The organism is Chryseosolibacter indicum, from assembly GCF_018598585.1.
Taxonomy (GTDB): domain Bacteria; phylum Bacteroidota; class Bacteroidia; order Cytophagales; family Cyclobacteriaceae; genus Chryseosolibacter; species Chryseosolibacter indicus.
Genome location: NZ_JAHESD010000017.1, coordinates 1 through 57,671 on the forward strand (window position 1 = coordinate 1; position 57,671 = coordinate 57,671).

50 protein-coding genes (1 of these 50 running past the window's edge) are annotated in these 57,671 nt (G+C 39.5%); 25 read left to right on the forward strand and 25 right to left on the reverse strand.

All coding sequences use genetic code 11. The features are described 5' to 3' along the window. The 10 genes from KK060_RS09720 to KK060_RS09765 form a co-directional block, all read right to left on the reverse strand. Positions 1 to 591 (reverse strand): TolC family protein (locus KK060_RS09720; RefSeq protein ID WP_254153526.1); only part of this gene is annotated, 591 nt, incomplete at its 3' end. Beyond that, positions 581 to 3,685 carry an efflux RND transporter permease subunit gene (locus KK060_RS09725; protein WP_254153527.1) on the reverse strand — a complete coding sequence of 1,035 codons (3,105 nt, stop codon included), beginning with the start codon at positions 3,683 to 3,685 and terminating at the stop codon, positions 581 to 583. The genes KK060_RS09720 and KK060_RS09725, both read right to left, overlap by 11 nt. A 20-nt stretch (positions 3,686 to 3,705) precedes the next feature. After that, complete coding sequence (locus tag KK060_RS09730; RefSeq protein ID WP_254153528.1) at positions 3,706 to 4,770, reverse strand: efflux RND transporter periplasmic adaptor subunit; 1,065 nt, start codon at positions 4,768 to 4,770, stop codon at positions 3,706 to 3,708. A 63-nt stretch (positions 4,771 to 4,833) separates the two neighbouring features. Continuing rightward, on the reverse strand, positions 4,834 to 5,433 hold the full coding sequence (coaE, locus tag KK060_RS09735) for a dephospho-CoA kinase (RefSeq protein WP_254153529.1): 600 nt from the start codon (positions 5,431 to 5,433) through the stop codon (positions 4,834 to 4,836). Between the two features lie 2 nt (positions 5,434 to 5,435). Next, the gene (locus KK060_RS09740) at positions 5,436 to 6,380 is read right to left on the reverse strand and encodes a YbbR-like domain-containing protein (protein WP_254153530.1); all 945 of its coding nucleotides are present in this window, start codon (positions 6,378 to 6,380) and stop codon (positions 5,436 to 5,438) included. 95 nt (positions 6,381 to 6,475) lie between these two features. Further along, entirely contained in the window at positions 6,476 to 6,784 is a 309-nt protein-coding gene (gene yajC, locus KK060_RS09745) for a preprotein translocase subunit YajC (protein WP_254153531.1), read from the reverse strand. Between the two features lie 755 nt (positions 6,785 to 7,539). Beyond that, positions 7,540 to 8,082 carry a DUF1573 domain-containing protein gene (locus tag KK060_RS09750; protein WP_254153532.1) on the reverse strand — a complete coding sequence of 181 codons (543 nt, stop codon included), beginning with the start codon at positions 8,080 to 8,082 and terminating at the stop codon, positions 7,540 to 7,542. A 67-nt stretch (positions 8,083 to 8,149) separates the two neighbouring features. Further along, positions 8,150 to 8,461, reverse strand: a complete 312-nt coding sequence (locus tag KK060_RS09755) for a YtxH domain-containing protein (protein ID WP_254153533.1) — start codon at positions 8,459 to 8,461, stop codon at positions 8,150 to 8,152. A 79-nt stretch (positions 8,462 to 8,540) separates the two neighbouring features. Continuing rightward, positions 8,541 to 9,680 carry a transcription antitermination factor NusB gene (gene nusB, locus KK060_RS09760; protein WP_254153534.1) on the reverse strand — a complete coding sequence of 380 codons (1,140 nt, stop codon included), beginning with the start codon at positions 9,678 to 9,680 and terminating at the stop codon, positions 8,541 to 8,543. Between the two features lie 171 nt (positions 9,681 to 9,851). After that, positions 9,852 to 10,952, reverse strand: coding sequence for a Glu/Leu/Phe/Val dehydrogenase dimerization domain-containing protein (locus KK060_RS09765; RefSeq protein WP_254153535.1), 1,101 nt, complete (start codon positions 10,950 to 10,952; stop codon positions 9,852 to 9,854). Between the two features lie 295 nt (positions 10,953 to 11,247). Here KK060_RS09765 and KK060_RS09770 point away from each other — a divergent pair, with 295 nt between their 5' ends. Next, complete coding sequence (locus KK060_RS09770; protein WP_254153536.1) at positions 11,248 to 13,032, forward strand: ABC transporter ATP-binding protein; 1,785 nt, start codon at positions 11,248 to 11,250, stop codon at positions 13,030 to 13,032. A gap of 10 nt (positions 13,033 to 13,042) precedes the next feature. On the opposite strand, the gene KK060_RS09775 is transcribed toward KK060_RS09770, so the two are convergent. After that, entirely contained in the window at positions 13,043 to 13,930 is an 888-nt protein-coding gene (locus KK060_RS09775; RefSeq protein ID WP_254153537.1) for a DMT family transporter, read from the reverse strand. A gap of 209 nt (positions 13,931 to 14,139) precedes the next feature. Here KK060_RS09775 and uvrA point away from each other — a divergent pair, with 209 nt between their 5' ends. From uvrA to KK060_RS09795, 4 genes are read left to right on the forward strand one after another with little or no spacing between them, the layout of a single operon-like run. Beyond that, positions 14,140 to 16,995 carry an excinuclease ABC subunit UvrA gene (gene uvrA / locus KK060_RS09780; RefSeq protein ID WP_254153538.1) on the forward strand — a complete coding sequence of 952 codons (2,856 nt, stop codon included), beginning with the start codon at positions 14,140 to 14,142 and terminating at the stop codon, positions 16,993 to 16,995. Positions 16,996 to 17,000: 5 nt separating this feature from the next. After that, positions 17,001 to 17,249, forward strand: a complete 249-nt coding sequence (locus tag KK060_RS09785) for a hypothetical protein (protein WP_254153539.1) — start codon at positions 17,001 to 17,003, stop codon at positions 17,247 to 17,249. A gap of 47 nt (positions 17,250 to 17,296) precedes the next feature. Continuing rightward, the gene (locus tag KK060_RS09790; protein ID WP_254153540.1) at positions 17,297 to 18,349 is read left to right on the forward strand and encodes a sensor histidine kinase; all 1,053 of its coding nucleotides are present in this window, start codon (positions 17,297 to 17,299) and stop codon (positions 18,347 to 18,349) included. Further along, entirely contained in the window at positions 18,327 to 19,049 is a 723-nt protein-coding gene (locus KK060_RS09795; RefSeq protein WP_254153541.1) for a LytR/AlgR family response regulator transcription factor, read from the forward strand. Before KK060_RS09790 ends, KK060_RS09795 begins: the two co-directional genes overlap by 23 nt. 444 nt (positions 19,050 to 19,493) lie before the next feature. On the opposite strand, the gene KK060_RS09800 is transcribed toward KK060_RS09795, so the two are convergent. From KK060_RS09800 to KK060_RS09810, 3 genes are all read right to left on the reverse strand, one after another. Continuing rightward, complete coding sequence (locus KK060_RS09800; protein ID WP_254153542.1) at positions 19,494 to 22,037, reverse strand: ATP-dependent Clp protease ATP-binding subunit; 2,544 nt, start codon at positions 22,035 to 22,037, stop codon at positions 19,494 to 19,496. Positions 22,038 to 22,151: 114 nt separating this feature from the next. Continuing rightward, complete coding sequence (locus tag KK060_RS25175) at positions 22,152 to 22,778, reverse strand: WbqC family protein (protein ID WP_254153543.1); 627 nt, start codon at positions 22,776 to 22,778, stop codon at positions 22,152 to 22,154. Between the two features lie 89 nt (positions 22,779 to 22,867). Continuing rightward, positions 22,868 to 23,494 (reverse strand): L-threonylcarbamoyladenylate synthase, encoded by a 627-nt coding sequence (locus tag KK060_RS09810; RefSeq protein ID WP_254153544.1) that lies wholly within the window; start codon positions 23,492 to 23,494, stop codon positions 22,868 to 22,870. A 200-nt stretch (positions 23,495 to 23,694) separates the two neighbouring features. Here KK060_RS09810 and mltG point away from each other — a divergent pair, with 200 nt between their 5' ends. The 12 genes from mltG (at position 23,695) to KK060_RS09870 (ending at position 36,675) form a co-directional block, all read left to right on the forward strand. Further along, positions 23,695 to 24,741 (forward strand): endolytic transglycosylase MltG, encoded by a 1,047-nt coding sequence (gene mltG, locus KK060_RS09815; protein WP_254153545.1) that lies wholly within the window; start codon positions 23,695 to 23,697, stop codon positions 24,739 to 24,741. Beyond that, the gene (locus KK060_RS09820) at positions 24,741 to 25,145 is read left to right on the forward strand and encodes an acyl-CoA thioesterase (protein WP_254153546.1); all 405 of its coding nucleotides are present in this window, start codon (positions 24,741 to 24,743) and stop codon (positions 25,143 to 25,145) included. Before mltG ends, KK060_RS09820 begins: the two co-directional genes overlap by 1 nt. Continuing rightward, positions 25,145 to 26,128 carry a YihY/virulence factor BrkB family protein gene (locus KK060_RS09825; protein WP_254153547.1) on the forward strand — a complete coding sequence of 328 codons (984 nt, stop codon included), beginning with the start codon at positions 25,145 to 25,147 and terminating at the stop codon, positions 26,126 to 26,128. Before KK060_RS09820 ends, KK060_RS09825 begins: the two co-directional genes overlap by 1 nt. A 100-nt stretch (positions 26,129 to 26,228) precedes the next feature. Continuing rightward, a complete protein-coding gene (galK, locus tag KK060_RS09830; protein WP_254153548.1) occupies positions 26,229 to 27,419 on the forward strand; it encodes a galactokinase in 1,191 nt (396 codons plus the stop codon). Positions 27,420 to 27,484: 65 nt separating this feature from the next. Next, positions 27,485 to 28,651, forward strand: a complete 1,167-nt coding sequence (locus KK060_RS09835) for an aldose epimerase family protein (protein WP_254153549.1) — start codon at positions 27,485 to 27,487, stop codon at positions 28,649 to 28,651. A gap of 407 nt (positions 28,652 to 29,058) precedes the next feature. Then, positions 29,059 to 30,387: a glycoside hydrolase family 43 protein gene (locus tag KK060_RS09840; RefSeq protein ID WP_254153550.1), complete on the forward strand. Its 1,329-nt coding sequence runs from the start codon at positions 29,059 to 29,061 to the stop codon at positions 30,385 to 30,387. Positions 30,388 to 30,517: 130 nt separating this feature from the next. Then, positions 30,518 to 31,369 carry a glycosyltransferase gene (locus KK060_RS09845; protein ID WP_254153551.1) on the forward strand — a complete coding sequence of 284 codons (852 nt, stop codon included), beginning with the start codon at positions 30,518 to 30,520 and terminating at the stop codon, positions 31,367 to 31,369. Further along, the gene (locus KK060_RS09850) at positions 31,366 to 32,460 is read left to right on the forward strand and encodes a glycosyltransferase (RefSeq protein WP_254153552.1); all 1,095 of its coding nucleotides are present in this window, start codon (positions 31,366 to 31,368) and stop codon (positions 32,458 to 32,460) included. The genes KK060_RS09845 and KK060_RS09850 overlap by 4 nt, the downstream gene beginning before the upstream one ends. A 1-nt stretch (position 32,461) precedes the next feature. Then, the gene (locus KK060_RS09855) at positions 32,462 to 32,824 is read left to right on the forward strand and encodes a hypothetical protein (protein WP_254153553.1); all 363 of its coding nucleotides are present in this window, start codon (positions 32,462 to 32,464) and stop codon (positions 32,822 to 32,824) included. A 52-nt stretch (positions 32,825 to 32,876) separates the two neighbouring features. Further along, positions 32,877 to 35,054 (forward strand): glycosyltransferase, encoded by a 2,178-nt coding sequence (locus tag KK060_RS09860; RefSeq protein ID WP_254153554.1) that lies wholly within the window; start codon positions 32,877 to 32,879, stop codon positions 35,052 to 35,054. A gap of 11 nt (positions 35,055 to 35,065) precedes the next feature. Further along, the gene (locus KK060_RS09865) at positions 35,066 to 35,863 is read left to right on the forward strand and encodes an ABC transporter permease (RefSeq protein WP_254153555.1); all 798 of its coding nucleotides are present in this window, start codon (positions 35,066 to 35,068) and stop codon (positions 35,861 to 35,863) included. 50 nt (positions 35,864 to 35,913) lie between these two features. Further along, positions 35,914 to 36,675, forward strand: coding sequence for an ABC transporter ATP-binding protein (locus tag KK060_RS09870; protein ID WP_254153556.1), 762 nt, complete (start codon positions 35,914 to 35,916; stop codon positions 36,673 to 36,675). Here the strand turns inward: KK060_RS09870 and KK060_RS09875 are convergent. The 4 genes from KK060_RS09875 to KK060_RS09890 form a co-directional block, all read right to left on the reverse strand. Then, positions 36,642 to 37,796: an O-antigen ligase family protein gene (locus tag KK060_RS09875; protein ID WP_254153557.1), complete on the reverse strand. Its 1,155-nt coding sequence runs from the start codon at positions 37,794 to 37,796 to the stop codon at positions 36,642 to 36,644. The genes KK060_RS09870 and KK060_RS09875 overlap by 34 nt on opposite strands. A gap of 189 nt (positions 37,797 to 37,985) precedes the next feature. Continuing rightward, complete coding sequence (locus KK060_RS09880) at positions 37,986 to 39,584, reverse strand: glycosyltransferase family 2 protein (protein WP_254153558.1); 1,599 nt, start codon at positions 39,582 to 39,584, stop codon at positions 37,986 to 37,988. An 18-nt stretch (positions 39,585 to 39,602) separates the two neighbouring features. Beyond that, a complete protein-coding gene (locus KK060_RS09885) occupies positions 39,603 to 41,429 on the reverse strand; it encodes a glycosyltransferase (protein WP_254153559.1) in 1,827 nt (608 codons plus the stop codon). 70 nt (positions 41,430 to 41,499) lie between these two features. Further along, positions 41,500 to 43,050 carry a right-handed parallel beta-helix repeat-containing protein gene (locus tag KK060_RS09890; protein WP_254153560.1) on the reverse strand — a complete coding sequence of 517 codons (1,551 nt, stop codon included), beginning with the start codon at positions 43,048 to 43,050 and terminating at the stop codon, positions 41,500 to 41,502. 183 nt (positions 43,051 to 43,233) lie between these two features. Here KK060_RS09890 and KK060_RS09895 point away from each other — a divergent pair, with 183 nt between their 5' ends. Then, on the forward strand, positions 43,234 to 44,730 hold the full coding sequence (locus tag KK060_RS09895; RefSeq protein WP_254153561.1) for a family 43 glycosylhydrolase: 1,497 nt from the start codon (positions 43,234 to 43,236) through the stop codon (positions 44,728 to 44,730). A gap of 91 nt (positions 44,731 to 44,821) precedes the next feature. Further along, positions 44,822 to 45,502, forward strand: a complete 681-nt coding sequence (locus tag KK060_RS09900; RefSeq protein ID WP_254153562.1) for a YciE/YciF ferroxidase family protein — start codon at positions 44,822 to 44,824, stop codon at positions 45,500 to 45,502. Positions 45,503 to 45,638: 136 nt separating this feature from the next. On the opposite strand, the gene KK060_RS09905 is transcribed toward KK060_RS09900, so the two are convergent. Then, complete coding sequence (locus KK060_RS09905) at positions 45,639 to 46,226, reverse strand: hypothetical protein (protein ID WP_254153563.1); 588 nt, start codon at positions 46,224 to 46,226, stop codon at positions 45,639 to 45,641. 500 nt (positions 46,227 to 46,726) lie between these two features. Beyond that, positions 46,727 to 47,050: a hypothetical protein gene (locus KK060_RS09910; protein WP_254153564.1), complete on the reverse strand. Its 324-nt coding sequence runs from the start codon at positions 47,048 to 47,050 to the stop codon at positions 46,727 to 46,729. Positions 47,051 to 47,224: 174 nt separating this feature from the next. On the opposite strand from KK060_RS09910, the gene KK060_RS09915 reads away from it, so the two are divergent. Both KK060_RS09915 and KK060_RS09920 read left to right on the forward strand, forming a co-directional pair. After that, positions 47,225 to 47,923, forward strand: coding sequence for a response regulator transcription factor (locus KK060_RS09915; RefSeq protein WP_254153565.1), 699 nt, complete (start codon positions 47,225 to 47,227; stop codon positions 47,921 to 47,923). A gap of 39 nt (positions 47,924 to 47,962) precedes the next feature. Further along, positions 47,963 to 49,306 (forward strand): sensor histidine kinase, encoded by a 1,344-nt coding sequence (locus KK060_RS09920; RefSeq protein ID WP_254153566.1) that lies wholly within the window; start codon positions 47,963 to 47,965, stop codon positions 49,304 to 49,306. Between the two features lie 42 nt (positions 49,307 to 49,348). On the opposite strand, the gene KK060_RS09925 is transcribed toward KK060_RS09920, so the two are convergent. The 4 genes from KK060_RS09925 to truA all read right to left on the reverse strand — a co-directional run bounded on the left by KK060_RS09925 (position 49,349) and on the right by truA (position 53,262). Then, entirely contained in the window at positions 49,349 to 49,924 is a 576-nt protein-coding gene (locus KK060_RS09925) for a hypothetical protein (protein WP_254153567.1), read from the reverse strand. Between the two features lie 30 nt (positions 49,925 to 49,954). Further along, positions 49,955 to 50,632: a hypothetical protein gene (locus tag KK060_RS09930; protein ID WP_254153568.1), complete on the reverse strand. Its 678-nt coding sequence runs from the start codon at positions 50,630 to 50,632 to the stop codon at positions 49,955 to 49,957. A 99-nt stretch (positions 50,633 to 50,731) separates the two neighbouring features. Next, complete coding sequence (locus KK060_RS09935; RefSeq protein WP_254153598.1) at positions 50,732 to 52,447, reverse strand: ABC transporter ATP-binding protein; 1,716 nt, start codon at positions 52,445 to 52,447, stop codon at positions 50,732 to 50,734. 68 nt (positions 52,448 to 52,515) lie between these two features. Continuing rightward, positions 52,516 to 53,262, reverse strand: a complete 747-nt coding sequence (gene truA / locus KK060_RS09940) for a tRNA pseudouridine(38-40) synthase TruA (protein ID WP_254153569.1) — start codon at positions 53,260 to 53,262, stop codon at positions 52,516 to 52,518. A 134-nt stretch (positions 53,263 to 53,396) separates the two neighbouring features. Here truA and KK060_RS09945 point away from each other — a divergent pair, with 134 nt between their 5' ends. From KK060_RS09945 to KK060_RS09955, 3 genes are all read left to right on the forward strand, one after another. Continuing rightward, positions 53,397 to 53,861 (forward strand): DUF4293 domain-containing protein, encoded by a 465-nt coding sequence (locus KK060_RS09945; RefSeq protein ID WP_254153570.1) that lies wholly within the window; start codon positions 53,397 to 53,399, stop codon positions 53,859 to 53,861. Between the two features lie 83 nt (positions 53,862 to 53,944). Beyond that, a complete protein-coding gene (gene htpG, locus KK060_RS09950) occupies positions 53,945 to 55,846 on the forward strand; it encodes a molecular chaperone HtpG (RefSeq protein WP_254153571.1) in 1,902 nt (633 codons plus the stop codon). An 87-nt stretch (positions 55,847 to 55,933) separates the two neighbouring features. Then, positions 55,934 to 56,767: a toxin-antitoxin system YwqK family antitoxin gene (locus tag KK060_RS09955; protein WP_254153572.1), complete on the forward strand. Its 834-nt coding sequence runs from the start codon at positions 55,934 to 55,936 to the stop codon at positions 56,765 to 56,767. 113 nt (positions 56,768 to 56,880) lie between these two features. On the opposite strand, the gene KK060_RS09960 is transcribed toward KK060_RS09955, so the two are convergent. Next, a complete protein-coding gene (locus KK060_RS09960; protein ID WP_254153573.1) occupies positions 56,881 to 57,231 on the reverse strand; it encodes a YraN family protein in 351 nt (116 codons plus the stop codon). Between the two features lie 43 nt (positions 57,232 to 57,274). Here KK060_RS09960 and KK060_RS09965 point away from each other — a divergent pair, with 43 nt between their 5' ends. Continuing rightward, positions 57,275 to 57,671 carry the start of a bifunctional phosphoglucose/phosphomannose isomerase gene (locus tag KK060_RS09965; RefSeq protein WP_254153574.1) on the forward strand. Its footprint extends 605 nt past the window's final position, so only the first 397 of its 1,002 coding nucleotides appear in the window; the start codon lies at positions 57,275 to 57,277; its stop codon lies off the right edge, out of view.

Sequence of the window (57,671 nt, forward strand, 5' to 3'; positions counted from 1 at the left end):
TGCATTTAAGTCAACGCGTGCTTGTAATAGTTCCGGTTTCACGCCCGTTCCTACTTCCAGCTTTCTCTCCGCGAGCTTCACCCTTTCTTCACTTACTGACATCTGCTCCTGAACGGCTTTTAGCTGTTGTTTCTGCCGCACGATATCGTAATAATTACCAATAACCGTAGCAATGGTATTAACCATCTGATCTTTGACAAGAAGTTGCCCTTGTTCAGCCAACTGTGCCACACGCTCTCTGGTAGCAAACATCCTTGTTCCGTCAAACAGTGTCCATGTTAGTTGAACAGAGGCTGAGGTGTTATTGCTTTTCGCCCTACCGCTGTTATTTCTGGTAGCATCTTCGAATCGCAATTCCTGCTCGTTATCGTTCCAAACAGTAGAACCTGTAGCATTAATCTGAGGCAAAAAAGCGCCGACTACATAGTTATTTTCAACCGTAGCTGAAGTCGAAGTATTCCTTGCCAGCCTTACATCGTAATTTTTCTCTAATGCAAGGCCTATAACATGGTCGAGAGAAATTTCTTCCTGAGCATAAGATTGTTTAAAAATTAAAAAGAGAACTGCTAGCGCGAAAATTTTAAGTTTCATATACTAATTCCTTATGCGTTTGAGGTTCGTGTTCCTCTTCTGATTCTATGTGTTTTCTTTTTCTTGATAAATAAGTGTACATGGCAGGAATCACAAATAGTGTGAGCACCAATGAGAACATAATACCACCCACAATTACAATTCCTAGTGGTTGGCGGCTTGTTGATGCAGCCCCTAACGATAATGCAAGAGGCAGAGAACCTAACGCCATTGCCAAACTTGTCATTAATATAGGACGTAAACGCAAGCGTGATGCTTCCAGTACTGCTTCGAATTTAGAGAGACCTTCTTCCCGCTTCTGGTTGGCAAACTCTACGATAAGGATACCATTTTTAGTTACCAACCCAATGAGCATGATCATACCAATTTGGGAGAAGATGTTTACGGTCTGCCCGAATAGCCAAAGTGATATAAAGGCACCGCAGATAGCAAGTGGCACGGTAAACATGATGGTTAAAGGATCTATAAAGCTTTCGAACTGCGCTGCGAGAATCAGGTAGATCAACAGCAATGCGAGCAAGAAAGCAAATGATGTGTTACTTGAGCTTTCTGCATAGTCGCGTGAGTTACCCGATAAAGATGTAGTAAATGTTTCATCAAGTACTTTTGATGCTATTTCTTCCATTGCTGCAATACCATCTCCCAACGTCTTTCCCGGAGCAAGACCTGCAGATATTGTTGCGGACTTATACCTGTTGAAGTGATACAAGCTTGGAGGCGTTGTTGATTCAACTACCGATACAAGGTTATCAATAGATACCAGCTGACCAGAGCGTGTTCTTACATACAATAGCTTTAAGTCATCCGGATCATCACGATTTATTCTTGTAACCTGGCCCATCACCTGATATTGCTTGCCTTCTCTTGTAAAATAACCAAAGCGAAGATTACTATAGGCTAATTGTAACGTCTGAGCAATATCCTGAACACTTACGCCAAGCTGAGAAGCTTTTAACCGGTTTATCTCAACTCTAAGTTCTGGCTTATTAAACTTCAGGTCACTGTCAACGCCTTGTAAAGATGGATGTGCGTTTGCTGCTTCCAGAAATTTAGGTAGCGCCTCTTGCAACTTATCAAAGTTGTTATTCTGTATCACGAACTGTACAGGAAGCCCTCCCCTTCTATTAACCGAAATTGTCTGCTCCTGTATCGGGAAAGCCCTTCCTTCCGGAAATCTGCCAAGGTTTTTACTAACAGCATCAACAATCTCCTGTTGTGACCGATCTCTTTGATCAGGGTCTACAAGTGTTACGCGAACGAATCCACTGTTTACTGATCCACCGCTAAAACCTGGCGCGGTAACAGAGAGTGCGGTCTGATATTCTGGTATTGAATCCTGAACAAACTGTACCATCTTTGATACAAAGCCATCCATGTAATCGTAGGCAGTACCTTCTGGTGCCGATAATTGTAAACGGAACTGATTTCTATCTTCAAGCGGAGCAAGCTCTGATTGAATACTGCGACCTATCAAATAAGCTGCTCCCAAACACAATGCTATGATTACAAATGACACCCAGCGCACATTCATGAAAGATCCGAGAATCCTTCTGTATCCATTTTCCATTGCCTGGAAGAAAGGTTCTGTTTTGGTGTAGAACCAGGAGTGGTTATGATGACTTCTTGTGAGTTTTACACTTAGTACAGGTGTTAGTGTTAATGATACAAAACAGGATATAAGTACGGCACCTGCTACTACTATACCAAATTCTCTGAACAACCTTCCTACGAAACCTTCCAAGAATAGTATGGGAAGGAATACAACAGCCAGTGTAATGGAAGTAGAAATAACCGCAAAGAATATTTCTTTCGATCCCTCCTGCGCCGCGCGGTATTTATTCATACCCTGCTCAAGTTTCTTGTAAATATTCTCAGTAACAACAATTCCATCATCAACCACCAGACCTGTAGCGAGTACTATACCCAGCATGGTAAGCACATTGATAGAGAACCCACACAGATACATGATAAAGAAGGTTGCAATTAATGATACTGGTATGTCTATAAGTGGTCTAATTGCTATTATAATATCACGGAAGAACAAGTAGATGATCAACACCACAAGCAAGAAAGAAATGAGCAGCGTTTCTTCAACCTCTGTAATAGATCGTTTGATAAACACCGTTTGATCCATCGCGATGTTGAGCTTAATATCTTCTGGAACATCTTTCTTGATCTGATCTAACCTTTGGTAGAAAGCATCCGATATCTCAACATAATTAGAGCCAGGCAATGGCACAATTGCTAGGCCAACCATGGGAATATTACTTTCTCGAAGAATTGACTCTTCGTTCTCAGGGCCTAATACTGCCTCACCAATATCTTTAAGCCTAATATCACCAGTAGGAGATGAAAGAATAACTACATTTTCAAAATCATCTTCTGTATATAGTTTACCGAAAGTTCTTACTGTTAACTCTGTGGCCTGCCCCGCTATTTTACCTGAGGGCAGCTCAACGTTCTCCCTGTTTAAAGCATTCTGTACATCGAGTGGTGTAAGATTATAAGCACTTAATTTCGCGGGATCAAGCCATATACGCATTGCAAATCGCTTCTCGCCCCAAATTTGTATACTACTTACACCCGGAATAGTCTGAAGTCTTTCCACAAGTACGTTTGTTGCATACTCTGTTAATTCAAGCTGATTCTTTGTATTACTCTGAACAGTCATTGTAATAATAGCATCAGAGTTAGCATCGGCCTTTGACACCACAGGCGGGTTTGGAAGATCATCAGGCAAGGATCTTATAGCCTGAGAAACTTTATCTCTAACATCGTTTGCTGCGGCCTCAAGATCAACACCAAGTTCAAATTCGATATTAATGTTACTGCTTCCTACGCTCGATGAAGATGTGATGTTCTTGATACCAGCTATACCGTTGATTGATTTTTCAAGTGGTTCTGTTATCTGAGATTCGATAATGTCAGCATTAGCCCCTGAATAGGAAGTGCGCACGTTAACATTTGGAGGATCAATAGCAGGGTAATCGCGAATGCCCAGAAAATTAAACCCAATGATACCAAAAAGCACCAGGATAATATTCATCACAAACGCCAGTACCGGTCGTTTTAAACTTAATTCGGATATGTTCATAAACTACTCCTTTTCTAACCCTACAGAGAATTCACTTTCTTAATTTTCACTTTAGCGTTTGGCCTTATAGCCATAAGACCAGTTGTAATAATGGTATCACCTGCCTTAAGGCCACTCAACACCTGCACAAAGGCTGAATCGCGAATACCAGTTTCAACTACAGCAAATGTTACGCTATCTTTCTTAAACAGCGCCACTTGTTTATTTCTTGCTGTTGGAATAACAGCCTGAGATGGCACAAGCAGCGCCTGGTCATTTTTACCTAATTGCAGATTTATCTTTGCAAAAATACCTGGCACCAACTCTTTGTTATTTCCTTTTACCTGTGCGCGTACAAGAAGCGTGCGGGTAGTCTGGTTAACACTACTTTCGGTTGCTATTACTACACCTTGATGATCACGTTCGCCACCATCTACACGGAACCTTACAATGTAGCCGCGGTTCATATCCCGTGCATACTTTTCTGGCACAGCAAATTCAAGTTTCAGCTGATCTACTTGGCGGATTACGGCAATAATATCTTGAGGAGATACATAAGAGCCCAAACTCACATTTCTGAGTCCTATGACGCCCGAATAAGGTGCACGTATTTCAGTTTTTGAGATAGCTATGTTTGTTGATTCGATATCTGCCTTTAAGTTTTCTACACCAAGCTGACTTAAGTCGTACTCCTGCTGACTGATACCATTGATCTTTAACAGCTCACGATTTCTCTCTTCTGTTTTCTCAGCAATCTTTAACTGAACCTGAAGTTTTTTCAATAAGGCTTGGAGGTCTTCATCGAAAAGTTTTACGAGCAAAGTGCCTTTTGCCACGTGAGAACCTTCATTGATATTTAACCTTACAATTCTGCCGCCTACTTCAGCCCTGATCTGTGTTTCTTCAAATGGCAGCAATGAGCCGGGCACCTGCACATTTTCACTTACCGACGATTGTTTCACAACAAAACCATCGACAGTTAAAGGCCCTTGTTTGCGTGGACCACCAGCCACAGGTTTATCTTTCTTTTCGGATTTACACGAAAAGAGGAATACAGCAGTTGAAAGGATAAGGAACAGTAAAGAACGAATTTTAAAAAAATGCATATTAAAAATTACCTATAGCTTATTGTAACATCACCAGTAGTACACTGGTTCAAAAGATCATCGTCAAAGAGAACTAAACAGTGCATGAAGTTCCAGTACCTGTGGAATCACCAGCATGCTCTCATCATTAACGATTATGTGATCGGCACGTTCCCGCTTTTCATCTTCCGGCATTTGCTTTTCGACAATTGCTTTCAACTGTTCGACAGTTCGGTGAAGATCTCGCGCCAGTACTCGTTTAAATCGTAATGCTTCCGGTGCTGTAACAACAATTACTCTATCTAGTCCTTTATGTGAATTTGCCTCAAAAAGTAAAGCAGCTTCTTTTATTACATACGTGTGTTGCTTATTTTCATTTACCCAATGAGAATAATCAATAGCTACACGCGGATGCACAAGACTATTTAATAAAGCGAGTTTCTCTTCATTGTGAAAAACGTTATTACCCAGGTAGATCCGATTAAGCGTTCCATCACTATTATAAGACAAATCACCGAATTCTTTTTTGATCTGTGATATGAGTATTCCATCGGTGGTCATTAATTTTTTCGCATGGCTGTCGGCATCATAAACAGGCACACCAAGGTGCTGAAATATTTTACACACGGTACTTTTACCAGAGCCTATACCACCTGTTATCCCAATTTGAAAAGGTTTAGCCACAACTAGAATTTAACGCGTACGGAATCGAGATGAATAACCTTCGTAAATGCAGGTAGGCCTTCTATACGTGGAAGTATCTTTCTATCGCCTCGTGCTACTGTTTTAAGGTCGAGGATTGCCTTTGCTGAATCTAATATCAGAAGATTCTGCATGCTTTGAGGAATTGCAACTGTTATAGGAATTTCTTTTCTGCCCAACACTGGCCAAACAGTTGAAGGAAGGTTTTCGATAACGAGTCTTATAGAATCTTGTATTGTAACGGTCTTTTCAACATTAAACATTACCGCTACAGTAGGCGGATTACGCTTGATGATGTCAGAAGACGGAACCTGAACTTCTACATCTTCCATAAAATTCTCGTCAATGTTTTCGAAAGGCACATTTATAACTATTGGTTCCTTCATCTCATTGACTAAAGGCTTTGGGCCTTCAAGATAGATGGAGTCTGGCATAATGGACACACGGCTTGCAAGCATAAATCCATTCTTTACGCTAAGCTTGGAAGTATCAATGCCAAGGCTTACCCAACGCCCGATCTTGGGTTCGAGATTTAAGTATAAAGTATCTGTGAGTACATAGTTTATCTGCAAGCCTTCCATTTGGTTTGAGAAGAATGCAGGCAATGTACTGCCAACAATCTTTCTTGTTTCCATGGGGCGTTCAAGGGGAATTTCCAATGCAGGAATTTTAACACCTGAACCTCTCCTGAAGAGATCCCAGCCGTTTCCTGTAACATTAATTCTTACTTCACGAGGCAGTGATTTTACAGGAACAAAATTATTTTGATCGTAATCAAAAGTTAATGGGAAGTTAATGTTTGTAGTGTAGGTTTTATTCAACGCGTTAAAAAACCAAAAGACCGTAGCTGCTAAAAAGCACAATACTACGGCCTTCCAATTTTTATGATTGAAACGCAGGACATTGAATAATGGATTGCCTACTTTCATATTAAAATTTGATTAGGTTATCAGACACTTCTTTGTCTTTACCTAAGTTAAACGTGAAAATGAGCAGAAATTACATTCTATTTCTGCTCCTATAATTATTTCTTATTTGCAACCTTGGTAGCTTCTAAAGAAATGGCTGATTTATTGAATCTGATTCTTCCGCCTTTTTCAACCTCAAGAATAAATGTATCGCCTTCAAGTTCGGCAACATGGCCGTGGGCACCACCTATTGTTACAACATAGTCGCCTTTCTTTATCTCCTCAACAAACTTTTTAGCATCCTTTGCCTTCTTTTGCTGCGGACGGATCATAAAGAAATAGAAGATAAGTATGATGGCTCCGAAAAATACCAACTGAAACCATGCGCTTCCTTGTTGCTGCGCTTGTAGTAATATGTTTAACATAGCTGATTAATTAAGTGGCCAAAGTTATAGCATTTACTTCTATTTACGTAAGGGCTCCGTTAAAATATGAGGAATCAAGCATTACCCGACCCTTAAAAGCAGACAGAATTACATGCTTTAGAACAGGTGCAGCATCTTACCAAACAATGATCCCGGCCGGCACCTGCTACAGTTAACAATCCGCATACTACTTCTTTGATTAATAAACGTCCTAGAGTTATACCGATAAGGCTTATACTTTTTTTGAACAAAAGTAGTCCGCCACACCGCAATCCATACGCGGCCAAAAGAAATTTGTTTAATCTTTTTATCCAATAATAACCAGGGTCAGTCTGTCGAATACGGTTAAATAAGCTTCGAAAAGTACGATGCCAGCACCCTGTGAGCACCGTGCGTACAGTGTGTCTGCGAGAAATGGGGGTATTTTCTCGCAGACATGGCGCACGCATGGTGCTGGCATGGTGCTGGCAGAATGAATTTGCGAGCCAGTCGTTGACTTATCGCCTGCTAAAGGCCTAAATCAATATTATTACATGAGGCCGATGAAATAACAAATTGCCTGTGTTAACCAAATAGTACCCTTGAGGCTTTCCCGGGTATATGGAGCATAAATGAGGGCGATGTGTAAGGGAACTCAATTCATTAGAATATAATTAGATTTTCAAAAACACCAGAAAGTGAGAAGTCACTTTATACAAATAAAAAGCCCAGGCTTTCTACAAACCTGGGCTTCATTTTACTTTTAGCAGTATTGCTTATCTTACCGGACCTGCATCTGAACCACCAGATTTAGGTGTTACCATAGCTTTAAAGCGCAACACAGTTTGCTTCGGCCATGTATTTGCAGTTACAGTAACGGTTTTGTTTTGAATGTTCGGTTTTCCGTTGCTATCAAATTTAGCTTTTACGTAGCCGGTACCTCCCACAGGAATAGGATCTTTGCTCCATTCGGGCACTGTACATCCGCAAGAGCCTTGAGCTCCCTGTATAATTAAAGGTGCTTCACCTGTGTTTTTAAACTTGTAAGTATACTCGACTACCTGTCCTTCGTTAATGGTACCGAAGTCGTGTTCAGTCTTTTCAAACTGAAAAGCAGGCAGTGGTCCTTCTGGTTTTTCTTCCGCAGGTGCTGTAGCCGGAGTTGGCGTTGAAGTTGAAGTAGCAGTTTTCTTGCCTTCAAGATCTGCCAATCTGCTTTCGAGTTCAGCTATTCTTTTCTCAGCTTCACGATCTTTGCATGCAGTAAAAACAGTTGCAAGAGCAACGATCATCAGAACTTTAATCCAAATTGTTTTCATTCTATTTACGATCTATTATTAACGCTATCTAAAAGACTTCCTTTAAGAACGATCTGCGAGTATAACCTTAGTCTTTTTTAGTACCGCGGATTTGCTCTAAAAGTTCATCTACATCCATTAAAAGCCTTTCTGCTTTGTTTTTAGCTTCTTCTACTACACGTTGTCCTTGTGACTTAGCTTCAGAAGTTAATGGTGTTTCTTTGCCAGTAACGAAGTCGTTAATCAGCTCTTGAAGCATTTTGCGATATCTATCAAGCTGAAACGATAACTTTTCACGGGTATTAGATCCTTTATCAGGAGCATATAAAACACCTAGAATTGCACCCGTGGTTGCTCCTACAAGGAATGCCAAGAGTGTATTACTACCTTTTTTGCTCATAAGCTTTCAAAATTAATTTGCTTTGACTCGCAAATTCAAAATTTTAACATTCTTTAACAAATCAAAACAGGCCAAAGCCTTACTTATTATCTATAAGGCCTCTTCCGCTCTTTTTAATTTCGCCCGATTCCTGCAGCTCCTTGGCAATAACGTCTAGAATACCGTTAATAAACTGCCTGCTTTTAGGTGTGCTGTATGTTTTTGCAAGCTCGATATACTCGTTTATAGTTACTTTTATAGGAATATTTGGAAAGCTTAGTAGTTCGGCAATAGACATTTCGATAATAACCCTGTCGGTAAGCGGCAGGCGTTCAACTTCCCAGTTTCTGGTGTTATTTGCGATTAATTCCTGGTGTTTATCTGAAAGATTGGTCGCCTTGTCGTAAAGTGTTTCAATAAACTCCTTATCCTCATCCCAATTGAGCGAAAGCGTATTTAAAGTTATTGTTTTATCCTTTTCCGGATCAAAAGATTTAACTGTTTTTTCAACCAATGCTCTTACAATCTCTTTGTCCTCTGCCCATCTTAGCACTTCTTCTTCAAAAAAGTCGTTGATTACTGAGTTGCCTAGTATGATTTTCTTGAAAAGATGGCTGGCAAACTTACGTTGATCATCTTCTGTAGGGCTCTTTCTATCCAGGTAGTTAAGGTATTCATTATCCTGGCGCACAACATCGCGAAACCATTGGCGAACCTGGTCTACATTATTTTGCCAGTGTCTGCCCAGGCGGAGCGCATCTTTTTTCAAAGGTTCGCTGTTGCGAAGTGCTTTTATCCAGGTGTTGTTAACAAAATTTTTGTGGCTTACCTTTTTGTCAGCTTCTGCAAGTTCAGCAAATGCTGTTGCAAGACTTAAGGCTGCTATGTAGAATTCGTAGATTTTTTCAACCTCAACAACTACGTTTTTTCTGAGAAAGTCGGTATCCTTTTTTACCTGTGCATTGTAGAAAACAAAGGCACTGTTTACTGCTTTTTTTATTTTATCATCTTCATGATCAGCCTTCGATTTTCCTTCTTCAAAGGCTTTTTTAAATAAAGCAGTAGCTGTTTTCTTTTGCAGGTTGAGAAGTTCTTTGTTCTGTACTTCCATTGAATTGAGGTCTGGAAGAAAGGCTTCTCCAATTTTTTCAAGACACAATTCAAAGCTTGCTTCTTTACATTGATGGAGGGCAAATAGACTTTGCATTACTTTGATCCGAAGACTTCTTCTATTCAGCATTTTAAAGAACTAAAGGTATGATTGATAAATAATTTAACCAGCGCAAAAATAAACATCCTGTTAAGTTTCACCTAACAGGACGTTATTTAATCATTTAAGATTTAAAACTTTTATGTTCTTATCTGATAAAAAATTATTCCAGATAATGCTTATTGATGACTTGGCGACTCATCATCTTGACATTCTAACCTTACCAATTTGAGCAATACGCTGCTCGCAAAGGCGGATGGCAGCCTCCTGGCTGGTTATTCCTTCATTTTCTGATAAAGAAAGAATATTTAAGCATGTATCGTAAATTTTCTCAGCCTGCTCAAAAACCCTTTTCCTGTTGTAGTGGCCCTGATATTCGTTATACACATTAATCAAGCCGCCGGCATTAATCAGGAAATCAGGCGCATAGGTGATGCTTCTATCAATAAGCATATACCCGTGTTTCACTTCATCTTTTAGCTGATTGTTTGCCGCGCCAGCGATAACACTACATTTTAATCTTGAAATTGTGTTGTCGTTAATGGTTGCGCCAAGGGCACAAGGTGCATAGATATCAACATCAAGGTCATAAATTTCATCCTGCCCAACTGCTGTCACACCATATTGCTTTGCAATTGCAGCAACTTTGTCTTCAAAAAGATCAGTAATAAAAACCTGCGCATTTTCTTTAACAAGATGTTCAACCAGGTGCATGCCAACCTGGCCTACGCCCTGTACGGCAACGCGTTTTCCAGCAAGGCTGTCGTTACCGAAAACCTTTTTGGTAGTGGCCTTCATACCCATATAAACGCCAAAAGCAGTAACTGGTGATGGGTCGCCACCGCCACCCATAGACTCAGGCAGACCTGTAACATGCTTTGTTTCCATATGAATGTACTCCATATCAGACGTTTTCATGTTTACATCTTCTGCTGTAATGTATTTGCCGTTAAGGCTATTCACAAACTTTCCAAACCTTCGTAGAAAAGCTTCAGATTTTAACTTTTTAGCATCACCTATAATAACAGCTTTACCTCCACCAAGATTTAATCCACTGATTGCTGCTTTGTAAGTCATGCCTCTAGACAAGCGAAGTACGTCTGTAAGCGCTTCTTGCTCTGAGGTATAGTTCCACATGCGAGTGCCACCAAGAGCAGGACCTAATACTGTGTTATGAATAGCAATAATCGCTTTAAGTCCGGTTGATTCATCATGGCAAAATACCACCTGCTCGTGACCTAATTGGCTGAGCGTTCCAAATATACCGGCGGCTTGTACTTTTTCAAGTTCTTTCACTTCCATACGAATTTGATTTACGTTTGATTGTTGTAGTTTTAAATCCTGATCTTGATTGTGCTACTGCATAATCAGCATTGGAATAAAACAAATTTAATACCTTTCAAACGTTTGCATTAGCGTTTGGAAGGATATTTCGTGAACGTAGAATCGGGCAAAATTTTGTTAATGCAAACGGTTGTTATACCCTTATAACTTTTGAAAAACGCCCTGTCTAAAAACAGGCCACCACAAATTAAATTGACCGTATTATTACCCAGAGGGATAAAACTTTTAAATCCCAGTTATAGTATTAGAAAAGATGAAAGAACTCGGCTACCTCAATAAATACCTGTTAAAGTACAAATGGCTTATTATACTTGGTACTGTCTTTATTATTATCTCAAATGTTTTCCAGATTGTACCAGCCCAATTGGTACGTTACGCCATTGATCTTGTAGCTGACAACATTCGAATTCATCAGTCGCTTAGCGGACTTCACCTTCAGGATGAATTCTTTAATGTGTTTGCTTTCGGTATTCTCATCTACGCGTTGTTAATCCTGGTGATGGCTTTACTTCGTGGCATCTTCCTGTATTTCGTGCGGCAAACTTTGATAGTAATGTCTCGCCACATTGAGTACGATTTGAAGAATGAAATTTTTGAGCATTACCAGGCACTACCGCTTAGCTTCTATAGGAAAAACAATACGGGAGACTTGATGAATAGAATTTCTGAAGATGTAAGCCGCGTACGGATGTATCTGGGTCCAGCCATTATGTATGGCCTCCAGCTCATCACCTTATTTATTATGCTTATACCTATTATGTTTGCTATAAGCACTGAGCTTACATGGTATGCATTGAGTCCGTTACCTTTTCTTTCCCTTAGCATTTTTATTGTTAATAATCAGATAGAAAGGCGCTCTGAAGAAATTCAGAAAAGCCAATCGAAGCTTTCAACCTTTGTGCAGGAGGCATTTAGTGGCATAAGAGTAATAAAGTCATTTAACCGAGAGCAGGAGTCGATCAACAACTTCACAAGTGAGACTGAGCGATACAAAAAACAGTCAATGAAGCTTACCAAGGTTCAGTCACTTTTCCATCCTCTCATGCTCGGTCTTATCGGTCTTAGTACCATACTAGCTATCTATGCCGGCAGCACGCAGGTGATTAATGGAAATCTTACTTTCGGTAATATTGCTGAGTTTGTAATTTATGTAAACCTGCTTACCTGGCCTGTAACATCTTTGGGATATACGACCAGTCTTGTAAAACGTGCAGAGGCTTCACAAAAAAGAATTAATGAATTTCTAAAAACCGGCAATGATATTATTTCAGAGCAAAATATTAGCCGTGAGATTGAAGGGAAGATAGAGTTTAGAAATGTGACTTTTGTATATCCTGATACGGGAATCAAAGCCTTAAAAAACATTTCATTTACTGTTAACCCCGGAGAGTCGCTGGCTATTATCGGAGCAACAGGCTCAGGAAAAAGTACCATATCAAATCTTATCTCCAGGTTATTTGATGTGAGCGAAGGAGAAATACTTATTGATGGAACGCCTATTAAGTCTTACAACCTCACAAAATTGAGAAGCCAGATAGGATACGTCCCTCAGGATGTATTTCTTTTTAGTGATACAATCTATAATAACATTGGTTTTGGCTTAGCCGACTTTCAGAAAGAAAAAGTATACCAGGCTGCAAAAGATGCAGATGTTTATAACAACATTGTAGCGTTTCCGCATGGCTTTGATACACGATTAGGTGAACGAGGTATAACACTTTCTGGAGGGCAAAAACAACGTGTTTCTATTGCACGCGCCATTGTAAGAGATCCTAAAATATTAATGCTTGATGATGCCCTTTCTGCTGTTGATACAAAAACTGAAAACAACATCCTCAACAGCATGAAACGAATAATGAAGGGAAGAACGTCCATCGTTATCTCACATCGTGTTTCTTCAGCCAAACTTGCCAACAAGATTATTGTATTGGTAGATGGCCACATAGTTGAAGAAGGAACTCATGAAGAACTTCTCTCTAAAGAAGGAATATATACCGAACTGTATGAGAAACAAGTTCAGGTCGATGAAGTTGATTGATCCTGATTCCTCAATTCTTTTTGTTTATGATATAAACAGCAACAATGCCAAGTAAACCACCTGCAATTGTATGTACTTCCGGAACTTCATTTAAAAATATCCAAGAGCCAAGGGCAGCTGAAAAAGGTACCATAAAAATAAAACTACTCGCCTTCCCTGCGCCTATTTTTGATGTAGCGATGAAGTAAAAGGTAGTTGCCATTGACGTGGTAATTGTTGCACTAAAGAAAAGGTTACCCCAAAAGGTAAAATCTGCTTTGCTTACTGTAGTGAGGGTAGCATCTATGCCCGTAAACAAAAAAAGCGACACCATACTTATTCCGTACATCCAAAAACTAAAAGCAAGTGGTGCACCGAACCGCGATGATTTTGAGGTAAACAGGCTAAGCAATGCCCACGATAAAGAAGCGAGTAGGAAATAAATATTTCCCGCATTAAAAATTGAGCTTGCCTCTGTAACGAGCTTAAGCAATATAGCACCGGCTACAAGTCCAATAAATAATCCAATAGCTTCGTTTCGGGTTGGTTTCCTCCTCTCCATTAATAATATAACGGCATAAGCAATAATAGGATTGAGTACGGTTACCAGTACACCACCTGCGCCGGCTTTGCCTACAGATAAACCTTTAAAGAAAAGAAAGGTATATAGCGATATAAAACCAGATGCGATGAATAGATAAAGAAATCCCTTTCGGCTGATCTTTAATGGCTCCTTCAAAAAGAGGAGTATCAGAAATAGCGAAATAAAAGTTAAGGCAAATCTGAAAAATGAAATTGTAATAGGTGAACCGTACAACGAGAGGTACTTACCCGAAGCCCAGCTGAAGCCCCAGCAAGTCATGCTCAATACCATTCCCGTTAAAAACCACTGATTGTTTTCCTTTGTTTGCCGAGTCATATATGAATAATGCACATAAGTAATAGAAGCGGCTGAGAAAAAGTTCAACTCAGCTATAATTTTAAGATTAAAATTAAAAGCAGTACAAGAATTAAGGCCGGAAGCTTAAGCCATAATAATATTTTTTTGAATTCTTAAGGTGCTGTTGGTGTTCTATTTGTTTTGAATCGTTATGGATTTCAACTTTGTATTTCCCATATTTACCGGCCATGCCTAAAGTTCTAGCAGCAGAAAAAAAGATTATAGACCAAACTGGTCACGAAAGTATAGAAGTAATTGGTGCAAGAGAGCACAATCTTAAAAACATAAATGTATCCTTTCCCCGGAATAAGCTCGTTGTTATTACCGGCATCAGTGGTAGTGGTAAGTCGTCACTTGCCTTTGATACCATCTATGCCGAAGGACAACGTAGGTACATGGAGAGTTTCTCTGCCTATGCAAGAAGCTTTTTAGGAAATCTTGAAAGACCCGATGTTGACAAGATCAATGGATTGAGCCCGGTGATTTCCATTGAACAAAAGACAACGTCAAGAAATCCAAGATCCACAGTAGGGACTGTTACAGAGATCTATGATTTCATGCGTCTGCTGTATGCGAGGGCCGGTGAAGCATATTCTTATTTAAGCGGAGAAAGAATGATCAGGCAATCTGAAGATCAAATCCTTGACACGCTGTTACAGAATTTTAAGAATAAAAAGCTCGTTTTGCTGGCCCCGATCATAAAGGGGAGAAAAGGCCATTACCGGGAGCTGTTTCAGCAAATCAGGAAGTCGGGATATACAAAAGTACGTGTTGACGGTGAAGTGCTGGAGATTACAGCAAAAATGCAAGTAGACAGGTATAAAATCCACGACATAGAGATTGTAATGGATCGCATTATTGCAGATGCTAAGGATCGTGCACGGATCGGCCAGTCAATCAGCAAATCGTTAAAAGAAGGCAAGGGAGTGATGATGGTAATGGAGGAAAATGGTAAGGTACACCACTTTTCCAAATATCTGATGGATCCAAAAACAGGACTTTCGTATGATGAGCCTGCTCCCAATTCGTTTTCTTTTAACTCGCCGTATGGCGCATGCCCTACTTGTAATGGGCTAGGTCAGATAGAAGAGATTACTGAGCAATCAGTAATACCAGACAAAGACTTAAGCATAAGCCGCGGTGGAATACTCCCATTGGGAGAATACAGGGACATCTGGATTTTCAAGAAGATAGAAGCAATTCTGAAAAGGAATAAGCTTACACTTTCAACCCCAATTAAAAATATTCCTAAAGATGTTCTTAAGGTATTACTTTATGGAGATGATGAGCCAGTGCATGTAGCTTCTGTTAAATATCCGGGTACTGAATGGAATACAACTTTTGAGGGAATCATTCACTTCCTGGAAAAACAAAGGGATGAGGGTTCAGAGGCAATAAGAAAATGGGTTGAAGATTTTACTGTTACCAAAACCTGTCCTGAATGTAACGGTGCCAGGCTGAAAAAAGAATCTTTACATTTTAAGCTTGATGGAAAGAATATATCTGAATTATCACTTATCAGTATAACTGAGTTACAAAAGTGGTTTGAAGGACTAGAGAACAGGCTCGATGCAAAACAAAGAGTTATTGCAACAGAAGTTCTTAAGGAAATTCGCAAACGGATAGGCTTTCTTTTAGATGTTGGATTGGATTACCTCCACCTCCATCGCCCAATAAGAACGTTAAGTGGTGGAGAGTCTCAACGTATCCGCCTTGCAACACAGATAGGCACACAATTGGTTGGCGTGCTATACATTTTAGATGAGCCGAGTATTGGTCTTCATGCGCGTGATAATGTAAAGCTTATCAAGGCACTAAAAGATCTTAGAGACTTAGGTAACTCCGTTGTGGTTGTAGAGCATGATAAAGACATGATGCTCGAGTCAGATTATATCATTGATATTGGGCCGGGCGCTGGCAGACATGGGGGCCAGGTAATTGCTGAAGGAGAACCTAAAGATTTTATAAAATCGAATAGCACCACAGCAAAATTTCTTACCGGTAAAACTTCTATCGGCGTTGTAAGAGAAAGAAGAAAGGGAAGCGGAGAAAAGATTGTACTTACAGGAGCTTCTGGGAATAATCTTAAAAATGTAAACTTAACAATTCCTCTGGGCACACTTACGTGTATAACGGGTGTATCAGGAAGTGGTAAATCTACATTGATACACGAAACTCTGTTTCCAATTCTTAATCAGCATTTCTATAATTCAAGAACAGAACCGTTAACATATAAGAAGATTGAAGGACTTGACCTGATAGACAAAGTGATTGAAGTAGATCAGTCACCTATCGGTAGAACACCGCGTTCTAACCCTGCTACATATACAGGTGTGTTTACTGATATCCGGGATCTGTTTGCTCAGTTACCAGAGGCAAAAATCAGGGGTTATAAATCAGGAAGGTTCTCATTCAATGTAAAGGGAGGAAGATGCGAAACGTGTGAAGGCGCAGGGCTTCGGTTAATCGAAATGGAATTTCTGCCTGACATTCACATCCCATGCGAAACCTGTAAGGGGAAGCGTTACAACAGAGAAACGCTGGAAGTCAGATTCAAGGGGAAGTCCATCTCTGATGTTTTAGACATGACAGTTGAGGAAGCTGTTACCTTTTTCGAGAATCAACCAAAGATACTTCGTAAAATACAAACACTCGCTGAAGTTGGCTTAGGTTATATCTCATTAGGGCAACATGCTACTACGTTGTCGGGAGGTGAGGCACAGCGTGTGAAGTTGGCTACTGAGTTATCAAAACGTGACACAGGAAAAACATTTTATATTCTAGATGAACCTACAACCGGTTTACATTTCCAGGATATTGCACACCTACTTGACGTACTCCAAAAACTGGTAGACAAGGGTAACACCGTTTTGGTAATAGAACATAACATGGATATTATTAAATCATCAGACTACATTGTTGATCTGGGACCAGAAGGTGGTTCAAAGGGAGGACAGATTATTGCAACCGGTACTCCGGAAGAAGTTGCTAAAGTCACAGCAGGGTATACTGGCAAATTTTTAAAGATAGAACTGAATAGTTAAATATTATGAGCGCGCGTTTTAGACACTATCTTTTTGGAGTTATTTTTATTGTCATCGCTATCATTCAATTAATCAGAAAAGAATACCTTGAATTTAGTCTTTATGCTGTTGCCGGCGTTACCTTCATTGTAAACACATTAACATCAGAAGCCAAGCTGTATCACATAAAAAAACAATTGGTTATACTCACCTGGATTTTAATGGTAGTAACAGGAATTCTATTTCTGTATCTGCTGCAGGCAGAATACTTGTAACAATTCAACTTTAAAGACCTTGATTAATTATAACGAAATGGATTGTAGTGAATAGACAGAGGCTTTATTGGACACTTCAAATTGGTGGATGGCTACTTTATGCTATTGTACAGATTGTAGCAAGTTTACTAGCTACAACCAATCCCAGTTCAAATCGGATTTATTTCCTCCTTTATGAATCTTTCTTATGCTTATTGGTAACACATTTGTTCAGGATATTTTTTCATCCGAGCAAGTGGCTTAAATTAAGTATTAATAAACTAATTGTACGAGTCATACTAAGTGTATTCGTACTTGGGTTATCTGTTTATTTCTTACGTATTCCGCTTAGCCTGATGCTGGGCCTGTTTGATAAAAACGTAGCTTTTGATCTTTCCCGTATCTGGGGTTTATCATCGGTCTATACCGTCATATTCTTTATATGGTGTGTGCTATACTTTACGATCCATTATATTGATCAGTATAATAAGTCGTTGAAGTACGAAGCTTCAATGGTTGAGATCGAACTTAATAACCTAAAGTCTCAACTAAACCCACATTTTATTTTCAATGCTTTGAATAGTATTCGGGCCCTTGTAGACGAGAACCCGGCAAAGTCGAAACAGGCAATTAACCAGCTTTCCAATATATTAAGAAGCTCTCTGGCTTCGGATAAAAAAGGATTAATGAAATTTGATGACGAGCTGAAAATCGTAAAAGACTATCTTGGTCTTGAAAGCATTCGTTTTGAAGAGCGACTAAAAACTGAGTTTGATATTCATCCTGGTTCCCACGATTTTTATGTTCCTCCTCTAATGATTCAAACAATCGTTGAAAACGGGATTAAACACGGAATATCTAAACTAACTGCAGGGGGAACTATTCAATTGAAAACTTCAGTTCAAAATCAAACGCTAAAGGTATCTATTCGTAATACCGGACAGCTTACCAGGGCAGATGTAGCGAGTGACGGCGTTGGACTGCGCAACACTATTCAAAGATTAAAGCTTCTTTATGGTGATGAAGCTTCCTTTCGGATTGTAAATGAAAACCATAACTTTGTACTAACGGAAATAATAATACCTCAAAACAGAAGATATGAGAGCATTAATCGTGGATGATGAGCGTCTTGCTCGTAAAGAATTGATGAAACTTTTAGAAGAACATCCCATTATTGAAGTTGTTGGTGAAGCGATGAATGCAGATGAGGCCGTTCAATTAGTTAACGATTTAAATCCAGACCTTCTATTTCTAGATATACAGATGCCAGGTAAAACTGGCTTTCAGTTACTTGAAGAGTTAGATTCAGTGCCATTGGTGGTTTTTACAACTGCGTACGACGAATTTGCTTTAAAAGCTTTTGAAGTAAACGCGCTTGATTACCTGTTAAAACCTATACAGCCTGAGCGTCTTTCAGAAACAGTAGCAAAACTTGCAGAAAAAGAAAGGCAAAAGACTACTGCCGTTAGAGGACCTGAGAAAAAACTTGGATTAAACGACCAGGTTTTTGTTAAAGACGGAGATCGCTGCTGGTTTGTTAGTCTATCTAATGTCAGGCTATTCGAGTCTGATGGTAACTACATCAAAGTTTACTTCGATACCAACAGACCAATGATTCATAAGTCACTTAATGCATTGGATGAAAAGCTGGATGAGAGAGCATTTTTCAGAGCGAGCAGAAAACATATCGTAAACCTAAGTTGGGTTGAAGGAATTGAACCATGGTTTAATGGTGGGTTAATGGTTCGTTTACGCGGCGGTGATAAAGTAGAGGTTAGCAGAAGACAAGCCGCTAAGTTTAAAGATATGATGAGTCTTTAGTCGTATAGAGGATTGAAAGTTTTTGCTCGCAACCAAAACCCAGATAGTCCTGGCCCGATACTCTTAAATCCGAAAGAATAAGCTGGAAGCCAGGTAAAACCGGTTCGCCTGATAAAGGCGAATCGAATCCATGATGAAGAGACCCCCGTTGGAATAACAGTATACAATTCGACATCAGCATCTGCTTAACAATCTTACTGTTTCGATCGCCTGTTATAAATCCTTGGTGACATCAATAAAATTTGTCCTTCAGCGGTTCTCTCGAACTTAAAGTCACGATTGTCCTGGCGGAATATAAAAAAAACTTCATTGGACGTAGGCTCAATATATCTGCATTTCAATTTCGCCTGGACGTATCAAATCAAAATTTAAGAATTTGCCCTAAATTCCTTACCCTTAAAAAAAGCCCTGTTGCCAGGGCTTTTAAAATTATTGAGATATCCTTTACTCTTTTTCCTTCTTAGAAGATGCTTTCGCCTTCTTGACCTTAATGGTAAGCGCATCCCCTGTACCTTCGTAGTCAGCAAGGATAGTTCCTCCCTCTTCTACTTCACCTTTCAGGATCTCTTCAGCTACTGGATCTTCAAGATATTTCTGTATCGCTCTGTTCAAAGGTCTTGCACCAAACTGCTGGTCGTAACCTTTTTCTGCCAAGAAATCTTTCGCCTTCTCCGTGAGCTCGATTTTGTATCCTAATTGGAAGATTCTGTCAAACAGTTTTCCAAGCGTGATGTCAATAATTTTGTGAATATGCTCGCGTTGTAGTGAGTTAAACACAATTACATCGTCTAAACGGTTAAGGAATTCAGGGCTGAACGCTCTCTTCAAAGCATTCTGAATGGTTGACTTCATTGCCTCTTCTTCGTTTTCACGTTTAGAAGCACTTGCGAAACCAATACCTGTTCCGAAATCTTTAAGGTCACGAACACCAATGTTTGATGTCATGATAATAATTGTATTTCTGAAATCAACTCTTCTTCCTAATCCGTCGGTTAAGATACCGTCGTCTAACACCTGCAAAAGGATATTAAATACATCAGGGTGAGCTTTTTCAATTTCATCCAACAGTACCACAGAATAAGGTTTGCGTCTTACTTTTTCTGTAAGCTGGCCACCTTCTTCATAACCCACATAACCTGGAGGCGCTCCTACAAGACGAGATACAGAAAATTTTTCCATGTACTCACTCATATCTATACGCACCAGTGCATCCTCTTTATCAAAAAGGTATGTGGCGAGTACTTTTGCCAATTCAGTTTTACCAACACCAGTAGGACCTAAGAATATAAATGAACCAATTGGTTTTTTAGGATCTTTCAACCCAACGCGTGTACGTTGAATTGCCTTCACCAGTTTCTTAATTGCTTCTTCCTGGCCTATTACTTTTCCTTTCAGCTCCTCACCCATACTTAAAAGCTTGTTGCTTTCTTTTTGAGCAATACGCTTGGTAGGAATGCCTGTCATCATAGCGATAACATCGGCTACGTTGTCTTCATTAACAGTATACTTTTCAGTACGTGTTTTTTCTTCCCACTTCACTTTTGCAGTTTCTAACTGCTCGATAAGCTTCTTTTCACGATCACGAAGCTGTGCCGCTTCTTCATACTTCTGACTCTTAACAACACGATTCTTTTCCTTCTTAACATCTTCTATAGCTTCTTCAAGCTTTACGATTTCTTCAGGAACATGAATGTTGTTTATGTGGACGCGCGCACCGGCTTCATCCAATACATCAATTGCCTTATCTGGAAGATAACGGTCGCTGATGTAACGGTCTGAAAGCTTAACGCAAGCTTCGATAGCTTCTTTAGTGTAGATCACATGGTGGTGATCTTCATACTTCTCTTTGATATTTTCAAGGATCTGAACAGTTTCTTCAGGTGAGGTAGAATCTACCATTACCATCTGGAATCTGCGGGCCAAAGCACCGTCCTTTTCTATGTATTGTCTGTATTCGTCAAGTGTTGTTGCTCCAATGCATTGGATCTCTCCGCGAGCCAAGGCCGGCTTAAACATATTGGAAGCATCCAGCGATCCTGAAGCTCCACCAGCGCCAACAATTGTATGCAACTCATCAATGAACAGGATCACGTCAGGTGACTTCTCTAGTTCGTTCATGACCGCCTTCATACGTTCTTCAAATTGACCGCGGTACTTTGTACCTGCAACTAAAGAAGCAAGGTCAAGTGTTACCACGCGCTTGCCAAAAAGTACCCTTGATACTTTCTTTTGGATGATCCTTAAAGCAAGACCTTCTGCAATGGCAGTTTTACCAACGCCAGGTTCACCAATAAGTATTGGATTGTTTTTCTTTCTGCGCGAAAGTATTTGTGCAACACGCTCAATTTCTTTTTCACGCCCAACGATAGGATCCAGTTTATTATCTTCTGCTAAGCGAGTGAGGTCCCGACCAAAGTTGTCGAGCACTGGGGTTCTGGACTTTTCTGTTCCTTTCTTCTCTTTACCAGCGCCTGAGCCAGAGCTCGCGCTTCCAAAGATTTTTGATGAGTCATCATCCGGATCATCAGTATCCGAAGATGCCATCGGTCCTTCATTTTGGTATTCCAGCATTTCTTTTACAGTCTCGTAGTTAACGTCAAACTTATTTAAGATTTGTGTTGCAAGATTGTCCGCATCACGCAGGATTGATAACAGCAGGTGTTCTGTACCGATAAGTTGTGCTTTAAAAATCTTAGCTTCAAGGTAAGTTATCTTTAACACTTTCTCAGAAGCCTTTGTCAATGGAATATTGGCAAGATTCTTAATCTCATGAGTAGCTGTTCCTTTTGAAATTTTTTCAATTTCTGCGCGAAGTTCATCAAGGGGTACACCGAGCTTTTTCAACACTCCTACAGCTACACCTTCACCTTCACGGATCATTCCAAGTAAAAGGTGTTCAGTGCCTATATAGTCATGCCCTAAGCGCAATGCTTCTTCCCTGCTGAGTGAGATCACTTCTTTAACACGGTTGGAAAATTTGGCTTCCATGTAAAAATTTCTAAATGATTAGATTAAATATAAATGTAAAATTTTTCTACCGTACAATGCTACAGCAAATAAAAGTTAATATTTCTTCTTCAACGAAATAAATCCCCCATTTGTTCAATTAATTGCGGAAGCGCGTACAATACTCAGCGAACCTGGACCTTCACAAAAAATCAGGTCGATGATGCTCATGTTAGGGACAAACATACTGCCAAAGACTTGCCGATATTGTACGCTTTTAAAAAATCTATTACAATCACCTTCTTTTTTGGGATTTAGCACGGATCGGTAGTCTTTAATTTCTAAAGAGGGCGATTTTTCATAAAATGACGTTTCCATTATGTCAATATTACAACGCATCCATTTAAGACACATTGTCAGTAAGTCCATATTTAAGTCATAAAGAAAGACGTGCTTTTTAAAAAGTATTTGACTTAAATCAGAAGCGTAGTATTCAAAAAAAGGTGCATTTCCGTAAGCCGATTGAATTGTTCTCCAATGATTATTCAGCCACTTCTGAGAGTGATCTATTTTAACATCTTTTACGATTGTTTTGCCGTGCTTCGACGTTAACGGCACTATTAAAATTTCCTTACCTTGAGCAGTGTTAATATAACAACGATTGCGATAGGTTTGTTTCTCATAATGTTCAAATTTTTCTACATGTACTTCTGTAAAGTTTTGAATGAGAGAGAAATAAGAAACTGGAGGTAGATACTGTAGCTCAATAAGAATACGCTTCACAAAGCAACTTTAATTATAATTTGCCATTTACGCCAGGCAATTGGCTGACAATATATGGCTGCTTTATTACTAAGCAATGTTTAATAGCTCTAAATATACTCATCGGCTACACCTAGACCTTGCCTCACTATCTCTAGTTGCTCCTGAGTACAGTCAATCACCGTTGAGGGCACATTTCCGCCGGCGCCGCCATCAATAACAATGTCAACTAAAGATTTGAAATCGTTATAGATTTCTTCGGGATCAGTAGTGTATTCTAATATAGTGTCATCGTCCTTTATTGAGGAGGTAATCAAGGGATTGCCAAGGGAGGATACAATCATTAACGGAATCTGATGATTGGGAATCCGGATTCCGACAGTTTTCTTATTGGCATCCAGTATTTTAGGGACTTTACTGCTCGATTCGAGGATAAAGGTAAACGGGCCAGGAAGTGCTTTCTTAAGCAGCTTAAAAATGGGCGTTTCTACAGTGGCGTATTCGGATATGTGACTTAAATCATTGCAAATAAATGAGAGATTCATTTTTTGTGGCTTGATCTGTAAAATCTGACATAGCCTTTCGACGCCCTTTTTATTCATCAAATCACAACCTATTCCATAAATGGTATCAGTAGGGTAGATGATAACGCCTCCCTTTCGAAGCACCTCAACAACATGGTTGATCTTTCTTTGTTCAGGATTTTTTGGATGTATTTTAAGGAACTCTGCAGCCATTAGAAATAAAAGTAATTTTTATTTGTTAATTAAACTGACATGATGGACACATGCAACATAAACACGCTGGATTAAAACCAGCAGTTATATACATTTGCATTTTAAACATCATAAGTTAGTGTAATAATGTATGCCAATATTCCGGACACTACGCCGGTGTATGACATGTAATATATTCCTTAAGTACCAATAATTAATACATGAAACCATCAAAAGGGTTAGTTTTCTTTTTACTGTTCTCGATGCTCTTGATTTCCTTGGGCTATTATGCTTATCAGATTTGTTTTACCCCCAACGTGCTGGTAGGAAAAGAGGAGCGTGTTTTTATTATTCCCAGAGACGCTGATTTCAAATTTGTTCAAAAGAAGTTTCACGAAGGAAATATTGTTCAGGACCTGATGTCCTTTAGTTTTTTAGCAAGGCTGATGGAGTATCGTGATCATGTGAAACCGGGTCGTTATATTCTCGAACCAAACATGACCAACCTCCAGGTTATCCGGTTATTGCGAGCAGGAATTCAGGAGCCGGTTAAAGTAACATTTAATAACGTGAGGCTTATTCGCGATCTCAGTGAAAAGATTACGAAAAATCTGAACATGAAACCTGAAGAATTCGAAGCTGCGCTTATTGAGTTTACAATGGCGAACCGCTCTGGCTTTAACAAAGACAATATTCTATGTATGTTCATTCCAAACACTTATGAGGTGTATTATAATGTTGCTCCAGAGGATCTTGTCGATAGAATGAGCAAAGAATTTCAGAATTTCTGGACCGAGGAAAGAAAGGCTAAAGCAAAAGAGATAGGACTAACACCGATTGAAATATCGATTCTGGCTTCTATTGTTCAGGCTGAATCAATCCGTGCAGATGAGGCTCCGATTATAGCAGGCTTGTACCTTAACAGGTTGAAGAAAGGTATTGCACTTCAGGCTGATCCAACGCTGGTGTATGCAGTAGGAGATTTTTCTTTGAAGCGGGTTTTAAACGAGCACAAGGAAATTGATTCACCTTATAATACTTATAAATATGCCGGTCTTCCTCCTGGGCCTATTAACCTTCCTGAAATTCGCACCCTTGACGCAGTTCTTAATTTTAAAAAGAGCGATTACATCTACATGTGTGCGAAGGAAGATTTTTCAGGCAGGCATAACTTTACAAGCAGCTACCAGCAACATATGAATAATGCCATTAAGTACCAACGTGCATTAACGATCGAAATGAAGAAAGCAGCTCAAATGAAGAAATAATGTACGTATCTGAAACCAAAGTAAGAGTGCGTTATGGAGAAACAGATCAAATGGGCTATGTTTATTATGGCTTTTACTCCATGTACTATGAAGTAGGTCGTGTTGAAAGTTTAAGACAACTTGGCTTAAGTTACAAAGCGTTAGAAGAAATGGGAATTATGCTACCGGTCATTGAAAACCATTCAAAATATTTGGCGCCGGCATTTTATGATGACGAACTACGGATAGTAACAACACTCCGTGAAAAACCGGGTGTAAAAATTAAGTTTGAGTACGAAATATTTAATCCTGAAAATAAATTAATTCATAAGGGTGAAACGCTACTGGTTTTTGTAGATAAAAGAACAAACAGACCATGTCGTCCACCTGAAGCTATGGAAAAAGTGCTAGCACCTTATTTTTAATGAAGTACAAGCATAAAAGAAGAATTCTTAACTGGTCACCGATTTGGTTTCTGATCCGCTGGATGCGGAAAGTTCGCTTTAACAAGTATGAAGGCATCTCACTATACAAGATTTTCAAATCCTTCGCATTTAATATGAAGGATGATGAGGTTATGGACCGCGCAAATGGGGTCGCATACAACTTCATGCTGGCCATCTTCCCGGCCGTTATTTTTCTCTTCACGCTCATACCCTTTGTCACCAAGTTCTTTCCGGAAGTTAATACACAAAGCATTATGGGCTTTATCCGGGAACTTATGCCGCCAAGTATGTACGAGGTGGTATCAACAACAGTTTTAGACATTGTAAGCAACCAGCGCGGAGGATTGTTAACCCTTGGTTTCTTCTTTGCGATGTACCTGTCCACTAATGGTATGATGGCATTAATGCGCGCTTTTAACGCCTGTTATAAAACAATAGAAAAAAGGCCAGGTTGGAAAACAAGGTTAATAGCGACGGGATTAACTTTCAACATGGCTTTCGTTCTCTTTCTCGCGACCATACTCTTGGTTGTTGGTGAATTTGTACTCGACTACGTGCTTGCCAATCTTTACCGCTTTGAATTTCTTAATATTGACAAGTACAGTCTTTACCTATTATCGGCCGTTAGGTTTCTCGTTATCTTTATAGTCTTTTTCCTTGCCATATCAACCATTTACTACTTCGGCCCATCCATTCATTATAACTGGCGATTCTTTTCTATCGGCTCCTTTATAGCCACCATTCTTGCCTTGGCGGTGACTATCGGATTTTCTTTTTACGTTACCAATTTTGCCAATTATAATAAAGTCTATGGGTCCATTGGTGTAATCATCGCCATTATGATTTGGGTACAACTTATAACTGTTGTTTTACTTATTGGCTATGAAATCAATGCAAGTATTCACGAGGCAATTCGTCATGAAGCCTTAAGAAAGGCCCGCCGGCTAGCAGTAAAACCGTAGTTTAGATTTAACGGTATCGTTTTTTTTGTAAGATTGCATAAACAGGCAGGCTGGTTAGAAACTTAACAGTTTACCTGTCTACAAATCTTCACAACAATATATGTCAAACCTTGCAAGGGAAATAGCAACAAAGTTTAAAGAAGTATTTAAAACAGAGCCCATTATTGTCCGTTCTCCTGGTAGAATTAATCTTATCGGAGAACATACCGATTATAATGACGGTTTTGTAATGCCCGCAGCCATTGATAAGGAGGTAATTTTCGCAATTGCTCCTTCTGCTAATGAAAAGTCTATCGTTCATTCCGCTATGTACAATGAGCAATTTGAGTTTGATTTACAAAACCCTCAAAAAGTAAAAGAGCCAAAGTGGGCTAACTTTCTATTGGGTGTTCTGTATAAACTCAAGCAAGAGGGGTATGCTATTAAACCGTTTAGCTGCGTATTTGGTGGTGAGGTACCAATGGGGGCAGGGCTTTCGTCTTCAGCCGCAATAGAATGCGGTTTTGGTTATGCTCTAAGCGAGGTAAACAACCTCAATGTTCCAAGGCTTGACATTGTTAGGATTGGCCAGTGGTCAGAACATAACTTCGTGGGCGTGATGTGCGGCATCATGGATCAGTATGCAAGTGTAATGGGAAAAGAGAACCATGTGATTGTTCTCGACTGCAGATCACTTACCCATCGTTATTCCCCGATTGACTTAAAAGAGTACACATTGATTTTATGCGATACCAAAGTTAAACACTCACTTGTTGACTCTGAGTATAACACACGTCGAAGTGAATGCGAGACAGGGGTATCAGTTTTGAAAAAACATCATCCACAGATTCAAAGTCTACGGGATGTATCACGTGATATGCTTGAAGCGCATCGGGACGAATTAAAAGGTAAAGTATACGACAGATGTCTTTATGTAGTACAGGAGATAGAGAGGGTGCAGCAAGCGAGTCTTGACCTTGAAAAGGGTGATCTGACAAGTTTTGGACAAAAAATGTTTGAAACACATGAGGGTCTCTCTGAACTATATGAAGTAAGCTGTAAAGAACTCGACTTCCTAGTTAATGAAGCAAAGAAGTTTAAAGAAGTACTTGGGGCGAGAATGATGGGCGGCGGATTTGGCGGTTGCACCATCAATATCGTTAGGAAAGACTTTGTTACGGAATTCGAAAACAACCTGAAAGTAAACTATAAGAAAGCGTTCAACATAGATATGCCCACTTACAAGGTGAATATCAAAGATGGTACGAGCATTATAAACAAAGTTCAGATCCTGTCACATGAATCCGTTTAATTTAAACATCGTGGAATACCGAGAATACTACTAATTTAAAACTACTTACCTTACAACATGTTATTATGATAAACAAAATCAATGCATTTTTACTGTTAACAATTCTCATCATAAGCTGTAATCCCAAGAAAGAAGTGAATACTGAAACCAAACAAGCTGACTCTCTTACAACAAGAGGCTCTGTTGAATCCGCTCCATTTGGCACAATGCCTGATGGCACACAAGTATCTGTTTTTACACTTACAAACAGCAACGGAGTTAAAATGAAGGTAATAAACTACGGCGGCATAATTACTTCACTATCTGTTCCTGATAAGAATAACAAAATAGAAGACATTGTATTGGGATTTGACGAGTTGGATGGCTATTTGAAAGACAGTCCGTTTTTTGGTGCATTAATTGGTCGATATGGCAACCGCATTGCAAAGGGCAAATTTACTTTGGATGGAAAGTCGTACAGTCTTGCAGTAAATAACGGAGCTAACCATTTACATGGAGGCAACAAAGGATTCGACAAAGTATTCTGGAACATCAAAAAGGATTCAACTGACAACGGCGTAGCTATAAAATTGAGCTATACAAGCAAAGATATGGAAGAGGGCTACCCTGGGAACTTGCAAGCTGAAGTAACATATACGCTTACCGATAATAATGAACTACAAATCGACTACAAGGCTACAACAGATAAAAAGACAGTTGTTAATTTAACTCAGCACACCTACTTCAATTTAACAGGCGGAAAACAGGATATACTATCCCATCATCTTCTTTTAAACGCTGACCGTTTTCTGCCCGTTGATAAAACACTAATACCAACTGGTGAACTTAAACCAGTAAGCAATACGCCTTTTGACTTTACCAAGTCACAAATCATCGGGTCGAGAATTAGTAACAATGATGAGCAATTAAAAATTGCAGGAGGTTACGATCATTGTTGGGTGTTAAACAAAGCTACTGATGGGTTGAATACCGTTGGTACTCTTTATGATTCAATAAGCGGAAGAGAAGTAACTGTATATACTACAGAACCTGGAGTACAATTTTACAGCGGAAATTTTCTTGATGGTTCAATTACTGGTAAAAGTGGAGTGGTTTACAATAAACGTTACGGACTTTGCCTGGAAACTCAGCATTTTCCTGATTCACCAAACAAACCGGAATTTCCTTCTGTAGTTTTGAACCCTGGTGAGACTTATACGTCACAAACTGTATATAAATTTTCTGTTCGATAGATTAGTTCCGTTTGCAAACCAAACACCTGCCAATTTTAAATAAAAGCAAAGTTGGCAGGTGTTTTCATTCCAGCTCATCCCTTTTGTTAATCATTATTCTACCCCTATAGGCGCTTCCCCCGAAGTAATCTGCTCTCATTCTATTCCTAATTTTTTTCTAATAGCACAAGGATAACTTTAATTGAACGTTGAGGGTTATAGATTAAAACACATTGGATGTTAATGAGAATACTACATCGCCTTTACCATACCACAACTACTTTTAAAAACACACTTCAATCAGCAGTATTTATTTGCGAGAATTCATTTAAACCATGCTCGGGTAGCTTTAGCACATGCACGAAAAAAATATAGTGCTCGACAGATTTACATTTGTAATGTCTTAATTTTACATCTCCTACTTAGCTATGCCATTGAAGACTTTTGTTTATAGTTTGCTAATTACTGTCGTTAGCCTCACATCATCCTATTCTCAAAAAACGTTTACCAATCCTCTTCGGAAGTCGGGACCAGATCCTTTCATTGTATACCACAATGGATTCTACTATTTAACCTATACCATTAACCCTGCAGATCAACCGGGTGGTAATGGAATTGAGATCGTAAAAACTACAAGTCTGGCTGAAATCAATGGTACCGACGCTTCTCTTGTATGGCAGGAGACTGATAAAGCTAAGAAATATAACATGTGGGCACCGGAGCTTCACCGCCTTAAGTCGGAGAAGGGATACAAATGGTATTTGTACTATACGTCTGGTTCTGATATGTGTTGCGAGGGTCAGCGCATACATGTACTTGAAAGCGAGCATGACGATCCGATGGGGCCTTACAATTACAAAAGCCAGCTTACTAAGGATTACTCAATAGACGGCAGCGTTTTTAGCATTGGTAATGACTTGTACTTTTTATACTGCAAACCATACGAAGGCAACCACGTTTATATAACATCTATGAAGAATCCTTACACCCTTAAGGGACCTTCCGTTAAAATTTCTTCACCCCGATACGCGTGGGAAAGGGCGGCAGGTGTAGTTAACGAAGCGCCTATTGCTTTAGTTAGAAATGGAAAAATATTTGTTGCATATTCGTATAACGACTGTAGCTCTGCTAACTATGGCTTGGGGATGCTAACTGCTGATGCGAACAGCAATCTGCTCGATGCAAACTCCTGGCACAAATCTCAAAAACCTGTTTTCCAAAGAAATGAATTAAACGGCGTTTATGGACCGGGTCACAACGGTTTCTTTAAATCACCTGATGGCAAAGAAGATTGGATGGTATATCATGCTAACTCTTCACCTACTGATGGCTGCAGTGCTCAAAGAAGTCCGCGTGCTCAAAAAATAAATTGGAATGCTGATGGAACTCCAGACTTTGGTGTACCACTGGCATTAAGCAGCCATATCACACTCCCATCGGGGGACCCAGGCCCTTCAGGAGGTATTTATCTGCAGGCGTTACAGGAGACCGACAATACAGCTTTCAAGATTTACCCCAACCCTTCAATGGACGTTGTACATATCGACTACATTTCAGAGAAAGATGAATTGATAAATATTCAAGTTCTCGACGTTAACGGTAAACTTAAGGCAGACGTTTGTAGCCGCTTTGTAACTAAAGGAATTGCTTTGAAAGAAACATTTAGTCTTGATAATTTCCAAATGGGAATTTACATCATCAAAGTCTCTTCTGCGTCAATTAACAAACATTACAAAGTACAATTAAGCCAATATTGATCTTCTTCCCGCTTCAAACGGTTTAGTACATAAATGCTGCTGCTTGTAAATCAGGCAGCAGTATTTTTTTTATATCAACTATAAGTCCTCGGCATGTTTGTAGTATAAGAATCCATGCTAATTAGGAGTTATGGATTTCTGCGTACTAATACCTTATCACAACGACTTTGAAGATCTCGTTCGATCGGTAAACAGCATTAGTTACGATACAGGAAAGTTTTGTGTGGTAATAGTTGATGACGGTAGCACTAAAAAACTTACAAAGTATGAATTGCTTCCGCGTATTAAATCAGGCGTATCAGTAAGCATAGTTCGACTGGAAAAGAATCAAGGAATTATCGTCGCACTGAATACTGGCTTACAATATATATTAGACTCTGTCAACTGCCCTTATATAGCGCGTTTAGACTGTGGGGATATCTGCGATCAATCCCGGTTTAAGGCACAGGTTAGCTATCTTAATGAACATCCTGATATTGATTTTCTAGGCTCCTGGTGCACATTTACAAACTACAGCACTTCTGAAAGTTATCTATACAAAACACCGACAGATCATGAGGCTATCGTAAAAGAAATGAATTTCAGAAACGTGTTCATTCATCCGACAGTAATGTGGCGCAGAAGGGCTGTTGAGCTTTATCCTGACAATTATCCACATGCAGAAGATTACGGCTTGTTCTACCGGCAGATTAAAAAAGTAAGATCAGCAATACTACCATTGTCATTAGTTACGTGCAAGATCAATCCAAATGGCATTTCGCTGAAAAACAGGAATGCCCAACTGGATAGCCGGATAGCAGTAGTAAAAGCGATGAGCGAAAATAGGATTCTTTCAACACTTGGCATATTGAAAATAAAACTACTTAAGATTCTACCTTTCACTTTGGTTTTTCAACTGAAAAAAATGTTATCTGCCGGGTTGGCCCCATCCGATGGCATTCAAATATTAACAAGTTCAACAAGTAAACCTAAAGGTATATGAAAATAGTACACGTTGTTGAACCGTTTGTTTCTGGAGTGGCAGTGTTTGTGAAGCTGCTAGTTGAGAATTTACCAAATGATCAACATATAATAATACATGGTGAACGAAAAGATGTAGCACCTGCAGAAGCTGTTAAGAAAACTTTTCCTGTAAAGAATGTAAAGTTTATCAAGTGGCGTTCTGCACAACGCAGCATCAATCCTAAAAAGGATTTGCTTGCGTTTATGGAACTATATTCAATTCTTAAGAGACTTAAAAAGAAAAACCTTGTTGATGCTGTACATTTGCATTCATCCAAGAGCGGATTTCTTGGAAGGCTCGCGTGTCGGCTAGCGAATATAGACAACGTAGTATATACTCCTAATGGAGCACCATTCTTACTTAAAGGTGCAAGCCCTGTTGGAATGTTGTATAAAGCGTTAGAGAAAATAGGCAGCGCATTGGGTGGTAAAGTTGTTTGCTGTTCTCAATCAGAACAACAGGTGTACCTTTCTTTGGGCATCAAAGCCTTGAATATCAATAACGGTATTCCTGTTAACAAAAATTTACCCCAAGTTAATTTGCCTAAAGGCAATCGCTTTAGAATTGTTAACTGTGCCCGCATTACTGATCAGAAAAACCCATGGCTCTTCAATGAAATAGCGAAACAGTTTGAGGGTATGGAGCAGTTTGAATTCATATGGGTAGGAGATGGGGAGGCACGTGAAGCGTTAACCTCAAGCAATATTGTTATTTCCGGGTGGATACCAGAGAAAAAAGCCCATGAAATAGTAAGTACAAGTGACATATACCTTTCAACTTCAAACTTTGAAGGTTTGTCATTCTCTGTGCTGGAGGCACTTGTATTTAAAAAACCTGTTCTTCTTACTGATTGCGTTGGCAATAAAGATGTAGTTAAGAAGGGCTTAAATGGAGACTTATTTCAAAGCGCTAAAGGCGCGGTATTAAAAATTATGCAATACTTTAATAACAGGAAGATGTTAACAGTGATGGGCGAATACTCCAGCAATTACTGCAAACAAGCTTTTAATATCAGCTCAACATCTTCTATGTACAGAAACTTATATAGCGGAAATAATTTAGTAGCCTAATATGAACCTGACACAGAAATCAATAAGACGCACCGATAACACATCTGTTCTTCATCGTATTTATGAAAGACTGGATTGGTTAATCAAATACTATGGAAGTGAACTTGCTCAAAAGCAACAAAACATCCAGCAATTACAAAATGAGATAGAATTATTAAAAAAGACTTTAGCAGAAAGGGATGAAACGATTCTTGAACTAGAGAACAAACTCAACCAGTGCTCTTCTGAAGAAGAGGGCAACAGACAACTTATCAACAAGTTGCTTGCAGATATCAGCAAGTATGAAAATGATATTGAGTGGTTTAAAAGAACCTATGAACACAGAAGTGTTCTTGGATTGTTCAAGCAGAAATTTTTTAAGTAGAAGAATGCATACAGGAGAGGATACTCTTTGATGAAGATATCCTGTAATTAAAATGATTGGTAAGGAAGGTAAGTTTTTAAACTATTGGTTATTAACTACAGAGTATCCCCCTTTACACGGAGGAGGAATAAGCACCTACTGTGAGCTCACTGCACGTTTATTAACAAAAAAAGGATGTAAGGTTACTGTGTTCGTAGCCGATCAAGCTGTTACGAATTATACAACAAGCGAAGGATCAGACGTAACTGTTGTGCGGTTTAATCCAGACAGAAACCAGCTTCAGGAATCGTTAGGGTACTCGGCAAGACTAAGTTATGCGTTTGCTGATATCGTTAAGGAATTTGTAGAAGGTGGTGCTACACCCGATTTGATTGAAGCACAAGATTACCTGGGTATTGCCTACTATTTAACTCAATTTAAACATCTTGATTATCCTTTTGTTAAAGATGTTCCCATAGTCATTACACTGCATTCTCCCGCGTTTATTTACCTGGAATATAACCGCGTTTCTACTTACTCATTTCCCGAGTTCTGGACTTGCCAGATGGAGAAAGAAAGTATAAAGGCAGCAGATCTCCTTATTTCTCCGACTAAATTCATCGCAGGAGAAGTAAGAAAATATATTGACCTCAGCGATAAGACGATCGAAATACTTCCAAATCCCTTTGAATTCGAAACTGACGACGAAATCTCTTTCGCTAGAAATAAGATTATTTATTACAGCAAACTTTCTCCTCAGAAGGGCACCTTCGAGTTACTGAAGTACTTTAAAAAATTGTGGGATAACGGCTTTCCGCATGCCCTCAACCTTGTCGGAGGAACTGACATTGTATACCATCCCGAAATGCAAACAATGGGGCAACTTGTTGAAAAATTCTACAGTTCCTACATCAATAAAGGGCTCATTCAATTTCAGGGAAAAATTCTTCCGTCGGAAATAAAGAAATTTTTGAAAGATGCCCATGTTATAGTTTTTCCCAGCATTGTTGATAACCTGCCTTATGCTGTGATGGAGGCAATGAGCATTGGAAAAATTGTTTTGGCCTCAGTCCAAGGGGGCCAGAGGGAAATGATAGAAGATGGAGTAACAGGATTCCTCTTTGATCATAATCGTCCTGACACTTTTGAAGAAAAGTTAAACCATATCTTGGCGTTGCCGGATGACGAGATTAGGTCAGTTTCCAGAAATGCACAGCGGGCCGTCAAGGATTTATACAACTTTAATAAAATTGGAGCCGCGAAAGTTGAACTTATAACACGACTTGTTAGTCGCCACTCACAGGAAAATAGCTTTCCGTTTTTACACCAGGAGGAGATCAACAAACCGGCTGTTGTCAACTGCACCGATAATCTTTTATCTGTTGTAATTCCTTATTATAATATGGGTGCTTACATAACTGAAGCACTCGAGTCAGTTATAAATTCGACATGGAAAGACCTTGAAGTTATTATTATTAATGATGGAAGTACAGATGCAATGAGCGTTCAAAAGCTTGCGCAGTTTGAAAATATAAAAAATGTTAAAGTCATCCACCAGGAAAATAAGGGACTAACAGAAACGAGAAACCGCGGAGCAGCTATTGCAAAAGGAGAATACCTAGCATTTCTTGATGCTGACGATAAGGTAGATCCTGCGTATTATGAAAAAGCAATCCGTGTTCTTAAGGCTAAAGAAAATGTATTCTTTGTAGGAAGCTGGGTTCAATACTATGGAAACACCGCTAAGTTCTGGCCAACATTTACACCTCAACCTCCTTACGCACTCGTTCATAATCCTGTTAACAGTAGCGGCTTGGTTTATAAACGTACTGCTTTTTTAGCAGGAGGTCTAAATGACAATAGAATGGATTTCGGTCTTGAGGACTATGAGAGCGTTATCAATATGATGCGCCATGGTTTTAACGGAGTGGTTCTACCGGAAAGACTTTTCCATTACCGAGTTAGATCAGGCTCGATGTTCCGGCAGGTAACTAAAGGGAAACTTCTGCATGCAAACAGGTACATTACTGACAAGCATTCCGCATACATTGGGAAGTTTTCAACCCCAATCATTCACTTACTCAACGCAAATGGCCCTGGCTATCTTTTTGATAATCCTACGTTAGAAGTAACAGTAACTTCTTCAGTAAATGCCGAGAGCCGGCTTGCACACAAAATGAAAACGTTCATTAAGAAAAATGAACAACTAAAGAAAGTTGCATTAATGATCAAAAGAAATTTAGCATTATAAGTATATAGTATATGGTGACAGGAATAATTAATGACTGGGCGCATCAGACAAATAAGTTAGAGCGGTTATGGTTATTAGCAAAGATCGAATTTAAACTAAGGTATTACGAAAATAGACTTGGGTTGTTATGGGCACTATTAAAGCCAGTAATGGATATGGCTATCTATTATGTGGTTTTTAAAATAGTGCTTAAGGTAGATGTTCCCGCATTTGCATCTTACCTGTTCATCGGCCTTATCTTATGGAATTTCTTTGTAGAATCAACATCAGGAACTATTCAGATTCTGCAGACAAAGAAGTACCTCTACGAATACAGCAATATGAACAAGCTCGAAATTTATATTTCGACGCTATTAGCCAACACCATCGGGTTCGGATTTAACCTGTTGATGTTTTTAATATTCTACAACCTACTCGAGCCGGAGTCAGTCGGTTTACAGTTCACAAACCTTTGGATTCCTGTTGTATTCCTGAATCTGTTCATCCTCTCATTAGGAATTTCCCTCATCCTCTCAAATGTTTTTGTAGTAGCAAGGGATGTTACTCAATTGTGGGGCGTTTTCACGTCTATTCTATTCTTTATGTCGCCAATATTTTACAAGCTGGCAATGTTTAAAGAGGCGCTACCGTCATTTGAATATTTGAATCCGATTGCAGGGTTGATTATTAACGCCAGAAGAGTATTGATGGAGGGAGTAAATCCGGATTTCAACCTGCTTCTTTTCGACTTTTTCTATGGTATTTTCTTTTTAGTAATAGGATTCATACTATTAAATAAACTTGGATCTAAAGCAGCGGAGAAGATCTAGTCAGTGAAGGACGCTTTCAACAGTGAGGAGTGATTAAACTTTAGTAAAAGATGAAAACGGAATACGCAATACAAGCAAAGAACATCAGTAAAACATTTCATATAACAGAAGACGCACACAATACAGTAAAACACCGTCTGTTTAATTTGTTTAAACCATCAAAGGCAAAAAAGGTACTTGCCTTGAAACCGATGGATTTTGAAGTAAAGAAAGGGGAATGTATTGGTCTTATCGGATCCAATGGGTGCGGAAAGTCAACCCTCACAAGAATACTTTCAGGTGTTTATCCTACGGATACAGGTAAGATTAATATCAATGGAACTACCATGCTTATGAACCTGGGCGTGGGTATGAGTCACGAGCTGACAGCAAGAGAAAATATATATGTAGCATCGTCAGTACTTGGGTTAAAAATAAAGCAGGTAGATGAGCTCTTTGATGAGATTGTTGACTTTGCTGAATTACGCGAATTTATCGATACAAAAATAAAGTACTTCTCATCAGGTATGAAAGCCAGGCTTGCATTCTCTATCGCAGTAAATGCCGGAGCTGACATCATGTTTCTGGATGAGATCTTTGCAGTAGGTGATATGAAATTCCAAGAGAAGGCAGTGAGAGTTTTTGAAATGAGCTGGATAAAAGGTAAGACTGTTATCCTGGTTAGTCACTCTATGGATATTATACAAAAGTATTGTAACAGAACCGCATATTTAAAGAATGGCGAGCTGGTATACTACGGAGATACTGAGCACGCACTCAACCTTTATAAGCAGGACAATCAAATTGTTGTTGAAGAATCTTTAGTTCTGTAAAAGCTCATCAGAAAGGAGAGGAAGAAGCCAAATATCACGCAACCCACTCTCCTTTCTAAATAAGTTTCAGTGATCATCGCACAGGCGAAGGCCGCAATAATAAACATCCCAAGGTAGTCCCTCATTTGCCACATCGACGCAAAAGGGAGTATATAAAAGCCCAATACAAATATTAGCAGACCATATATTCCAAAGGTTGCAACCACATCAAAATAGGTACTGTGCATATTAAATTCATTTTGCAGCGCGACAGTGAAATTACGTGCGACATAAACTTTCTTTAAGGCATTTTCCTTATCTCCGAGCGGAATACCAGTTAAGAAGTTCTTTTGTATCAGTTCCCAGCTACAGCTCCAGATAGCCCTGCGAAGGTTTACACCGTTCCATTGGTCTGGCTTAACCTCCATGTTGTAGTGGCTGAGCATGCTTCGTTGCTGTTTTACAAATGAATATTGGGGATACCTGAATTCGTTGAAGCGGTTTGCCGTTTTAGGGAATAAGGTAACAAGAAGAAGTAAGACAACCGTTAAACCTCCAATTATACTAAGGGCATGAAAAATTTTTCTTTGTCTTATTATAAAATAATAAACACTGAATACAACCAATGCCACCACCAGGAAAAGAAGCTGCATACGGCTTGCCAGCATAAATTCTATCACCAGCAAAAATGCTATTATAAAAAAGATAAAAGGTTTATATGAAGCGATAACAGGCTCTTTTAACAGAAGATAAACATAGATCATTATAGCAAGAGATACAGTCAACGCAAAGTAGACTGATTGCATCCGAATCAAGTCACTCAGCCAATCATTATATAGTCTGCTGTTATCAGAAAATACGATTGCATCAAAAGCAGAACTAACAAAGCACATAACAGCAGCAAGCGATGTAATAATGGCATAAAGAAGTAATACCCGATTTTTAAAATGATTTGTCAGTGACAGTGTGCCTACAGCAAGCGGGAATAATAGCAAAGGGCTGCGAAGGGTAATCATAAAAAAAGCCTGTTGTTTATCCTCAGACATAAGCATACTCACTACGTGAAGCAGAAAGAAGGCAACCATCAGTGCAATAGCGGGTCGTCGTTTTAATAGCAAAAGCTTTTCACGCCAACTGTTCATCCAAAAGCTGTAGACGATCAGAGCCAGTATGAAACAAAAATTAAGTGCTGATACATGGGGCAAATAAAACGTAACCAAGAAGCATCCAAATAGTATATAAAATACTTTCTCCTTCAAGTTTATCTGCTGCCCTTCCGTATCGTTAAGAATCAAGAAGTTTAATATATCCGCTTTTAACATTACCCTTGGTTAAAGATTCCAAAACTGTATTTTGTTTTTCATACTACTTACTGCGCTGCGTATTTTTATGCCAACCGGGTTAAGTTCAACGAAATTATAATAGCGGTTGATCCATTTATTGAGCACCCCATTTCTTATTCTGAAATTAGGGACCTCATTTAGCATTCGATAGTAGTCTGTTGAATGAAGCGGGTCTTTATAAAATATGTTGGGGCCGTTGGTGTTTAAAAGTAATAATATGTCCTTTGCGTATTTACTTACCTTATCGAAATGCTTGTTTATGATTTTCTCATAGCTTCGTGTCCACCTGTTCTGATGGCTTCTATAAACAGAATTTCTTCTTATGCGATACCGGAATAAAAACTCCGGAATTACAATACCCCTCACCTCGTTAGCAACCATACTTAACACAGACTCCCAGTCATCGAGCACCATTTGCAGGCTGCTATCTTGCATGCCATAAGTAAGTAATGCCTCTTTCTTTACAACTACAGCTTGTGTATTAAATGAATTGAGAAGGAAAAAGAGAGGCAGCTCCGGATTGTAAGTAATCCATTTATCTAATGTTCCGGTTTCATCAAACAGCTCCGTCCAGCATCCTACAAAACTCACATTATGAAATGCCATTAAGATGTTAATTGCCTTTTCGTAGTAGGTGGCATCAACAATATCATCAGCATCGAGCAATGCCACCACTTCACCTTTAGAAGAAATTATTCCATTGTTTCTTGCTGCAGCAACACCAGCATTCTTTTGATGTATAACCCTTATCTTTTTGCTTTTAGTTTGTATTGACTCAAGCTTGTTTAACGACTCCTGTTCTGTAGAACCATCGTTAACTATTAATATCTCGATATTATCATGGCTTGAATTAAGTACACTATCAACTGTCTCTTCTATATAAGCACCCATGTTGTAATATGGAATTACAACACTTAGCAGAGGTATAGTACCGGGTTTAAGCGGAAATTCTTTGGCATCGTGAAAAGGATAAGAATTCTTTTTGACACCATTGTGTATCCTATTATACTTCTCTTCTATTGCTTCATCATTACTCAATTCATCTGAGAGTACAACGCTATTGTTTGCCGTTACCTTAACCAGTTCTTTATAAACAGAATCATAAGAACAGTATACAGCATCAGAAGCTTGTAAGATGAAGCGCAAGAGGTTTGAATGGAAAAATCCCGGCAAGGTAGTCCTGTTCTCGTCAGTATATACTGCGGGAAGCTTTTCCTGTGTAATGTTAAAAATAACCTTTGTTGTCTTCGGCAGATGGATATCCAATAGCTTCTGCTGAAGACAAAGATAGCTAAGGTCATACTCATCAAAGAACTCTACAACATCTGGTACAAATCCCTGATCGCCAATAGCTGAAATTATGCTATTGTAAAGGTGATGAACCTGGATAACAGCTGCAGCTGACTCTTTTACAAAGAGTCTGTATGAGGCTTCATGCACATTAATAGAAGACGGCTGCCCTTCACGTACTACTTCTGCAATAAATACGTGGTCAGCGTTTGCTTTACAATAAGCAAGACTTTTCTCAAAAGCATTGATTGCCCCAAACTTATTGTTGGTGCTATTGATAACGAAAAGAACCTTCATAATTCAGTTTTGTCTATCCTATGAATAGAGCTTCTTCCAAAAGTCTGAGCTCATCATTTCCGAGCCATTTTTAAACTCTTTTACCAGTGAAGAATATTTCCGTGAAAAAGAAGAATAGCCAGAGAAGAATCTGAAGAGTACTTTGAAGTAACGTGAAACAGAACGCTCTGCCTGATATCCTGTTAATGTATAAGGGTCGTAGTATAAGATACGTTTCTTTCTAAAGGTATTTCCGGGTGTATTTTCATCGAACCGGTTTAATCTGAATGCATATTTATGCAGTAAGAACTCAGGAAGAAGATGCCCGTTGAGCGTAAAAACTCTTAAAAGCTTTCTTGTTAATGGTTCTTTATCCGGATCAAACGAAGTACCTGAAGGATAATTAAAGATATCAGGCATCTTTTGTACTTTTTCATGGCTGATTAAACTTTGCAGTTGCTTACGCTTCTCATCCATATTTACATTGGCAAGCCAGAATTTCTTTCCCTTCAACACGTCGTGCATAGCTTCACACATCAGATGCGCACGATCGTAGTTGTATGTCTTTAAATCGTAAATAACCTGTCTTTTGAAAAAGGCCAGGGCTTCCTTCTTGCTATTCTCAGATGGATGGTTAAGTATAGCCATCTGTAAAGTAGAGCGCATTGTTAGATAACGCTCCATGGCCGTAATCTTGTAGCTGAAGTTCTCACCCCAGCTGCACACACCATTGAGTGTGATTACATGCAGATCGTTTTGAATAGAAAAAGTAATATCATCACCCCTTACGAAAAAAGGGAAAGAGAAATGCTTTATCGCCTTAATTGAAAAAGCAAAAAACCACCACGCGCCATAATCAACCCGCTCTTCGGCTTCATTCAACATTACCTTACTGGCATCTCTCAAGTCGAAGTGCGTCTTTAACGGACGCACAATTCCCCTGGAGTATGAAGCCCCATTTTCAAATTGAATGTATTGAAGGCTCTCTAAAAGAAGAGCACCTGCTATTGATGTACGTGGGTCCTTTGTATATTGAAGAAATGCATACGTGCGGCGTATCGACTCAATTTCACACGATGCATCATCATCCATAAACAGACAATGCGTAAAATCCTGGCTGTCGATCAGATGAAGCAATCCTCTTGTAAACCCGCCTGATCCGCCATAATTTTTATTTGGAATCAAAATCGCTTTACCGCACTGTTCTGGCAGCAATGTGTTGCTATTGTCAACAACTATGAGTTCAATTTTTCCCTGATATTTTGGTGCCTCCAATAACTGATGCAGGCGTTGAATTGCTGGTATTACGTATTGCTCTCTTTTAAAATGGGTTACAACAATTCCCATTTTAACATCTGTATTAGGAATATCAGTAGTAGTAAACGAAAGTTCTCTTACTACGCCCTCCTGCGACAGGCATTCTATAGAAACAAACAAAATCCCATCTTCCAGTTTAGAATAGAATGGCAAGTCGATTGTTTCTGATTCAGACTCCGTTAGCTCTACAACTACTTCACTCATCAACCTGGAAGAGTAACCGATACGGTTTACTCTAAAACGCAATTTAAAAGCCCCTTTACCTGCTATTTGAAATTGCAGTGATTGAATAGTGGTATATCTTCTGAATTTCCCAATAGGAAAGGAATTGAAATAGGTATCAAACGAGAGCACACCACCTTCTTTCAGCCAAAAAATCTTGCTGTTATAATCATACTGTGCTCTATCGTTCTGACGAAAATATAAAGCATCTTCTGTACAGACATCGATGGTCGGGAACACAAAATCCACCAAAGAAAACGATTGCTCTTCAATGAAATCATTTTCTACTGAAGTTCTTGAGATTGCGGGAGTTGCTTGATTTGTCATTGTCATAAAAGTGCAATAGCTCAATAAAAAAACATACCTGCTTTCACAGCAGCTGCTGCTTTAGCATGTCTTACTCTGTTAGCGGACCCCTGCTTGGTTTATCCATATTATTTTCGCGGGCGTAATTGTTCTTGGACGAAATAGATTCAATGCCAAATTCCTTTACGCCAGTAATCTCATTTTTAAATGCAGTATTATGATAGGCTTCTTCCGCCAGGAAGATACCTGCATAATGTGGCCCTTCTATTTGGTTCGAAAAGATGATGTTCTCATAAGCAGGTGCGGCATCGAGAATGTCTGTTTCAAAATCCAGAACGGCAAGTCCAAGCTCGACACCAAAGAAATGAAAACGGTCGTTGGTGCCTGCGTTGTTATTAACAATCTTATTCTTTCCTATTATAGTTCTTATTCCTGTTCTTACCATCTTAACCCCGGAGCCATAGTTACCTTTTATTATATTGTCTATAATTACATTATAAACAGCGTTATCTATTGATACACCAGGCAATTTTGCTTTGGAGCTTCCATCTTCAAGTCGGCCAAACTGCAATACAAAATCCCCCTTCAGGTCATCATCTGTTTGCTTTCTTCTTCCCCCGTTTTCTATAACCTCGTTGTTGAAGAAATGGCAACCTGTTGTACCATTGTCAAGACAGATTCCTTCCTTGTCGTTTCTAACCAATCTGTTCTTTGTTATATATATGGACACTGGGCCATCAAGATAGATACCGGAAGATTTTTGCTCCATTATCTCGTTGTTCATAATGACCAGGTCGTGCGGGTACGTCATCCGGTGGTCTATCTTTTCGAAGGCTACCTTTTCGGTATCATGGAGATCAACAATTTTAATATCGGTGATCACAAGGCCTGCGCTTAAATTACTTGAGTGCCCATTGTTGCGTATTTTATTACCTTCTATCAACCCTTGTGAAACATCGCCCCGTATATAAATACCACCTTTGCCATTTTCTTCTATTGTGTTATTAAGCAAGTAGAGATGCGTTGTTTTACCCATCACAACAACAGGCCTGTCTTTTCCCTTGCTTATATGGAGCTTCTCTAAAAGAATATTATCTCCATTGGTGACATAAACAGCCGTTTCAAAATCGCCCCCCGTATTAATATTTCGTACAGCAGCATGGTTAATGTCATGCAAGAGAAATATACGCGGTGTGCTTGCCCGAACGGTAAAACCTCCTCCGTCGATAATAGTTTGAGGAGGAACAATAACAGCCTCCGTAGCTTCTATATCGCGCGTTAATACTACTGTCTTTTTATTCGCTGTTTTTAAAAACTCATTCAGCTCACGGCTCGTTGCCCCTTCGAAGTTGACCTTGGGATAATCGAAGGTAGCGATATTCTTTTGCGCCTCCTCCTGGATAGACTTCCAACGCGACATGTCCATAAAATGAGCAACATCTAAGTTTAATGCGTTAGCACGCTTTACCACCATAAGTGGATAAATGAATTTTTCTTCCTCCTGTTTATCCATCAGGTTAAAGGAAGGAAGCTTATAATGTTTCATAACATTTTGTAGAAAGGGTTTATCACTTTGGCTGCTTTCATTGTAGCACCCTGTAAGTACCAGCAGTGTAAAAAAGAACTTCGATATAGGTTTCATATTTGTTTAAAATAAGATCATTCTAATACCATACTTAAATGATCGACTACGATTCTTTTCTTATTAAAAAATTATGCTCAAGTTTAGATACAACATTTATAAACCGTGGCAATAAATTCTATTGCAGTTAATGCCGCTGGCATAATTGTTTAAAAAGCAATTCACATCTTGTCTGCTCATTCTATGATAAAATTTGTTTTACAACTCACACTTTTACTCACATCGCTTAATTCTTTTAGTCAGATTCTTGTGCTTCCTGGAGATAACCCTGACCCTTCCGTAGTAAAGATTGGCGATAAATATTATGCATCTGCCACTACATCCAATTGGGCCCCGGCCTTTCCTATTTATGAATCGAAAGATTTAAAGACCTGGCACCCTAAAGGGCACGTATTTGCTCAGCTTCCTAAGTGGTCTGACTATTACTTCTGGGCTCCTGAAATAAGTTATGACAACGGCAAAGTATGGGTTTATTATGCAGCCCATAAGGGAAATGGAAACCTCTGCGTTGGTGTTGCCAGCGCCGATAAGCCCGAAGGCCCTTATACAGATCACGGTACACTTATATGTGAGGAAGCAGGATCTATCGATGCATTTCAGATGCGCGATGAAAACGGAAAGCTCTATCTTATATGGAAAGAAGACGCCAACAGCGTTAACAAACCAACCCCTATATGGGCTATGGAGATGAGCGAAGACCGCTCTAAACTTATAGGAGAGAAAGTTAAACTATTTTATAATGATGTAGCATGGGAAGCCAACGTGGTGGAAGGTGTTTCTATGATCAGACATGGAGGCTACTACTATGCGTTTTATGCAGGAGCCGGATGCTGTGCCCGCGGTTGTAATTACGGCATGGGCGTGGCGCGGGCAAAAAACCTTTTGGGTCCGTGGGAAAAGTATAATAAGAACCCGCTTCTTAAAACAGGTGCACGATGGAAATGTCCTGGCCACGGCACACCCATAGAACATGAGGGTAAGTACTACTTTCTTTACCATGCGTATGAGCCTAAAGCAGATGTATATGCTGGCCGGCAGGGAATTCTATCGGAATTCACATTTACTGAAGATGGATGGATAGAATTTAAAGTAGATGAAGAAACTACGAGTGGCATTATTCCTTCTGAAATTAAAGACGACTTCAACGGCAACAACATTTCACCATACTGGCAATGGTCTGTGTTTAAGAATCCAGAGCATAAGCTAACAAAAGGCAAGCTAACGCTCCAGGGCGATCCGGAGATAAGCGGAGCGTTTCTCGGATTACGAACATACACTGCCAACTACGAAGCAACGGCAACAGTATTGATAAAAGAATCATCGTCAGAAACAGGAATGGGCTTGATTGGTGACAGAAGAAACCTGGCCTCTATTACTATAAAAGAAGGTAAGCTTATCGTTAAAAAGATAGACGCGGGAAAAGAAACAATCATAAACACAATAAAAGCAAAAGGCCTTAAAGACAACATAACCCTGAGGGCAAGTGTAAAGGGTGGCCAATACGTTACTTTTGAGTATAGCCTGGATGGTAAAACATTTACCAAAGCTCACAAAGAACCTGTTGATGGATACTTTATTCCGCCTTGGGATTCTGCAGTAAGGGTTGGCGTAATCGCTAAAGGAAACAAAACAGATTCAGGTGTGTTTGATCAGTTTAAACTTGTAAACCACAAAGAATAAAAATATCTCTCATATTCTTGTGCTATCCGTGTATTATCACTTCTACTGGCATGGCCTTTTTAGCAGATTTTTTTATTAAACAATTTACACTATGGCACAAGCTAAAACAAAGTCAAGAGCAAAGACTGGCGCAGCTAAAAAACAATCAGCGCGCAAGCCAGTTGCAGCAAAGAAGACTGCACCTAAGCCTAAAGCAAAGGCTAAGGCTAAAGAAGATAAGAAGGGTTCTCTTTTAGAGGAATTCTTCATGGATTCACTGAAGGATATCTATTGGGCAGAGAAAGCACTTACCAAGGCTTTACCAAAAATGTCTAAGTCTGCTACCTCGCCACAATTGAAAGAGGCGTTAGACAACCACCTAGAAGAAACACTAGGTCAGATTGAAAGACTTGAAAAAGTTTTCGAAATGATGGGAAAGAAAGCCCAAGGCAAGAAATGCGAAGCCATGCAGGGACTTGTTGAAGAAGGCGAAGAGATAATGGCAGAAACAAAGGATGACTCTTCAACCCGCGATGCAGCTTTAATTATTGCAGCACAGAAAGTTGAGCACTATGAAATTGCAACCTATGGCGGACTGGTACAACTTGCCAAGACCATGAACAATTCTAAAGTTGCCAACGTCCTTGCTTCTATTTTAAGTGAAGAAAAGAAAGCAGATGAACTTCTTACTCGTATTGCCGAACAAGGTGGCGTAAACGAAGAAGCTTCAGAAGAAGAAGGTGAAAAGTCCGGGTCTGTAAAGGATAGTATCCTGTCTGTATTTTCTAAATAATAAAACACAGACCGATAGAAAGGGGCTTTTCCAAAAGAAGCCCTTTTTTATTTTTTATCAATGCATTCAATGGACTAATGTCCATCCGCTATTAACTAATCACCATTGGCTTGAAACCTAAATAGTACCTGTTAAACTACCCTATTATTATCTCCCTTCTCACAGCCTTCCACCCTGGCTCATCTATTTCTACCACGACTTTCATCAGGGTATTAAGCGTAATTCCATCCGTACAACAGAAATTAAATTCGCCATTACCTCTTTTGGTAGCCATTTCGGAAAGCAAGCGGGTTCCATCCATGTTATAAACAGTAACCCTAACGCGATTAACAGCAAAGTCTTTCTTACTCACCTTAACGTTAATGCTATCTTCACCCTTGCCATTACTCTTACGAATACTGACATCATCAATATTACCCTTGCGCAAGTATGAGGTAATTGCTGCCGTATACGCATTGGGGAGCCTCATCTTTTTGGCTTTGTGCTGATAATAAGCCTTCTTTTGCGGATCTTTCATCATAAGCTTTGCATAACAGGTGGCCTCTTTAAACTTAAGCCTGTTCATACGTTGTTGCTCGCTTTGTTTCTTGGGTGCCGAAGGCTTTGCAGAGATAATGGTTTTGTTGCGAACCTGCCTGAACATGATGCCACCTAAGCCACCTTGCAAGCCTTTGATTGTTGGATTTAATCGTGCTATTGCCATAAGATCTTTTTTAGGCAACATACGCAGGTGTTTTGACAGCTTGTGTCAAAACTATCAGACATTAAAAAAATTACTGGATTCTTGTCATTCACTTCAAAGCCTTATCCAAGGCTCCTCTAAAGCTTATCCAAAGCTCCTCTAAGGCTTGCCTAACCCTTTCTCCACACCCTTTGCACTTTGTGTGCTCATCCGCTCCACTCTTGGCAAAATCTAAAAAGTAAAAAAATGATTGGTTTGAAGGATGATCTAAAAGCCATCACGAAATGCTGGCAGACGTATCATAAAAATACAAAATAAGCGGGAGAACAGGAAGAGTGACAGATGATTTTAAGTAGTAGCTTGTAGGGCATTGGCCGGATTGCCATAGCATCTATCTTTTTACGCAAAAGATAGAATCAGGAGCTTTTATAAACATAAAAAAACCCGGTTGGCTTTCGCCTCACCGGGTAATTCTACTAAACTGACCTAACCTAAAATCGTCTCATCTATATTAGCAAACCCACAATTCTATCTCTTAGCAATTAATTCTTTCTTTTATTTCTTTCGTACTGCATTCTTGCAACATCTTTAGAAATTACAGATGCCGGCGTACCTGTCATTACTACTTTAGCAGGCTTCACATCCTTATCCTGTTGGTAGGTACTTGCTACGGGTTTAGACTGAACCCAAACCAAACTACCTGTCTGTACAGTGGCTGGTGTAAACTGATAATCCTTTAACTGGAACTTTTGTATATCTTTAGAAATAGTCCAATATGGATAAGTGCTTTTTCCAGCTTCACTTTCCTGGCCATAAACCAGCACAGTTACCAACACAAAGCTCAAAACTAAGACTACCTTTTTCATTTTCTTATCGTATTGTTTCAAGTTAAAAAACGGCGCAAATTGATCAATCGTTGTTAGAATACTATTATAAACACATTAGATTTTAATTAGTGCCTATTAGAAAAAAATTAAAATTGGCTAATAGGCTAAACCTTAGTTGTTTTCATATCGTAAACCGCTTATTTCGGGCTAATTATGCGAATACTTATAGTTGAAGATGAGGCTAAAGTGGCCGAAGTTCTTAAGCGAGGACTTAAAGAAGAAGGTTACGAAGTAGAGAATGCTTATGACGGCCAGCAAGGATTAAAACTGGCAACCTCCAACGAATTTGACCTGGTACTGCTGGATATAAATCTGCCTATGCTTAACGGCTTGGAGCTCTGTAAGCAGCTTCGTGAAAAAGATGAAGTTACCCCGGTTTTGATGTTGACTGCCCTTGGCATGAGCGACGACATAGTGGCCGGTCTTGATGCTGGCGCAGATGACTATCTTCCAAAACCTTTCAGGTTTAATGAACTCTATGCACGCATTAAAGCGCTGACCAGAAGAAAAAAAATACTGGAGTCGAAGAAAGCCGAGGCAAGTGCTGTTGACATCTTTGAGCTTGCAGACCTGCATATTGATTTTGATGCACGTGAAGTGAAGCGTGATGGAAAGATCATACAGCTAACCGCGCGTGAATACGCGCTACTGGAATACCTAGCAAGGAACATGGGAAAGGTAAGATCAAGGCTTGAAATAGCAAACGCCGTATGGGGACTTGATTTTGAAACCGGTACTAACTTTATTGATGTATACATCAACTATTTAAGAAATAAGATCGACAAGCCATTCAGCAAAAAATTAATACATACAATTACCGGCTTCGGCTATGTTTTAAAAAGTTCTGATTGATAAAAGGCATTCTTAATCGTTTAATTTTAGGTTTTGATTATGAAGATCAGACAAAGGCTGGCTTTGCGCTTTACCATTGTAAGTGCCCTTATTACAGGTGCTATTCTGATCTTCATTTATATACTTACCCGTGGTTTTGTTCATGCTGATTTTGTTGAGCGCTTAACACAACACTCAAGCCTGGAAGCTTTACATTACGCCTCGCCTCAGACACGTGAGGTTATACCCGCAGAGTCGTTTATGCTTGTTAATCCCGTAACCTCTATTTATGATGAGCATGGCAATTTATTATACCACCAGGGAGACTACAGCATACTCAAATCGTGGGTCATCTTTCTGCAACAAAACGACGTGTTTAATGCTGAACGCGGTGTTTACACTACGGTAGGAAGAAAATACAGAATTAATGGTGTTCAGTATCTGGTATTCGTTTCCGATAAAGATTTGCCCGGGCAGCATGAATTAGATCTGCTTATCAACGCCATGCTGGTGGGGTGGTTCGTCAGCCTCTTCTTCTCTTACTTTGCCGGGTTATACTTTTCGGGCAATGCACTTAGGCCAGTAAAACGGGTTGTGCAAGAGGTAAATCAGATCACGAAAGACAACCTGAGCTATAGGCTTAAACTAGGTAAAGATGCAACCGAGGTAGATGAAATTGATGAGCTGATACTCACCTTTAACGCCCTGCTTACGCGGATAGAAAGTGCCTTCATCACACAAAAGCGATTCGTGCAACATGCATCACATGAATTGAAAACTCCGCTTACCGCTATCATGGCAGAATCAGAGCTTGCGCTTACACGAGAAAGAAGCAGGGAAGAATACAAGAGAACGCTAGAAGTAATCACGCACGAAACTGAAAGACTTGTAACCATAACGCAAGGTCTGTTAACCCTTGCCCGGCTGGAAGAAGGCTCAGTAAAAATTCAGATGCATCAGCTTAACATTAAAGGTGTAATGAAAGAAACACTTGCTACATTTTCCTTGCATCACCCCCAACGGTCAGTGGAAATAACAGACAGTATTCCTGATGCTTTTGTAACCGGAGATTTGCAGCTACTTCAGATAGCAATACTAAACATACTAGACAATGCCGTTAAGTATTCAAAGGATAAAATAACAGTAAGTGTATTAAAGACTAGTGATTTGATCTCGTTAAGCTTTATCGATTATGGTGTTGGAATACCGGAAGCAGACCTGTCAAGAATCAGATCGCCACTTTTTCGCGCATCCAATGTAAGAGATGTACCTGGTGCTGGGCTAGGCCTGTCACTTGTTGAAAGGATAGTGAAAGTTCATAACGGAGAACTAAGGCTAACAAGTGAAGTAAATAAAGGAACAACGTGTGAAATAGTGCTTCCGCTGACAAGCGATTCACAATAATGAATTTTAAGCTTGCCAGCGGAAGGCAATTGGTAAGTGGTTTTAGAAATTGTAGCGTACGCCAACTCCACCAAAGGGCCTCAACGTAACGCGATCTACTATTTCGAGCAGAAGGCTTATTTCACCGAAAACAGAAATAGGTACATCCTGAAAAGTATATTCCATTCCAATAATTCCCTCCGGTCCAAAGTCTATATCAGTCCGTGTGTCTGTGTCTTCAAAAGGCGGGACATCGTCGAAAAATCTATATCTTACCTTAGCTACTTTTAACATACCCCCTACACCCCAGTACCAATCCCATTTACCTTCAAGGCCTTGTACATCTATACCATAATGTAACAGGTAACGAGCTTGGAGATACACGGTGCTTTCTACCCTGTGCGATCTGTACCGGTAATCATCATACTTGCTTCTCGAGTCAAAAGAATTTCGGTAATAGCTGCGATGTGATCCAAAGCCAGTAGAGCCTAGGCCAAACTCTATTGCCCTTGTGTCTCCGAAGTATTTCTTGTAAGTAACACCCAATGGATCTCCCAAACGTAATCCTATGCCCTGATCCTGGGCAACACCAATAATTACTGTTGAGAAAAATAAAAAGAGCGTAAGTACTTTCTTCATAATAGATTAATAGATATAGAAAAATTAGATTTAAAAAATGTAACGAAGTCCAACACCGCCTTCAAAACGCTGCCAGCCTGGGTCAGCTTGTATATCGGTAAAATATTCTAACTCCATAAAAGCAGAGACGGGAATTCTAAAGGATCCATACTCTATTCCAAGTACGAGCTGAGGGCCCATTGTGATGCGTGTTCTTTCAAATCTTCCAAACTCATTCTCAGCTCCGGATTCCGCCGGATAATAAAAAAAATCATACCGGAGCCTGGTACGCTTCCATTCCCAACCTGCGCCAACATATAATTGTAGCCCTGGCGAGATTTTAGTAATGTCTATATGATAAAGTATTTTGCCCTCAACAATTATATCAGTAAGTGCCTTATGTGTTATGTACGAAAGAGAAGCACCTTGAGATAAGGTATCCGTGACAATGTATTCAGAAAATTTGTCTTTGAAATGACGACCATATAAACCGCTTGATGCCCTGCCTACATCAGCGGCAAACGAGAAGCGAGATGAAGCATAGTACTTATAAGTAATAGCGAAAGGATCACCAAACTTTAAGCCCAGGCCATGATATGGATGTTTACTATCCAACAAACCATCAGCATTTTTCTGCTTACTGCCTGCAACCTTCGAGGGCTTGTGTTTTGATTGGGAATAATTACTTATTCCACCATTTTTAGACCGCTGGCCAAAAGAATGCTTCACATAAAATGAAGTTAACAATAAGATCAGCAGAATTCGCACCTTTAGCATTTGAGCAAATATCTCTTTTATACTATAGCCTCTGTAATGCCAACCGACTTATTAACTCACAAACTCTTTGTATTGCATCTTATGGAGTTGAGCATAGTAGCCATCCTTAAGCAGTAGCTCTTCATGCTTTCCGACTTCTTTAATCTCACCGTGGTCTAGTACAATAATTTTATCAGCTTTTTGAATGGTTGAAAGTCGGTGAGCAATAACAATGGCAGTTCTTCCGCTCATCATTTTAGAGATAGCTTGTTGAATCATTCCTTCTGTTTCAGAGTCAACAGATGAAGTGGCTTCATCAAGAACTAAGATTTTGGGTTCGTATACCATGGCCCTTATAAAAGAGATAAGCTGCCGTTGCCCAACCGAAAGTGTTGACCCGCGCTCCATTACATTATAGGATAATTTGCCAGGAAGGCGATCGATAAATTTTCTTGCCCCTACCAGGTCCGCTGCATGCCATACCATTTCTTCGGTGACATCTTTATTTCCTAAGGTTATATTATTAAGAATGGTATCGCTAAATAAAAATACATCCTGTAGCACAACCCCAATGTTCCTTCGTAAGAAGCCAAGGTCGTACTCTTTAATATCTACACCATCAATACGAATGGCTCCTTTATTTATTTCGTAGAAGCGGTTGAGAAGATTAATAATAGAAGATTTACCTGCACCCGTTGCACCAACAAGCGCAATAGTCTCACCTTGTTTAATAGTGAGGGCAATGTCTTTCAATACATACTGCTCGTCATTGTAAGCAAACCAAACATGTTCAAACTCTACCTCTCCCCTGATACCTGCTGGCCTCAGTTTGCCATCTTGCTGAACATATTCCTGGTCGTCCAATAAATTAAGAATACGGGAAGAACTTACGATACCCATCTGCAATGTATTATACCGATCGGCAATCATGCGTATGGGCCGAAAGAACATGTTGATGTACATGATAAAGGCAATCAGCTTTCCAACGGTAATACCTGTCTCTTCAAAGTTGATAACGCCTTTTGCTCCGTACCATACAAGCAAACCAATTCCGGCTGCAGAAATTATTTCAGCTACCGGAAAATAAATAGAGTAATAAAGTACTGAGCGAAGGTTTGCCTGCCTGTGTTCTTCATTAATCTCTTTAAACTTTTCGAACTCCTTCTTTTCGCTGGCAAATATCTGCACGATGTTCATCCCTGTAATATGCTCCTGAACAAAGGTGTTTAGATTAGCCACTGCATTTCTTACATCATTGAATGCTACCTTGATCTTTTCTTTGAAAACATAGGTACTGATCAACATCAGCGGAATGGTTGACAAACTCAGCAGCGATAAACGCCAATCGGTATAGAACATTATTCCGAGGATGAAGATCAGCTGAAGCAGATCACTTACCATGGCAGCAAGCCCCTCGCTAAATACATCCGCAAGTGTTTCTACATCAGAAATTGTTCTTGTTACAAGCCGGCCTATAGGTGTTTTATCAAAAAAACGAAGACGAAGGGTTATTAAGTGTTCATACAACCTTGCCCGGATGTCGCGTATAATCTGTTGACCCATCCAACCAGAGAGGTATGTGTGAGCATATTGGCCAACGGATTGCACCACCAGTAATACCAGCAGCACGACCATCATCTGTACCATGCCCATGTAATCGCCTTCCGCTACATCTGTGTCTAAAGTCCATTGGGTAAGCAAAGGCCGCAAGGGAGATAGAACCCCTATTGCTACAGTAAGAAATACAAGAACATAAAATCTTCCCTGATAAGGTTTAACAAATTGCATCAGTCTTCTTAGAACTGACCAATCGATTATATTACCACTACTTACTTTTTCTTTCTCCACGTAAAAAATTATTTAACAAAGACAGTTGAAGGATATTGTACGCGCACTAAAAACAAACCGTAAGGAGGAACGTTAGCTCCGGCTTTCCTTCTGTCTCTACTGCTGATAATTGCTTTAAAGTCGGCCACCGTTATTTTACCTGTTCCTACATCTAATAGAGTACCTACAATTGCACGAACCATACCCCTCAAAAACCGGTTGGCAGAGATATTAAACACAAATAAATCTCCTTTTTCTTCCCAAAAGGCTTCTTTAATTGTACAAATAAAGTTATTTACATCGGTTTTAACTTTGCTAAAGCACTCAAAATCGTGTTCTCCCACTAATAACGCAGCAGCTTCGTTCATGGTTCTAATGTCTAAAGGCCTGAAAAAGTACAACGCATAGCCTTCCAGAAATGGGTTCTTTTTTCTTGTGATCTGGTATCTGTAAGCTCTTTCAAAAGCATCGTACCTGGCATGCGCTTCTTCACGCACAGGTTGAATGGATTGGATTGAGATGGCTTGCGGCAGAAAAGAATTCAGCTTCTGCGATAAAAGTTTCGTATCAAAACTGCTCGTAATATCAACATGAAAGAACTGTTGCTCGCAATGAACGCCAGCATCCGTTCTGCCACTTCCGGTAATTTTAATTTTCTCCTGCAGCAACAAGCTCATCGCTTCTTCTACCACAGTCTGGATGCCTGTTGAATTCTGCTGCGATTGCCAGCCACTGTAGTTCTTCCCGTTATAAGCTATCTCAAAAAAGTATCGCATGGCTATTAAAAGCAGTAAACAATTGAGGTATGATTATTTAGCAGCTGTTCCAAAGCTTTTACTGCTTTCGCAATTACCCAAATCCATTACTTTTGTCCTGCTAAACAAAAGCGGCAAGTTAAACCAACACAAACATGTGGCAAAGAATTCAAACCGTATTTCTGGCTATCGCAATCATTAGCCTTATTGTTTCTATCTTTTTACCTATCTGGGTCTACCAGGATCCGCTGGGACAATCGCATCAGCTGTATCCATTACATTATACGGTAAAAGAAAATGCAGGTAGTAATACGCAATACTTCCCTTATGCACTTACTGCTATTCTTGCAATTGCAGCCATTACCATTGCAATTGTTGAGATCAGCAAATACAAAAACAGGGTGTTGCAAATGAAGCTTGGCGCTTTAAACTCCCTTTTTATGGCAGGAACAATTGCTTCGGCAGTCATCCAATCGAACCAATTGGTAAAAACATTTCAAGGGGGACAGTATGGGCTGGGATTATGGCTTCCCGGTGTAGCTGTTCTTTGCAATCTTTTGGCTAACCGTTTCATTCGTAAAGACGAAAGGTTAGTAAGAGACTCGGACAGGCTAAGGTAAACTGTCAACCTGTCACTTAAATTATTCTGGAATATTATTTGTCCCGAGCGCAAGTCGGGACAAACTTTTTTAAAACATAACCTATGGCAACTGTACAAGAAAAAGGTACCATTTCAATTCATACCGAGAATATTTTTCCAATCATCAAGAAGTTTCTCTACTCAGACCACGAGATCTTTTTGAGAGAATTGGTTTCCAATGCAGTTGATGCAACTCAAAAACTGAAAAAACTTACTTCTATGGGCGAGTTCAATGGTGAACTCGGAGACCTGAGAATAGAAGTTACTTTTGATAAGGATAAAAAGACCATCACTGTCAGCGATAAAGGTATCGGTATGACAGCTGATGAAGTTAAAAAATATATTAACCAGATAGCATTTTCAGGTGCTACTGAATTTATTGAGAAGTTTAAAGACAAAGCTGACGGCAAAGACATCATCGGCAAATTCGGCTTGGGCTTCTACTCATCCTTCATGGTGGCTGATAAGGTAGAGATCGTTTCAAGGTCTTTTAAAGCCGCAGAACATGAGGCAGCCCGTTGGGAATGCGATGGTTCAACAGAATTTGAGCTCTCCATCACCAACAAACAAGAACGCGGAACAGATGTAATCCTCCATATTAATAAGGACTCAGAAGAGTTTTTGGATGAATGGAGATTGAAAGGCATACTTGAGAAGTATTGCAAATTCTTACCAGTTGAAATTAAATTCGGCACTACGGAAGAAAGCGTTGAAGACGGCGTAGACAGCGAAGGCAAAACAAAATATAAATCTGTTACCAAAGACAGAATTATCAATAATCCCTCACCCCTTTGGACTAAATCTCCTAATGACCTGAAGGATGAAGACTATCTGAAGTTTTATAAAGAACTTTACCCCTTCTCTGAAGAACCGCTTTTCTGGATACACCTTAATGTAGACTATCCTTTTAACCTTACAGGAATTCTTTACTTCCCTAAAGTGAAAAATGACTTTGAGATTCAGAAGAATAAGATACAGCTCTACTCACGCCAGGTATTTATTACTGACGAGGTAAAAGATGTAGTACCTGACTTTTTAATGCTACTACATGGCGTGCTTGATTCTCCAGATATTCCGCTGAACGTTTCAAGAAGTTATCTGCAATCAGATACCAACGTTAAGAAGATCAGCCAGCACATCACTAAAAAGGTGGGCGATAAACTCCAGGATCTTTTCAAGAAAGACCGAAAAGACTTCGAGAAGAAATGGGATGACATCAACATCTTCGTTAAGTACGGAATCATCAGCGATGAGAAGTTTTATGATCGCGCGAAAGATTTCACCTTATTAAAGAACGTAGACGACCAGTACTTCACTTTTGAAGAATATAAAGAGAAGGTAAAGGCAAACCAGACTGATAAGGACAAGAATCTTGTTTATATATACGCCTCTGATAAGGGTAAACAGCACAGCTTTATAGAAGGTGCAAAAAACAAATCGTACGATGTGCTGGTTTTTGACGGAATTCTTGACAGTCACTTTATTAATACCCTTGAGCAAAAGCTGGAGAAAATACAGATAAAAAGGGTTGATAGCGACATAGCAGAAAAGCTGATTGACAAAGACGAGAAAATTGAAAGCGTGCTTAGCCAGGAAGAGCAAGACCAGGTGAAGTCGGTATTTGAGAAAGCTATTAACAACAAGAACATGAACGTTACTGTTGATTCTATGTCGCCTAATGACCTTCCTGTGGTCATAACCATGAATGAGTTTATGCGCAGGATGAAAGACATGGCAAAAACAGGTGGTGGCCAATATGCTTTCATGGGGTCTATGCCAGACAACTACAACGTAGCTGTTAACGGGAACCATCCTATTGTTCAAAAAATTATTAAGGCAGAAAACGAAGAAGCAAAGACAAAACTGGCAAAACAAACTTTTGATCTTGCCTTGTTGTCCCAAAACCTGCTAACGGGTGCGGATCTTACCAACTTCATCAAACGTAGTGTTGAGCTGATTTCGTAATTCAAATTTTAAGTACAATATTAATCCTCACCCTGGTGAGGATTTTTTATTTTTATACTAATAAATGCGTTTTATCGTTTAGCGGATATGAAATTTTTAGGGCATACTATAGCGGCATTATTTATAAGTCTGCCATTTCATCTTTTAGCGCAGCAGAACAAAGAAAATGAGCAGGATGCTGAACAACGCTTTACGATTGATACTCCTGCAAGCCTCGACTTCACCAAAGAAGAACCCGTAGAAGAAAAGAAAACTAAAAAGCCTAAGAAAAAGGTGTTCTACGGCATAAAAACCAAGAAAGGCTTTACAAGAAAAGGATATGGTGAACGTGTTACCTACGAATTATTCTATTATTTAAAGAAGCCTCAGCTTCCTACCAGCTTCGTCCGTGATATTTACTGGTACGACTTCAACAGAAGAGAAATTGTAAAAGGCAGCAAGTTTGACCCAAAGAAGGGCGTTCTCCTGCATGGACCTTATGAAAAACGATTGGGCGACGTTATTGTTCAAAAAGGAATCTTTTATAAGGGAACAAAACATGGGCGCTGGCTTACCTATAACGCCAAAGACAGCGCATTAATGGATAAAGAGAAGTATTTCCGCGGGTGGCCGAAAGAATCGGAAGTTGTTTACTATGACCCTACCGATAGAAAGAAGATGAAGGAAATAATACCAATTGAATTTGGCGAGCGGGATGGGCATTACTACCGCTTTTATGAAAACGGGCAGGTTGCAGTTTTTGGTGAATATCGCTGGGACCAAAAAGTTGGCGATTGGACAGAGTACTACCCTAACAACAGGCGAAAAAAAATAATAACCTATCCTAAAGAGCCATTCAATAAAGAGGTAAGGCCCTTTACAAGGGCAGAATGGAACGATAAAGGCAAAGAAGTATACAGAAATAATAAAATGGCTGAATAAGAAGTGACCCTTCTCGTCTTGCTTTATTAACACTCGATGTCTCTACTCCAAAAACGTTTTAGATTCATAAAGCTCATGAAATTAAGAGATCTGAGAACTTCGTGCTGAACATGCTAATTAATAGCATCCTCGAAATGAACGATTTCCGGTATTGTACCCAGCTTTACGGAAACAATATCGAAGCGTATATGCCCCCTCCAATCTTTACTAAAAATATACTCTTCTGCGGCTTCAAATATTTTTCGCTCTTTGGCTACATCAACAAAAGATTCAGGTTCACCAAAAGAATTTGAGCTCCGTGTTTTTACTTCGACAAAAATGAGCCAGTTATCACGCTTAACGATGAGATCAATTTCTGCATGTTTGAATCTGTAATTACGCTGAACTACCTCAAAGCCTTTCTGTATTAAAAATTCTGCAGCAAGATTCTCACCTTTGCTACCGGTTTTGATTTTATCGCTCATGCAAAAGTCATAACTTTGAAAAAACGAATTTAGCACTAAGTCAATGACCAAAAAATATATTGAAGGATTTACCCGCCAGCTTGCAGATGCGTTAAAGATAGGTCAATCGCTTGATCTTGTACGCCCTGGAAGTGACATTCGTAACGTAGTGATTGCGGGTATGGGCGGTTCTGGTATTGGAGCAAACCTGGTTGAGTCTCTCACCTTTGGAAGAATTCCCATTCCTATCACAGTTTGCAAGAGCTATAATATCCCTCAATTCGTTAGTCCGCATACGCTTTTTGTAGCCAGTTCTTACAGCGGAAATACAGAAGAAACAGTTGCAGCACTTAACAAAGCGCTTTTGAAAAGAGCACATTGTATCGTTATTGCCTCCGGCGGAAAGCTTTTGGAGATAGCGCGTGAGTATAACCTCTTCTATATACAGCTACCTTCGGGTT

Coding starts and splice junctions, on each gene's coding strand:
- KK060_RS09945 (WP_254153570.1), top strand. CDS start 53,397: ATGTGGCAAAGAATTCAAACCGTATTTCTGGCTATCGCAATCATTAGC.
- KK060_RS09925 (WP_254153567.1), bottom strand. CDS start 49,924: ATGAAGAAAGTACTTACGCTCTTTTTATTTTTCTCAACAGTAATTATT.
- KK060_RS09920 (WP_254153566.1), top strand. CDS start 47,963: ATGAAGATCAGACAAAGGCTGGCTTTGCGCTTTACCATTGTAAGTGCC.
- KK060_RS09840 (WP_254153550.1), top strand. CDS start 29,059: ATGCCATTGAAGACTTTTGTTTATAGTTTGCTAATTACTGTCGTTAGC.
- KK060_RS09900 (WP_254153562.1), top strand. CDS start 44,822: ATGGCACAAGCTAAAACAAAGTCAAGAGCAAAGACTGGCGCAGCTAAA.
- KK060_RS09860 (WP_254153554.1), top strand. CDS start 32,877: ATGATTGGTAAGGAAGGTAAGTTTTTAAACTATTGGTTATTAACTACA.
- KK060_RS09910 (WP_254153564.1), bottom strand. CDS start 47,050: ATGAAAAAGGTAGTCTTAGTTTTGAGCTTTGTGTTGGTAACTGTGCTG.
- KK060_RS09935 (WP_254153598.1), bottom strand. CDS start 52,447: ATGCAATTTGTTAAACCTTATCAGGGAAGATTTTATGTTCTTGTATTT.
- KK060_RS09820 (WP_254153546.1), top strand. CDS start 24,741: ATGTACGTATCTGAAACCAAAGTAAGAGTGCGTTATGGAGAAACAGAT.
- galK (WP_254153548.1), top strand. CDS start 26,229: ATGTCAAACCTTGCAAGGGAAATAGCAACAAAGTTTAAAGAAGTATTT.
- KK060_RS09960 (WP_254153573.1), bottom strand. CDS start 57,231: ATGAGCGATAAAATCAAAACCGGTAGCAAAGGTGAGAATCTTGCTGCA.
- KK060_RS09750 (WP_254153532.1), bottom strand. CDS start 8,082: ATGAAAACAATTTGGATTAAAGTTCTGATGATCGTTGCTCTTGCAACT.
- KK060_RS09800 (WP_254153542.1), bottom strand. CDS start 22,037: ATGGAAGCCAAATTTTCCAACCGTGTTAAAGAAGTGATCTCACTCAGC.
- uvrA (WP_254153538.1), top strand. CDS start 14,140: ATGCCTAAAGTTCTAGCAGCAGAAAAAAAGATTATAGACCAAACTGGT.
- nusB (WP_254153534.1), bottom strand. CDS start 9,680: ATGCTGAATAGAAGAAGTCTTCGGATCAAAGTAATGCAAAGTCTATTT.
- KK060_RS09785 (WP_254153539.1), top strand. CDS start 17,001: ATGAGCGCGCGTTTTAGACACTATCTTTTTGGAGTTATTTTTATTGTC.
- KK060_RS09725 (WP_254153527.1), bottom strand. CDS start 3,685: ATGAACATATCCGAATTAAGTTTAAAACGACCGGTACTGGCGTTTGTG.
- KK060_RS09730 (WP_254153528.1), bottom strand. CDS start 4,770: ATGCATTTTTTTAAAATTCGTTCTTTACTGTTCCTTATCCTTTCAACT.
- mltG (WP_254153545.1), top strand. CDS start 23,695: ATGAAACCATCAAAAGGGTTAGTTTTCTTTTTACTGTTCTCGATGCTC.
- KK060_RS09765 (WP_254153535.1), bottom strand. CDS start 10,952: ATGGAAGTGAAAGAACTTGAAAAAGTACAAGCCGCCGGTATATTTGGA.
- KK060_RS09880 (WP_254153558.1), bottom strand. CDS start 39,584: ATGAAGGTTCTTTTCGTTATCAATAGCACCAACAATAAGTTTGGGGCA.
- KK060_RS09890 (WP_254153560.1), bottom strand. CDS start 43,050: ATGAAACCTATATCGAAGTTCTTTTTTACACTGCTGGTACTTACAGGG.
- KK060_RS09775 (WP_254153537.1), bottom strand. CDS start 13,930: ATGACTCGGCAAACAAAGGAAAACAATCAGTGGTTTTTAACGGGAATG.
- KK060_RS09810 (WP_254153544.1), bottom strand. CDS start 23,494: ATGGCTGCAGAGTTCCTTAAAATACATCCAAAAAATCCTGAACAAAGA.
- KK060_RS09915 (WP_254153565.1), top strand. CDS start 47,225: ATGCGAATACTTATAGTTGAAGATGAGGCTAAAGTGGCCGAAGTTCTT.
- yajC (WP_254153531.1), bottom strand. CDS start 6,784: ATGTTAAACATATTACTACAAGCGCAGCAACAAGGAAGCGCATGGTTT.
- KK060_RS09850 (WP_254153552.1), top strand. CDS start 31,366: ATGAAAATAGTACACGTTGTTGAACCGTTTGTTTCTGGAGTGGCAGTG.
- truA (WP_254153569.1), bottom strand. CDS start 53,262: ATGCGATACTTTTTTGAGATAGCTTATAACGGGAAGAACTACAGTGGC.
- htpG (WP_254153571.1), top strand. CDS start 53,945: ATGGCAACTGTACAAGAAAAAGGTACCATTTCAATTCATACCGAGAAT.
- KK060_RS09845 (WP_254153551.1), top strand. CDS start 30,518: ATGGATTTCTGCGTACTAATACCTTATCACAACGACTTTGAAGATCTC.
- KK060_RS09835 (WP_254153549.1), top strand. CDS start 27,485: ATGATAAACAAAATCAATGCATTTTTACTGTTAACAATTCTCATCATA.
- KK060_RS09755 (WP_254153533.1), bottom strand. CDS start 8,461: ATGAGCAAAAAAGGTAGTAATACACTCTTGGCATTCCTTGTAGGAGCA.
- KK060_RS09905 (WP_254153563.1), bottom strand. CDS start 46,226: ATGTTGCCTAAAAAAGATCTTATGGCAATAGCACGATTAAATCCAACA.
- KK060_RS09740 (WP_254153530.1), bottom strand. CDS start 6,380: ATGAAAGTAGGCAATCCATTATTCAATGTCCTGCGTTTCAATCATAAA.
- KK060_RS09770 (WP_254153536.1), top strand. CDS start 11,248: ATGAAAGAACTCGGCTACCTCAATAAATACCTGTTAAAGTACAAATGG.
- KK060_RS09855 (WP_254153553.1), top strand. CDS start 32,462: ATGAACCTGACACAGAAATCAATAAGACGCACCGATAACACATCTGTT.
- KK060_RS09955 (WP_254153572.1), top strand. CDS start 55,934: ATGAAATTTTTAGGGCATACTATAGCGGCATTATTTATAAGTCTGCCA.
- KK060_RS09795 (WP_254153541.1), top strand. CDS start 18,327: ATGAGAGCATTAATCGTGGATGATGAGCGTCTTGCTCGTAAAGAATTG.
- KK060_RS09895 (WP_254153561.1), top strand. CDS start 43,234: ATGATAAAATTTGTTTTACAACTCACACTTTTACTCACATCGCTTAAT.
- KK060_RS09865 (WP_254153555.1), top strand. CDS start 35,066: ATGGTGACAGGAATAATTAATGACTGGGCGCATCAGACAAATAAGTTA.
- KK060_RS09870 (WP_254153556.1), top strand. CDS start 35,914: ATGAAAACGGAATACGCAATACAAGCAAAGAACATCAGTAAAACATTT.
- KK060_RS09825 (WP_254153547.1), top strand. CDS start 25,145: ATGAAGTACAAGCATAAAAGAAGAATTCTTAACTGGTCACCGATTTGG.
- KK060_RS09875 (WP_254153557.1), bottom strand. CDS start 37,796: ATGAACAGTTGGCGTGAAAAGCTTTTGCTATTAAAACGACGACCCGCT.
- KK060_RS09885 (WP_254153559.1), bottom strand. CDS start 41,429: ATGACAAATCAAGCAACTCCCGCAATCTCAAGAACTTCAGTAGAAAAT.